The sequence below is a fragment of the Escherichia albertii genome (genome assembly GCF_028622335.1).
GTDB lineage: Bacteria > Pseudomonadota > Gammaproteobacteria > Enterobacterales > Enterobacteriaceae > Escherichia > Escherichia albertii.
Genome location: NZ_CP117568.1, coordinates 1,903,160 through 1,960,830 on the forward strand (window position 1 = coordinate 1,903,160; position 57,671 = coordinate 1,960,830).

55 protein-coding genes and 2 tRNA genes (2 of these 57 running past the window's edge) are annotated in these 57,671 nt (G+C 45.4%); 21 read left to right on the forward strand and 36 right to left on the reverse strand.

The window, feature by feature from the left end:
- Nucleotides 1–29, forward strand: a tRNA-Met gene (locus PS053_RS09295) (it extends 48 nt beyond the left edge of the window).
- A 34-nt stretch (nt 30–63) separates the two neighbouring features.
- Nucleotides 64–140, forward strand: a tRNA-Met gene (locus PS053_RS09300).
- Between the two features lie 75 nt (nt 141–215).
- On the opposite strand, the gene amiC is transcribed toward PS053_RS09300, so the two are convergent.
- Nucleotides 216–1,469, reverse strand: coding sequence for an N-acetylmuramoyl-L-alanine amidase AmiC (gene amiC / locus PS053_RS09305; RefSeq protein WP_002461400.1), 1,254 nt, complete (start codon nt 1,467–1,469; stop codon nt 216–218).
- A 231-nt stretch (nt 1,470–1,700) separates the two neighbouring features.
- Between amiC and argA the strand changes: the two genes are divergently transcribed.
- Nucleotides 1,701–3,032, forward strand: coding sequence for an amino-acid N-acetyltransferase (argA, locus tag PS053_RS09310; RefSeq protein WP_059216791.1), 1,332 nt, complete (start codon nt 1,701–1,703; stop codon nt 3,030–3,032).
- Between the two features lie 80 nt (nt 3,033–3,112).
- Here the strand turns inward: argA and recD are convergent, their stop codons facing one another.
- The 13 genes from recD to ygdT all read right to left on the reverse strand — a co-directional run bounded on the left by recD (nt 3,113) and on the right by ygdT (nt 21,958).
- Nucleotides 3,113–4,939, reverse strand: coding sequence for an exodeoxyribonuclease V subunit alpha (recD, locus tag PS053_RS09315; protein ID WP_256878871.1), 1,827 nt, complete (start codon nt 4,937–4,939; stop codon nt 3,113–3,115).
- Nucleotides 4,939–8,481: an exodeoxyribonuclease V subunit beta gene (gene recB / locus PS053_RS09320; protein ID WP_256878870.1), complete on the reverse strand. Its 3,543-nt coding sequence runs from the start codon at nt 8,479–8,481 to the stop codon at nt 4,939–4,941. Before recB ends, recD begins: the two co-directional genes overlap by 1 nt.
- A complete protein-coding gene (gene ptrA / locus PS053_RS09325; RefSeq protein WP_059228162.1) occupies nt 8,474–11,362 on the reverse strand; it encodes a pitrilysin in 2,889 nt (962 codons plus the stop codon). The genes recB and ptrA overlap by 8 nt, the downstream gene beginning before the upstream one ends.
- 174 nt (nt 11,363–11,536) lie before the next feature.
- Nucleotides 11,537–14,905, reverse strand: coding sequence for an exodeoxyribonuclease V subunit gamma (recC, locus tag PS053_RS09330; protein WP_059228161.1), 3,369 nt, complete (start codon nt 14,903–14,905; stop codon nt 11,537–11,539).
- Nucleotides 14,906–14,920: 15 nt separating this feature from the next.
- Nucleotides 14,921–15,241: a prepilin-type N-terminal cleavage/methylation domain-containing protein gene (locus PS053_RS09335; protein ID WP_059253556.1), complete on the reverse strand. Its 321-nt coding sequence runs from the start codon at nt 15,239–15,241 to the stop codon at nt 14,921–14,923.
- Nucleotides 15,226–15,636, reverse strand: coding sequence for a DUF2509 family protein (locus PS053_RS09340; protein WP_256878869.1), 411 nt, complete (start codon nt 15,634–15,636; stop codon nt 15,226–15,228). Before PS053_RS09340 ends, PS053_RS09335 begins: the two co-directional genes overlap by 16 nt.
- On the reverse strand, nt 15,633–16,196 hold the full coding sequence (locus PS053_RS09345; RefSeq protein WP_001144292.1) for a prepilin peptidase-dependent protein: 564 nt from the start codon (nt 16,194–16,196) through the stop codon (nt 15,633–15,635). The genes PS053_RS09340 and PS053_RS09345 overlap by 4 nt, the downstream gene beginning before the upstream one ends.
- On the reverse strand, nt 16,187–16,657 hold the full coding sequence (locus tag PS053_RS09350) for a prepilin peptidase-dependent protein (protein WP_000744693.1): 471 nt from the start codon (nt 16,655–16,657) through the stop codon (nt 16,187–16,189). Before PS053_RS09350 ends, PS053_RS09345 begins: the two co-directional genes overlap by 10 nt.
- Before the next feature lie 185 nt (nt 16,658–16,842).
- Nucleotides 16,843–17,637, reverse strand: coding sequence for a thymidylate synthase (gene thyA, locus PS053_RS09355; protein ID WP_000816232.1), 795 nt, complete (start codon nt 17,635–17,637; stop codon nt 16,843–16,845).
- A 6-nt stretch (nt 17,638–17,643) separates the two neighbouring features.
- Nucleotides 17,644–18,519 (reverse strand): prolipoprotein diacylglyceryl transferase, encoded by an 876-nt coding sequence (gene lgt, locus PS053_RS09360; protein WP_000204664.1) that lies wholly within the window; start codon nt 18,517–18,519, stop codon nt 17,644–17,646.
- Between the two features lie 150 nt (nt 18,520–18,669).
- Nucleotides 18,670–20,916: a phosphoenolpyruvate--protein phosphotransferase gene (gene ptsP / locus PS053_RS09365; RefSeq protein WP_000957896.1), complete on the reverse strand. Its 2,247-nt coding sequence runs from the start codon at nt 20,914–20,916 to the stop codon at nt 18,670–18,672.
- Nucleotides 20,917–20,928: 12 nt separating this feature from the next.
- Nucleotides 20,929–21,459, reverse strand: coding sequence for an RNA pyrophosphohydrolase (gene rppH, locus PS053_RS09370; RefSeq protein ID WP_000564487.1), 531 nt, complete (start codon nt 21,457–21,459; stop codon nt 20,929–20,931).
- A 352-nt stretch (nt 21,460–21,811) separates the two neighbouring features.
- Nucleotides 21,812–21,958: a protein YgdT gene (gene ygdT, locus PS053_RS09375; RefSeq protein ID WP_000953278.1), complete on the reverse strand. Its 147-nt coding sequence runs from the start codon at nt 21,956–21,958 to the stop codon at nt 21,812–21,814.
- Between the two features lie 185 nt (nt 21,959–22,143).
- Here ygdT and mutH point away from each other — a divergent pair, with 185 nt between their 5' ends.
- The 5 genes from mutH to PS053_RS09400 all read left to right on the forward strand — a co-directional run bounded on the left by mutH (nt 22,144) and on the right by PS053_RS09400 (nt 26,932).
- Nucleotides 22,144–22,845, forward strand: coding sequence for a DNA mismatch repair endonuclease MutH (gene mutH / locus PS053_RS09380; protein WP_000082179.1), 702 nt, complete (start codon nt 22,144–22,146; stop codon nt 22,843–22,845).
- Nucleotides 22,846–22,901: 56 nt separating this feature from the next.
- The gene (locus tag PS053_RS09385; RefSeq protein WP_000895639.1) at nt 22,902–23,615 is read left to right on the forward strand and encodes a TerC family protein; all 714 of its coding nucleotides are present in this window, start codon (nt 22,902–22,904) and stop codon (nt 23,613–23,615) included.
- Nucleotides 23,616–23,752: 137 nt separating this feature from the next.
- Nucleotides 23,753–23,971, forward strand: coding sequence for a lipoprotein YgdR (gene ygdR, locus PS053_RS09390; RefSeq protein ID WP_000758661.1), 219 nt, complete (start codon nt 23,753–23,755; stop codon nt 23,969–23,971).
- A gap of 107 nt (nt 23,972–24,078) precedes the next feature.
- Nucleotides 24,079–25,119 carry an NADP(H)-dependent aldo-keto reductase gene (locus PS053_RS09395; RefSeq protein WP_059253552.1) on the forward strand — a complete coding sequence of 347 codons (1,041 nt, stop codon included), beginning with the start codon at nt 24,079–24,081 and terminating at the stop codon, nt 25,117–25,119.
- A gap of 157 nt (nt 25,120–25,276) precedes the next feature.
- Nucleotides 25,277–26,932 carry a DUF4139 domain-containing protein gene (locus tag PS053_RS09400; RefSeq protein WP_256878868.1) on the forward strand — a complete coding sequence of 552 codons (1,656 nt, stop codon included), beginning with the start codon at nt 25,277–25,279 and terminating at the stop codon, nt 26,930–26,932.
- Between the two features lie 38 nt (nt 26,933–26,970).
- Here PS053_RS09400 and lplT read toward each other — a convergent pair whose 3' ends face one another.
- Both lplT and aas read right to left on the reverse strand, forming a co-directional pair.
- Nucleotides 26,971–28,164 carry a lysophospholipid transporter LplT gene (lplT, locus tag PS053_RS09405; protein WP_204619954.1) on the reverse strand — a complete coding sequence of 398 codons (1,194 nt, stop codon included), beginning with the start codon at nt 28,162–28,164 and terminating at the stop codon, nt 26,971–26,973.
- Entirely contained in the window at nt 28,157–30,316 is a 2,160-nt protein-coding gene (aas, locus tag PS053_RS09410; RefSeq protein ID WP_054412472.1) for a bifunctional acyl-ACP--phospholipid O-acyltransferase/long-chain-fatty-acid--ACP ligase, read from the reverse strand. Before aas ends, lplT begins: the two co-directional genes overlap by 8 nt.
- Nucleotides 30,317–30,395: 79 nt before the next feature.
- On the opposite strand from aas, the gene PS053_RS09415 reads away from it, so the two are divergent.
- Nucleotides 30,396–30,773 carry a hypothetical protein gene (locus PS053_RS09415; protein ID WP_137649972.1) on the forward strand — a complete coding sequence of 126 codons (378 nt, stop codon included), beginning with the start codon at nt 30,396–30,398 and terminating at the stop codon, nt 30,771–30,773.
- A gap of 130 nt (nt 30,774–30,903) precedes the next feature.
- Entirely contained in the window at nt 30,904–31,935 is a 1,032-nt protein-coding gene (galR, locus tag PS053_RS09420; RefSeq protein ID WP_059218058.1) for an HTH-type transcriptional regulator GalR, read from the forward strand.
- A gap of 6 nt (nt 31,936–31,941) precedes the next feature.
- Here the strand turns inward: galR and lysA are convergent, their stop codons facing one another.
- Nucleotides 31,942–33,204 carry a diaminopimelate decarboxylase gene (lysA, locus tag PS053_RS09425; protein ID WP_256878867.1) on the reverse strand — a complete coding sequence of 421 codons (1,263 nt, stop codon included), beginning with the start codon at nt 33,202–33,204 and terminating at the stop codon, nt 31,942–31,944.
- A 121-nt stretch (nt 33,205–33,325) separates the two neighbouring features.
- Here lysA and PS053_RS09430 point away from each other — a divergent pair, with 121 nt between their 5' ends.
- Nucleotides 33,326–34,243: a LysR family transcriptional regulator gene (locus PS053_RS09430; protein ID WP_273774865.1), complete on the forward strand. Its 918-nt coding sequence runs from the start codon at nt 33,326–33,328 to the stop codon at nt 34,241–34,243.
- A gap of 4 nt (nt 34,244–34,247) precedes the next feature.
- On the opposite strand, the gene PS053_RS09435 is transcribed toward PS053_RS09430, so the two are convergent.
- Entirely contained in the window at nt 34,248–34,940 is a 693-nt protein-coding gene (locus tag PS053_RS09435; RefSeq protein ID WP_000848682.1) for an aspartate/glutamate racemase, read from the reverse strand.
- Between the two features lie 493 nt (nt 34,941–35,433).
- Entirely contained in the window at nt 35,434–36,615 is a 1,182-nt protein-coding gene (locus tag PS053_RS09440; RefSeq protein WP_025238459.1) for an acetyl-CoA C-acetyltransferase, read from the reverse strand.
- Nucleotides 36,616–36,870: 255 nt separating this feature from the next.
- Here PS053_RS09440 and PS053_RS09445 point away from each other — a divergent pair, with 255 nt between their 5' ends.
- The 4 genes from PS053_RS09445 (at nt 36,871) to PS053_RS09460 (ending at nt 40,797) form a co-directional block, all read left to right on the forward strand.
- On the forward strand, nt 36,871–38,100 hold the full coding sequence (locus PS053_RS09445; protein WP_105198718.1) for an amino acid permease: 1,230 nt from the start codon (nt 36,871–36,873) through the stop codon (nt 38,098–38,100).
- A gap of 464 nt (nt 38,101–38,564) precedes the next feature.
- Nucleotides 38,565–39,197, forward strand: a complete 633-nt coding sequence (locus PS053_RS09450) for a helix-turn-helix transcriptional regulator (RefSeq protein WP_024165043.1) — start codon at nt 38,565–38,567, stop codon at nt 39,195–39,197.
- A gap of 315 nt (nt 39,198–39,512) precedes the next feature.
- Nucleotides 39,513–40,322, forward strand: a complete 810-nt coding sequence (locus PS053_RS09455; protein WP_059216780.1) for a winged helix-turn-helix domain-containing protein — start codon at nt 39,513–39,515, stop codon at nt 40,320–40,322.
- Complete coding sequence (locus tag PS053_RS09460) at nt 40,315–40,797, forward strand: hypothetical protein (RefSeq protein ID WP_059224478.1); 483 nt, start codon at nt 40,315–40,317, stop codon at nt 40,795–40,797. Before PS053_RS09455 ends, PS053_RS09460 begins: the two co-directional genes overlap by 8 nt.
- A 141-nt stretch (nt 40,798–40,938) precedes the next feature.
- Here the strand turns inward: PS053_RS09460 and PS053_RS09465 are convergent, their stop codons facing one another.
- Nucleotides 40,939–41,364: a hypothetical protein gene (locus tag PS053_RS09465; RefSeq protein WP_059224480.1), complete on the reverse strand. Its 426-nt coding sequence runs from the start codon at nt 41,362–41,364 to the stop codon at nt 40,939–40,941.
- A gap of 587 nt (nt 41,365–41,951) precedes the next feature.
- Between PS053_RS09465 and PS053_RS09470 the strand changes: the two genes are divergently transcribed.
- The 4 genes from PS053_RS09470 to PS053_RS09485 all read left to right on the forward strand — a co-directional run bounded on the left by PS053_RS09470 (nt 41,952) and on the right by PS053_RS09485 (nt 45,172).
- The gene (locus tag PS053_RS09470) at nt 41,952–42,446 is read left to right on the forward strand and encodes a tetratricopeptide repeat protein (protein WP_059236730.1); all 495 of its coding nucleotides are present in this window, start codon (nt 41,952–41,954) and stop codon (nt 42,444–42,446) included.
- Nucleotides 42,447–42,787: 341 nt separating this feature from the next.
- Entirely contained in the window at nt 42,788–44,185 is a 1,398-nt protein-coding gene (locus PS053_RS09475) for a winged helix-turn-helix domain-containing protein (RefSeq protein ID WP_059218063.1), read from the forward strand.
- Between the two features lie 171 nt (nt 44,186–44,356).
- The gene (locus PS053_RS09480) at nt 44,357–44,575 is read left to right on the forward strand and encodes a hypothetical protein (protein ID WP_000356466.1); all 219 of its coding nucleotides are present in this window, start codon (nt 44,357–44,359) and stop codon (nt 44,573–44,575) included.
- A 93-nt stretch (nt 44,576–44,668) separates the two neighbouring features.
- Complete coding sequence (locus tag PS053_RS09485) at nt 44,669–45,172, forward strand: lytic transglycosylase domain-containing protein (RefSeq protein ID WP_059218064.1); 504 nt, start codon at nt 44,669–44,671, stop codon at nt 45,170–45,172.
- Nucleotides 45,173–45,190: 18 nt separating this feature from the next.
- Here the strand turns inward: PS053_RS09485 and PS053_RS09490 are convergent, their stop codons facing one another.
- From PS053_RS09490 to PS053_RS09520, 7 genes are all read right to left on the reverse strand, one after another.
- Nucleotides 45,191–45,823 carry a LuxR C-terminal-related transcriptional regulator gene (locus PS053_RS09490; protein WP_000161412.1) on the reverse strand — a complete coding sequence of 211 codons (633 nt, stop codon included), beginning with the start codon at nt 45,821–45,823 and terminating at the stop codon, nt 45,191–45,193.
- A 180-nt stretch (nt 45,824–46,003) separates the two neighbouring features.
- Nucleotides 46,004–46,756 (reverse strand): hypothetical protein, encoded by a 753-nt coding sequence (locus tag PS053_RS09495; RefSeq protein ID WP_125282436.1) that lies wholly within the window; start codon nt 46,754–46,756, stop codon nt 46,004–46,006.
- Entirely contained in the window at nt 46,698–47,279 is a 582-nt protein-coding gene (locus PS053_RS09500; protein WP_044711068.1) for a type III secretion apparatus protein OrgA/MxiK, read from the reverse strand. The genes PS053_RS09495 and PS053_RS09500 overlap by 59 nt, the downstream gene beginning before the upstream one ends.
- A 20-nt stretch (nt 47,280–47,299) precedes the next feature.
- Nucleotides 47,300–48,031, reverse strand: coding sequence for an EscJ/YscJ/HrcJ family type III secretion inner membrane ring protein (locus PS053_RS09505; RefSeq protein WP_059218065.1), 732 nt, complete (start codon nt 48,029–48,031; stop codon nt 47,300–47,302).
- The gene (sctI, locus tag PS053_RS09510) at nt 48,028–48,360 is read right to left on the reverse strand and encodes a type III secretion system inner rod subunit SctI (RefSeq protein WP_001110551.1); all 333 of its coding nucleotides are present in this window, start codon (nt 48,358–48,360) and stop codon (nt 48,028–48,030) included. The genes PS053_RS09505 and sctI overlap by 4 nt, the downstream gene beginning before the upstream one ends.
- A 20-nt stretch (nt 48,361–48,380) precedes the next feature.
- Complete coding sequence (locus PS053_RS09515; RefSeq protein WP_000796268.1) at nt 48,381–48,620, reverse strand: type III secretion system needle complex protein; 240 nt, start codon at nt 48,618–48,620, stop codon at nt 48,381–48,383.
- Nucleotides 48,621–48,640: 20 nt separating this feature from the next.
- The gene (locus tag PS053_RS09520; RefSeq protein WP_000429639.1) at nt 48,641–49,825 is read right to left on the reverse strand and encodes a PrgH/EprH family type III secretion apparatus protein; all 1,185 of its coding nucleotides are present in this window, start codon (nt 49,823–49,825) and stop codon (nt 48,641–48,643) included.
- Nucleotides 49,826–50,075: 250 nt separating this feature from the next.
- On the opposite strand from PS053_RS09520, the gene PS053_RS09525 reads away from it, so the two are divergent.
- On the forward strand, nt 50,076–50,600 hold the full coding sequence (locus tag PS053_RS09525; protein WP_001195876.1) for a helix-turn-helix domain-containing protein: 525 nt from the start codon (nt 50,076–50,078) through the stop codon (nt 50,598–50,600).
- Nucleotides 50,578–50,874, forward strand: a complete 297-nt coding sequence (locus PS053_RS09530) for a hypothetical protein (RefSeq protein WP_001139239.1) — start codon at nt 50,578–50,580, stop codon at nt 50,872–50,874. Before PS053_RS09525 ends, PS053_RS09530 begins: the two co-directional genes overlap by 23 nt.
- Before the next feature lie 149 nt (nt 50,875–51,023).
- Here the strand turns inward: PS053_RS09530 and PS053_RS09535 are convergent, their stop codons facing one another.
- The 9 genes in view from PS053_RS09535 to PS053_RS09575 are tightly spaced (at most 26 nt apart) and all read right to left on the reverse strand, a layout consistent with a single transcriptional unit that may run on beyond the window.
- Nucleotides 51,024–52,097, reverse strand: coding sequence for an EscU/YscU/HrcU family type III secretion system export apparatus switch protein (locus tag PS053_RS09535; protein ID WP_085456574.1), 1,074 nt, complete (start codon nt 52,095–52,097; stop codon nt 51,024–51,026).
- A gap of 8 nt (nt 52,098–52,105) precedes the next feature.
- Nucleotides 52,106–52,873 (reverse strand): type III secretion system export apparatus subunit SctT, encoded by a 768-nt coding sequence (gene sctT, locus PS053_RS09540; protein ID WP_256878866.1) that lies wholly within the window; start codon nt 52,871–52,873, stop codon nt 52,106–52,108.
- 1 nt (nt 52,874) lies between these two features.
- Nucleotides 52,875–53,135 carry an EscS/YscS/HrcS family type III secretion system export apparatus protein gene (locus PS053_RS09545; protein WP_000341007.1) on the reverse strand — a complete coding sequence of 87 codons (261 nt, stop codon included), beginning with the start codon at nt 53,133–53,135 and terminating at the stop codon, nt 52,875–52,877.
- A gap of 9 nt (nt 53,136–53,144) precedes the next feature.
- Nucleotides 53,145–53,807 carry an EscR/YscR/HrcR family type III secretion system export apparatus protein gene (locus tag PS053_RS09550; RefSeq protein WP_000071525.1) on the reverse strand — a complete coding sequence of 221 codons (663 nt, stop codon included), beginning with the start codon at nt 53,805–53,807 and terminating at the stop codon, nt 53,145–53,147.
- The gene (locus tag PS053_RS09555; protein ID WP_256878865.1) at nt 53,797–54,708 is read right to left on the reverse strand and encodes a YscQ/HrcQ family type III secretion apparatus protein; all 912 of its coding nucleotides are present in this window, start codon (nt 54,706–54,708) and stop codon (nt 53,797–53,799) included. Before PS053_RS09555 ends, PS053_RS09550 begins: the two co-directional genes overlap by 11 nt.
- Entirely contained in the window at nt 54,708–55,583 is an 876-nt protein-coding gene (locus tag PS053_RS09560) for a SpaN/EivJ family type III secretion system needle length determinant (protein WP_059277531.1), read from the reverse strand. The genes PS053_RS09555 and PS053_RS09560 overlap by 1 nt, the downstream gene beginning before the upstream one ends.
- Nucleotides 55,570–56,019 carry a hypothetical protein gene (locus tag PS053_RS09565; protein WP_054412927.1) on the reverse strand — a complete coding sequence of 150 codons (450 nt, stop codon included), beginning with the start codon at nt 56,017–56,019 and terminating at the stop codon, nt 55,570–55,572. Before PS053_RS09565 ends, PS053_RS09560 begins: the two co-directional genes overlap by 14 nt.
- Nucleotides 56,009–57,301: a type III secretion system ATPase SctN gene (gene sctN / locus PS053_RS09570; RefSeq protein ID WP_256878864.1), complete on the reverse strand. Its 1,293-nt coding sequence runs from the start codon at nt 57,299–57,301 to the stop codon at nt 56,009–56,011. Before sctN ends, PS053_RS09565 begins: the two co-directional genes overlap by 11 nt.
- 26 nt (nt 57,302–57,327) lie before the next feature.
- Nucleotides 57,328–57,671: the 3' portion of an EscV/YscV/HrcV family type III secretion system export apparatus protein gene (locus tag PS053_RS09575; RefSeq protein WP_059236715.1), read on the reverse strand. 1,717 nt of this gene lie beyond the right edge of the window; 344 of the gene's 2,061 nt are visible here — the last part of the coding sequence; the start codon falls outside the window, past its right edge — the gene reads right to left on this strand; the stop codon is at nt 57,328–57,330.

Consider the following 57,671-nt stretch of genomic DNA (forward strand, 5'->3'; position numbering starts at 1 on the left):
CGTCGGTTCAAATCCGGCCCCCGCAACCAATCAAAATTTAATGAAGTAAAAGCAGTACGGTGACGCGGGGTGGAGCAGCCTGGTAGCTCGTCGGGCTCATAACCCGAAGGTCGTCGGTTCAAATCCGGTCCCCGCAACCAATTATCAAACACCCTGAAGGGTGTTTTTTTGTTTCCTGCCTATCATAAAAAAAGCGCCATTCAGCGCCTTTTTATTTACCCCCTTCTCGCCAGCGTTGCCCCATCGGCAAAATAGGCTTTAATCCCCGCAAGGATAGATTCCGCAACCTGCTGCTGGAAGGTCGCCGTTTTCAGTTTGCGCTCTTCCTCAACGTTACTGATAAACGCCGTTTCGACCAGAATAGAAGGAATATCAGGCGCCTTCAAAACGGCAAACCCCGCCTGCTCAACCTGGTTCTTATGCAGCTTGTTGATTTTACCCAGCTTATTCAATACAGCCTTACCAAACTTCAGGCTGTCGGCAATGGTCAGCGACTGCACCATATCGAACATGGTGTGGTCAACATAGCGGTCGCCGCTCTTGCTCACACCACCAATCAAGTCCGAGGCGTTCTGAGTTTGCGCCAGATATTTTGCCGCGGTACTGGTTGCACCTTTGGTCGAAAGCGCAAATACCGAGGAGCCGCTCGGCTGGCGGCTGGTAAAGGCATCTGCGTGAATAGAGACGAACAGATCTGCACGTTGTTTCTGTGCTTTTGCTACGCGTACTTGCAACGGAATGAAGATGTCTTCATTACGCGTCATGTACACCTTCATGTTGCCCTCTTTTTCGATCAAAGCGCGCAGGCGGCGAGCAATCTGCAACACCACATCTTTTTCACGCGTTTTGTATTTTCCCACTGCACCGGAGTCTTCGCCACCGTGACCGGGATCAAGCATGATGACAATCGGGCGATCGCGCCCTGCCTTGCCAGGCTGTGGGCCGCTCTGCGCTGGCGGTACCTGTTTTTCGAGATCGCCTTTGTTGTAATCCTCCAGCAACGCCAGCAGCGGATCCTGCATATCCTGAGCATTGACCGGATAGAGATCCATCACCAGACGCTCTTTAAATCCTGCAACCGGCGCGAGGGCAAACATCTGCGGTTTTACATTTTGCTTTAGTTCAAAAACCATCCGCACCGTTTGCGGATCAAATTGCCCGACGCGCGCTGACTTGATGAACGGGTCATCCGCGCGTATTTGCGCAGCCATCCCCTTAAGCACCGAGTTCAGGTTTACATCTTCAATATCTACCACCACGCGCTCAGGATTGCTCAACGCGAACTGCTTATATTTCAATTGACGGTTTGATTCTACTGTCACGCGGGTATAGCTGGATGCAGGCCAGACGCGCACAGCCACGACCTGGCTAACCGCAGCCAGACTGACCTGACTGACGCTCAATAGCCACATGGCACCCGCGCCTTGCAGTAAACGACGACGGCTGATTGCAGTGTTGGATCCTGACATGCTTCTCCCGAGCAAAAGAAATCTAAGCTGTGTAACAAGTAAACGACTAATTTGACCGGAAACTTTAGCGAAAGACGCATAATCTGTCATCTACTAAACGGTAAACATTCTTTTTATATTCACGGTATTACTGATAAAAAAGTTGCTCGCGCATAAAATTTGCACTTGCACACAGTAAAAAATCAGAATAAAAATACATTAATTTCGAATAATAATGCAAAGAGGTGTGCCGTGGTGAAGGAACGTAAAACCGAGCTGGTCGAGGGATTCCGTCATTCGGTTCCCTATATCAATACTCACCGGGGAAAAACGTTTGTCATCATGCTTGGCGGAGAGGCCATCGAGCATGAGAATTTTTCCAGTATTGTCAATGATATTGGGCTGCTGCACAGTCTCGGCATCCGTCTGGTGGTGGTCTATGGCGCGCGTCCGCAAATCGATGCAAATCTGGCAGCACATCACCACGAGCCGCTATATCACAAAAACATACGCGTGACCGACGCCAAAACACTGGAGCTGGTGAAGCAAGCCGCAGGCACGTTGCAACTGGACATTACCGCTCGCCTGTCGATGAGTCTCAACAATACACCGTTGCAGGGAGCGCACATCAACGTCGTTAGTGGTAACTTTATTATTGCCCAGCCGCTGGGCGTAGATGACGGCGTAGACTACTGCCATAGCGGACGAATTCGGCGGATTGATGAAGAAGCTATCCATCGCCAACTGGACAACGGCGCGATTGTACTACTGGGTCCGGTGGCAGTTTCGGTCACTGGTGAGAGCTTTAATCTGACCTCAGAAGAGATTGCCACTCAACTTGCCATCAAACTGAAAGCCGAGAAGATGATTGGTTTTTGCTCTTCGCAGGGCGTCACCAATGACGACGGCGATATTGTCTCCGAGCTTTTCCCCAACGAGGCTCAGGCACGGGTAGAGGCCCTGGAAGAGCAAGGCGATTACAACTCCGGTACGGTGCGTTTTTTGCGTGGCGCGGTGAAAGCCTGTCGCAGCGGCGTGCGTCGCTGTCATTTAATCAGTTATCAGGAAGATGGTGCGCTGTTGCAGGAACTGTTCTCTCGTGACGGCATTGGTACGCAGATTGTGATGGAAAGCGCGGAGCAAATCCGTCGCGCCACCATTAATGATATCGGCGGTATTCTGGAGTTAATTCGCCCGCTGGAGCAACAAGGTATTCTGGTACGCCGCTCCCGTGAGCAACTGGAGATGGAGATCGATAAATTCACCATTATTCAGCGTGATAACATGACCATTGCCTGTGCCGCTCTCTACCCATTCCCGGAAGAGAAGATTGGTGAAATGGCTTGTGTAGCAGTCCACCCGGATTACCGCAGTTCATCAAGGGGCGAGGTTTTGCTGGAACGCATTGCAGCCCAGGCGAAGCAGAGCGGCTTAAGCAAATTGTTTGTGCTGACAACGCGCAGTATCCACTGGTTCCAGGAGCGCGGATTTACCCCGGTAGATATTGATTTACTGCCGGAGAGTAAAAAGCAGATGTACAACTACCAGCGCAAATCCAAAGTGTTGATGGCGGATTTGGGATAGGCTATGAAAATCGCCGGATGCGATATGCGCAATACTCCAGGCATGATAAAACGCACATGCGTCGCATCAGGCATTCACATTTATCCCTGCGAACTAAACAACGCTGCCAGCCCACTACGCCGCTCGGTGCGTGTGGCAATCGCCGCACTTAATATGCGCTCATCGGCATACAGCGACAAACGTTGGCGCGCACGGGTCACGGCAGTGTAAACCAGCTCTCGTGTCACCACAGGGGTACGCTGGCTCGGTAAAACCAACGCTGCATGGTCGAACTCCGACCCTTGCGATTTATGTACAGTCATCGCCCACGTGGTTTCGTGCTCTGGCAGGCGACTCGGTTGCACTGACTTAATGTTACCGTCCGGCATCGCAAACCAGACACGCGTCCCCTGCCCGCGATCCAGCGCAATACCGATATCACCGTTAAACAACCCAAGTGCGCTGTCATTACGGGCAATCATCACCGGCCTGCCTTCGTACCAGCGTGAGTGAGGATGCCTGTGAATTTTGCGCTTCTGTTGCATAAACTGTTCAATTCGCTCATTCAGCCCGGCAACACCAAATGGCCCTTCCCGCAGGGCGCACAAAAGCTGGTACTCATTGAACGCCTGAATGATTAAATCCGGCTCGGCACGCGCTTGCAGTAGCTCCAGGTAGTGACCATAACCCGCAAGGGCTTCCTCAAGCATCGCAATATAATCTTCGCCGCTCTGTAAAAGGCGTTTTTCGATATCAGTAAAATCCTGCTGAAAAACCGTTTTCACTGCAGCTTTATCGCCACGGTTAATCGCCGCCGCTAACTGGCCAATGCCAGAATCACTGCCAAAACGGTAGCTTTTTTGCAGCAAGCAGAGGCTGTCGCGCAAGGACGCCGCTTCTGTACCTGTTCCCGCAGGAACGTGACTTCCCGTCAGGCGGCTTAACTGAGCCGCGCGCGCTGTGGTAAACCCAGCGTTGGCATAAGCGCAGATATCACCCAGCACCGCCCCAGCCTCAACCGAGGCGAGTTGATCACGATCGCCAAGAAAGATCACCCGCGCATGATCGGGCAAGGCATCGATCAGTCGCGACATCATCGGGAGATCGATCATTGACGCTTCATCCACCACCAGCACATCAAGATGCAGTGGATTACCGGCATGGTGGCGTAAACGCTGGCTGCCCGGCTGCGCGCCCAGGAGGCGATGCAAGGTGCTGGCGTCTTCCGGTATGCGTTTCTTTTGTTCATCGGTCAACGGTAACTGGCGCAAAGCCTTACCAAGCGATTCAGTCAGGCGTGCGGCGGCTTTTCCCGTCGGCGCAGCCAGGCGGATACGACAACGTTCGCCACCTGCCATCTGAATTAACGCCGCCAGCAACCTCGCTACTGTGGTGGTTTTACCAGTACCTGGACCACCGGAGATCACCGAGATCCGCCGCGTCAGCGCTACTGCTGCCGCCACTTTTTGCCAGTTAATTTCATCGCTTGCAGGAAAAAGCTTATCAAGCGTTTTCGCCAGCAACGATTCATCCACCTCAATGGCATGATTTACTTCGTTGAAAAAGCGCGCCACCGTGCGCTCATTACACCACATGCGGTTCAGATAAAGACGATCGCCACAAAGCACCATAGGCGTCGGTTCATCTCCCCGGCTAACCGCTTGCGAAGCAAGCAAACACTCTTTCCAGTTTTGTAGCTCACCGATTTCGCTGACGCAGGTTGCCAGTAGCGGATTTGACGCCTCGTTATTCTCCAGTCGTGAAAGCGGTAGGCAGACGTGCCCTTCCCCAGCCTCATGACTTAACAACGCTGCCGCAAGAGTGACGGCAGGATGTTCATCACCCGCTACGGTCAAAGCAAACTGCACATCCAACGGGCGTAGCTGTTTGTGCTCCACAGCTTCAAGTAATTGCTTTTGCAATTTCATCACGCCTCCTCCAGGGTCATACCGGCAAACATCTCATCCATCAGGGCAATCAACCCGGCATCGGGTCGGGTCGTGTAAATTCCTTGTTGCGGATGTTCTTTATCAACACCGCGCAGGAACAGATAGATAACGCCGCCAAAATGGCGCTCATAGTCGTAATCAGCAATGCGATGGCGTAGATAACGGTGCAGCGCCAGGGTATAAAGCTGATATTGCAAATCATAGCGGTGTGCCTGCATCGCCGCTGCCATAGCCTGTCGGGTATATGCGGAACTGTCTTCACCCAACCAGTTGGATTTATAGTCGAGCAGGTAATAACGCCCTTCATGACGGAACACCAGGTCGATAAAACCTTTCAACATGCCGCACACCTGCATGAACTCCAGCGGCGGGCAGCCTGCAGAAAGCGGGTCAAACTGGCGAATTAACGCATCAAGCCGGCTGGCGATAAGCGGTTCACTAATCGGCAGATAAAACTCCATCTCCACCTGTTTATCACGGGCGGAAAGCTGACTTAAGCTAACACCGCTTTCATTGAGCGGTGCCTGAAGAATAGCGGTAATCCACTCGGTCAACACCGGTTCCCACTGCGGTTCAAAGCCGCCGAGTTCCAGTTTTTCCCACACCCAATTCGGCTCAACTGGCTGGGTAAAATCCAAATCCTCAAACAAGCTGTGCAAAAATGTTCCCGGTGACGCACCACGCGGGAACTGATGCGGTGTTAACGTCGGTTCTTCAACGACGCTGGCAATGCCTGCAGCATCGACATCCAGCCGCGGCATCAGTTCCTGAGCAATACCGTGACCGCGCTGCTGTAAACCGGAATAGCTGGTAACGCGCCAGTTATCGCCGGGGAGTCGTTGCAGCGTCTTCACATTCAACTCTGCGGTAGAAACAGTATTAACTCGCCAGGGTTGGTTATCACCGATTTGTGCCGTCTGCCAGGCAATATCCTCATCGCATAACGCTTCAATACAGGCGCGAAGGCCTGCCGCATCTAATGGTTCCCCTTTTTGCAGCAAGCGCCCGAGCGCGCTTTGGTGAACATCAGTTGGCCCTTTTCTATCGCCACGACGACGCACCAGCGGCGCAACGCCGAGGCTGCAATGCCAAACCGAACGCGTCAGCGCCACGTAAAGCAAACGCAAATCTTCCGCCAGACGCTCGGCTTCAGCCAGATCGACGCTTTCTGGCGCTTCGTTAAGATCCAGAACAGCCTCAAATGAGTGGCGATCGTGATAGAACGCCTGATCCTGAACGCGGAAATTGGTGATAAATGGCAGCCAGACCAGAGGATATTCCAGTCCTTTTGATTTATGAATCGTGACAATCTGCACCAGATGTTTGTCACTTTCGAGGCGCATTTGCTGGCTGGAGGCGTTACTGTCGGGCTCGAGGATATGCTGCGATAACCAGCGTACCAGCGCATGTTCACTTTCAAGCTGTGTTCCCGCTTCCTGGAGCAGCTCGCTAATATGCAAGATATCAGTAAGACGCCGCTCGCCGCCTGCCGTTGCCAACAGATTTTCTGCAATGTTGCGGGCCGACATCAGCGTCCGCAGCATGGGCATAACGCCGCGTTTTCGCCAGATTTGCCGATAACCATCGAACTCTTCGACGACCGCATCCCACGCATGTTCGTCATTATTTAGCGTTTCGATATCCAGCGCGTTTAGCCCCATCATTGACGTTGCCAGCGCACTGCGCAGAGTGTTCTCTCGTTCAGGCGTCATCACCGCCTGCAACAGCCAAAGCATCTCCTGCGCTTCCAGAGTTTCAAACACACTATCGCGGTTAGAAAGGTAAACGGAAGGGATGTCCAGCAGCGTTAAGGCATCGCGCACCAGGGCGGCCTCCTGACGGCTGCGCACCAACACACTGATGTCCGAAGCACGTACCGAACGCGCGGCGTCACCGTTCATCAGCAACGCTTCTCCGCGCTGCCCGGCCTGTAACCAGTCGCGGATTTGCGCGGCACATACCTGCGCCATGGTGCTTTGATAATCGCCAACACCGCAGTTTTCACCTTCCATCAACCACATTTTCATTGCTGGTTGCGTTTTGCCTTTAAAAACAAAATGTAGCGCCTGATTTTTCCCGGCAGATTTCACGGGAATAAACGGTATTTCGCGAAACATAAAAGCGTCATCAGTCTGGCTGAAAAGCTTGTTAACGCTATTCACCATCCCCGGAGCGGAACGCCAGTTAGTATCTAAGGTATAGTGCGCGTGAACTTCACTACGCGCCTTCATGTAGGTGAAAATATCCGCACCACGGAACGCGTAAATAGCCTGTTTCGGATCACCAATCAACAACAACGCAGTTTCCGGCTGATGGTGCCAGATATGGCGAAAAATCCGGTACTGTTGAGGGTCGGTGTCCTGAAATTCGTCGATCATCGCCACCGGGAAACGAGCACGGATCGCGCTGGCCAGCGCCTCACCGCTTTCGCTACGCAACGCGGAATCCAGCCGACTTAACATGTCGTCAAAACCCAGTTCACCACGCCGACGCTTTTCACGCGCTACCGTTTCGCGGATCTCCGCCAGCGCACGAGTGATCACCAAATCACGGATCGATAGCGGCTCGGCAAGTAATTGATCGATCGCCTCAAACAACGGATGACGCGGCGTCTCGCCCCCCGCTTTCGTGCGATCTTCTAAGAAACGCTGGGAGAATTTTTCCAGTGGCTCTGGCAACTGATAGCTGTTTGTCTCTTCTTCTGCCCAGGCACTGATCTTGTCTATCCATTTAGCCTGATTGCTACGGTTAAACTTGCGGCGATCAATACCGGAAGATTCAATCAGCGCATCCAGTTCACCTACTGCATCACGCCACTGCTGTTTTACAGCATCGATACGCGCCACAATTTGCGCGTGACGAGAAGCCAGCGTTTCATCGTCCGGCGGCGGCGCTTTGATAACCGGCGCTTCCCCTTGCAGATAACGGTTAATGTCTCGCAGCAAGGCCTGTGGCCCTTTCCAGGTTTCAAAGACCACCTGGGCAATTTCACGCGGCAACGGATAGCAGTGACGACGCCAGAAATCCGCGCAGGCCTGGTAACGTAACAGCGATTCATCTTCTATCAGTTGCTGCTCAAACAACATGCCGGACTCAAAGGCATTCAGATTGAGCATACGCTGGCAAAAACCGTGAATGGTAAAGACCGCCGCTTCATCCATCTGCCGTTCGGCTAACAGCAGCCATTGTGCGGCCTGCGCTTTGTCGTCAATCTCTTCCAGAAGGCGCGCATACAGCGGGTTGTCGGTCGTTTCTCGCAGACAGGCGATGCGCAACTCGTGGATATTGCTACGGATACGGCCGCGCAATTCTGCGGTGGCAGCCTCGGTAAAGGTCACCACCAGCAGTTCTTCAACGGTCAGCGGGCGGGGAAAGGCGGCAGAACCGCCTAGTCCAAGTAACAGGCGCAAATAGAGCGCCGCAATCGTAAAGGTTTTGCCTGTGCCGGCAGAGGCTTCAATCAGGCGCTCGCCCTGTAAGGGCAAGCGCAAAGGATCTAGTGTCTCGGCGACATCACTCATTCTTTTCACTCATCAGGGGCATTGTTTGCTGCAACGCGCTGACGTTCTCCCACACTTTCCAGCCTTCAGGATGCACATATTCGGCTTTCCCGTTCTGGCTGCCGGAAATCTGCGACAGAATAGCCATGCCTTGCGGCTCGACCACCGCCTGATGGAAGAAATCAGCAAGCTTTTGCGGCGTCAGCAGTTTTATCTGGGCCACGATTTTATCACGCGAATCGAAGTGCATATTGCCGCGATCGAAATCTTTACTTAATTTCGAGGCTTCTTCGCCTAACGTTTGGGGCGCCTGCAACATCTGAGTGATAACCGCCTGCTGAATTTGCGCAAATTCTTCTGGCTTCATCGCCCGCAGTTTTGCCTCTGCTGTCGGGAAAAAGGCCTTGTAACGCTCCCACAGGTATGAAGGTTGTTTATTGTTGCTTTGCAGCAGGAAGCCCATCCCCCATTGACGCCCCACGCTCATCGGGAAAGCGAATACGGCATAACCTAATTGCTCTTCGGTACGCAACTGGTTGTAAAACCACGGTTGTATTATCTGCCCCAACAGAGAACTGTAGGCTGAGCTGGTGTATTCATCATAACCCGTTGGCACGAAAACCGCCGCCAGCGCGGAGTCGGTGCTGTTACCGGCTTTCTCAAAGATGACCGATTGCTTTTTATCGACCAGCACATCTTTGTTACGACACCACTCAGTACCATCAGCGTCCAACTGTTTTTGTACATCACGCGCCAGGGTCATTGCCTGAGTTTCGGTCATATTGCCAATAACCATAAACTCGGGCTTTGCCCCCGTTTTTAAGGCGTCGCGATAGGCCAGCACCTCTTTCAGGGTAATGGAAGGCAAAATTTTACGCCGTTCATCGCGCGAGAAGTACGGTACCTGCGAGAGCATTTGCGCAGGCATAATGGCCTGCTCGAACGCTTTACCCTTTTCTGCAGAATCCATCATCTGGTTATACCAGGATTTCGCCTGCTCAAGCTGCTCTTGTGTAGCGGTATAGCTAAAGTAGCCCTCCAGCAACGCCTGGAAAAGCTGCGGCAGGCGCTGGGTGTAACCATTAGCATTGACCATTAAGCCATTGTTAGCATTGGTGGAAAAACTTATGCCTCCCACCGACGCCTGATTGCTTAACTGGTCGAGCGCCAGCCCGGCGAGATAATCATTAAGTGCAAACATCACCTGATTACGGGCGCTGTCCATCGCTTTCGGATTACGTAAAATCAGACTGACATCCGCTTTTGGCTCGCTGGAAAAATAGCGACTTGGCGCATATACCACGCGCAAATTCGACTCATCGATAATCAGCTCTGGATGGTCATATTTCTTTTCTGGCTTAATCAGCGAGAAATCGTCCGGTATATAGGGGTTAAGTTCCGGTAAAGAGAGTGCAATGCTGGCGGTTTTTTTCTGCCAGTCAGCAAAAGTTTGCTCGCTGATTTTATCGACCTGATACGGCGCATCGACAAAATAAGCCGTTTTATTGTGTGGCTCTTTCGGGCTGATATACCAGATACGTGCGTTCTGCGGCGTCATCATCGCCAGACGTTCTTTCACTGCTTTAGCATCGTACCGATCGGCAATATTAACCGCATCCAGCGTATGCTCAACCGGCACGCGAATCATGGTGTCTGCCAGCCATTCGACATAATCCATATCGCGGGTAATCGACGGATAGCGGAAATCAATGTCCAGTACATTCGCCAGTTCATCGAAATACTGTTTATCAATGCCTTTTTCACGTAACAAATTGAGATAACTAAAAATAGCCGCTACAACCTGATCGCGATTCGCCAGGCCTTTGTCAGTCAAAGAGGCGGAAATCGCTAACACGCCGCTGTTACCATTAACGATAGGATCGGAGCTGGCGCTAATTCCCTCAACTAATCCCTGCTTTTGCAGCCAGTCAGACAGCGTTCCGGGACTGCGGTTACCAATCAGATAGGTAATCAACTCATCGGTTTTGCTGCGAAACTTCGCTGAATTGTTATCGATGCGAAACTCAACGCGCAGCACTTTACGCGGCAGCGCAGGAACATAATGGATGATGATTCCCTTTTGCGCATCAGTCACTACTGGTACGGTAATTTCTGGTTTTTTGCTGTCTTTATTAGGGACGCGACCAAAAGTTTCCGCCGCCATTTTCGCCAGTTCCGGCAACGGTTTGTTGCTGTAAATAACAGCCTTCATCAGATTGGCGGAGTAGTATTTCTCATGAAAATTTTTCAGCGCCTGCTGCACCGGATTACCCGGTTTATCGCTTAAAGTTTCCAGGTTACCACCAGAAAATTTTGCCCCCGGGTGCGCCGGGTTAATGGTTTCTGCGCTGACCTGCGCCATACGCATCCCGTCACGCGTGCGCGCCATCGTTAATTCAGCGTTTACCGCATTACGCTCGCGTTCAGCATATTTCTTGTCGAGCAAGGGTTCTGCAATGGCATCTGCCAGACGATCTACTGCGCCAGGCAGTGCATCATTTTCGACTTCCAGATAGAAAGCGGTGCGATACGGCGCCGTGCTGGCATTGTGGCTGCCGCCGTGCATTTTGAGGTATTCGGCCAGGCTGTCAGCTTGCGGGTACTTTTTCGATCCCATCAAACTCATATGCTCAAGATAATGCGCCAGCCCCTGATAAGCCTCTGGATCCTCCAGCGACCCAACAGGCACGACCAATGCCGAAAGAGATTTTACTGCCTGCGGATCGGAAACCAGCAATACCACCATACCATTATCCAGACGCACGGCCTGATACTGACGGTTGTCTTTATCACTTTTACGGATGGTTTCCTGAATCGGCTGCCATCCCGTTTCCGCCTGACTTAAGGGTGCCCAAAGGGCAACAAATAACAGTAATGCTTTGAACCAGATGCTGCTGGGCATTCACGGACCTCATTATCAACTTTATTTTTCAACCAGATACAATTCGTTAATGTAAATTTCCGATTGAATATAATCTTGTGCTGAACGAATCAGCCTATATCTATTTAACCATCAGTCCGTGACTGGTGCGCATCATAAAGTAAGCGAGTAATCTGCGCAATTTTTATACAGCACTTATGACAGATTAAAACGAAACAGCGGTAGCAGGTAACGCTGCGATTGTTCTACTATGGCGTCCATTGTCTCCGGCGTTAATTGCCGCCAGAGCCTCTGATACCAGATGTCATCGCCTTCGCCACGCACCATCATGTTGCCTTCATAAACCTGAAGGAATTTTGAACGGGCTTTTTGTAACGTGGAGTCGTCATCCAACACCACATCACTTTCGGCGTCATAACAGGTTTTTAGCCATGCGCCGCCGCTTTCGGGTAATACCAACAACGGCGCAGACATTCCTTCACGATATCCCTCAACCAGTTGCGAGAGGTAATGTAAGGCCTGTTCTGCTTCCAGCGGCGGAAAGCGCCACTCCCCGTCTTTGCGCAGGAAAAGGCGACTCTCACCTTTGCCACCGCTGGCACAATAGACAAGGTGTTCCAGCCAAAGTTGCATTCCCTGCGCCACACTTAATAAAGAGGGACGCCAGCGCAACAGACCATCCGATTGAACCTGCGGCAACCAACCTGTTATCTGCACGCCGTAGCAGTCGAGATCAATTTCCATACTTTGTCCCGGCTGTCGACAGGCAATGACTCTGTCAGCAAGCTGCTGCATCTCCTGGCATTGCGTTTCCCAGAAAATTTCCCCAAATGCGCCATATGGCAAATCTCCTGCTGCCCGGAAGCGGCGGAACAAGCGCTCTGCATCGTCCTGCTCGACCAGCGCATTTAATAGCTGCTGGTTAATTTGATAACGGCTAAGCCCTTCCAGAATAAATGGCTCGGTGTCAGGGATTTCGCTCTCTTCAGTGCGGAAGTTCACCTGCAAACGCATCTGGAAAAATGCCCGCACTGGATGCGCCCAGAACCGTTGTAACGTCTCCAGCGGTACGGTTTCTGGCAAAGTAAACGGCAGCGGCTGGACAAATTCAGAATGCGCCTTGCCTGCCTGACTGGCTGCCGGTAGCCATTCACGTGCATAGCTTTGTCGTTCGCCAGGCTGGTAGTTTTGCGGATCAAACGGCATCCGGGTATGGAGGCAAGTAAGATGCTCTTTTACCCGAGCCTCGCTTTCATCACAGTTAAGCTCTTCATCGCCCGGTAGATAGTGACTTTGCCCAATATAATCAATTAGTTCCTGCACCAGCACCGACGGGAAACGTTCACTGTTATCCTGAATGGAACGCCCGATATAGCTGATATAAAGTTTTTGCTGCGCAGAAATTAACGCTTCCAGAAACAGATAGCGGTCGTCATCGCGACGACTACGATCGCCACGCCTCGGCTTCTGACTCATGAGATCAAAGCCCAGCGGCGCCAGTTGACGAGGGTAAACGCCGTCGTTCATTCCCAGCAGACAGACCACTTTGAACGGAATTGAGCGCATTGGCATTAGCGTACAAATGTTGACCGGACCAGCAAGGAAACGCTGACTGATACGTTCCTGATCCAGGCGTTGCGCCAGCTCATCGCGAAGCAGAGATAACGGCACCGCGTCACCATACTGCGCTCCCAGACCTTCAGCGATGATCGCTTGCCATTGTTGCTCTATAAGCGTCATCGCCGCTTCAGTTTCCGCATCCGGCAGGAAGAAGGCATTGAGCATGTCGCGACAAACCGGCAACCACTCTTCCAGCGGACGCTCCTGTGCCAGACCGCGACGCCAGATGCTGAGCTGCATCAGCAGTGAAGCCAGATGCCCCACCAGCTCCGCAATCAAGCCGCTCGATTCATCATAAGGGAGAACTGATTGCCACTCGCCCTGGGCGCTCTCCATCGCGTAGCCCAACAACATGCGCGTCAGGCCAAATCGCCAGGTGTGTTGCCCGGTAGCAGGCAACTCCAGCTCCCGAACGTTGTCATCGTCAATACCCCAGCGAATACCGGATTCATTAACCCACTGGCGCAAATAACGCAGTCCTTCTTCGTTAATATCAAATCGTGCGGCCAGTACCGGAACGTCCAGCAGCGCCAGCACATCCTCTGAGACAAAGCGACTATCGGGTAACGATAATAAACTGATAAACGCTTCCAGTACCGGATGCGACTGCCGCGCCCGACGGTCAGAAATAGCATAAGGTAAATAACGATCTGCCGGTGCACTGCCGAACACCGCCTGAATAAACGGGCTGTAGCTGTCGATATCAGCCACCATCACAATGATGTCACGCGGAGTGAGTGTCGGATCTTCTTCCAGCATCGCCAGCAGACGATCATGCAACACTTCAACTTCGCGCTGCGGACTGTGGCAGACATGGAAGGTAATGCTGTTATCTTGTGGATCCAGTAAACGTTTGTTATCGCTGCGGGAAAACTCTTCCAGATTCACGCCAGCAACGGCACGGTTTTCCAGTTCCAGAATGTCGGACTGGATGTTATGCAGTAGATTGTCTGGCGTCACATCGACAAAGGCGTCCAGTTCCTGGCTGCTTTCCAGATCGGAAAGTAGATAGATATAGTCGCGTCCCAGCTTACCCCATGAGGCCAGCAGCGGGTTGCCAATATCCTGTTCACCATCACTGTTAAATAACTGCCCGGCATTTTCGCTATCGCGGAATAACGGCAATTCGCGATCTTCAAAACTGTGTCGGCGCTGGCGGGTCAGTAGTTTCGCCAGATAAGCAGGATCTTTAATATCACCCCAGTAATAACGACAAGGGTTGGTAAACAGAAGGTAGATTTCAATATGTTTACCCAGCGCCTGTAGCGCCTGGAGATAAACCGGCGGTAGTGCAGAAATGCCGCATATAAAGACGCGTGAAGGTAGCCCTGACGGACAAGTGGTTGCAGACTCCAGCGTTTCGATAAAGCGCTGGTAGAGATTGGCGCGGTGCCAGTGCGGTTGCCCCAGTTCATTAGTATATTCCACCAGCGCCTTCCACAACGGCGCTTGCCAGGCCTGCGCTTCCCCAAGCCCTTCGACCAAACGCCCAGCTTCCCATTGAGTTAGCCAGTCCGGGCGATAAACCAGATACTGGTCAAACAGGTCTGCAGCTTTGGAAGAAAGCTGAAATAATTTCCGCTTGTCATTATCGTCAGTCAGGTAATGACGCAACAGTGTAAAATCTTCATGCTCCAGCAGTTGCGGTAGCAGAGACATCAATTTCCAGCTCATGCTCTGCTTATTAAAGGCGCTCTCTTTCGGGATATCCGGTAAAACACGAACGAACATATCCCAGATAAAGCTTGCAGGCAGCGGAAAATCAATGTTCGCCGCAATACCGAACTTTTGCGCCAGAGTCATCTGTAGCCACTGTGCCATACCGGTACTTTGCACCAGAATCATTTCAGGTTCGAAGGGATCGCCCAGCCGTTCACGTTCGACGATAAACTCCATCAACGCTTCCAGCACATCCAGACGATTGGAATGGTAGACCCTTAACATAGCGGCTCCTGACTACTAACGATTTGGGCAATGCAGACGGGTCATTTCGCCTTCTCTGCCCCCTGGTGAAAACAGCGTAACGCTGATGCTGACACATCCCGCCTGCGATGTCTGCATTCGGTTGACTTGCCAGTTTGCAGGTGGCGAAATCGCACGCAGTTGAGTCTGCTGCCAGGCATATCGCCAGAGTTGTTGGTACTGATTTCTGCTGGCAATGCTGGTGCTTAATGTGCGCTGGTAGCCAGATAACGCCGTGACAATCCCCACCATGAGTACCATCGCCAAAATGACTTCTGGCAAACTAAAACCGTGCTGATGCTTCAGGGAAGCTGACATAACGCCCCCTCTTTCAGCGGACAAAAATCACTCCAGCCATATGGCGAAAAAACAGTTTGTCCATTAATGACATTCCCCGTTCGCCACAATGAAACACCGTCATAACTGGCCATCAGCAAAATTTCATTATCCACCAGTAAACGCAAGCAAACCTGAGCATTGATTGCGGCATACTGCAAACACTGAACCGTTGGTTGTGCTGCTTGCCAGACGTGTATTTTCCCCCACTCCAACGCCGACTGCACAATGGCCTGACGACGCAATGACTGGCTTTCCATCGTCACACGAGAGGCAAAACTGCGATCTTGCTGGCTCATTCCTTGTAGCAGCAAACTACCTAATATCAGCAACATCAGAACCAGTGCCAATGATGAAACACCGCGTTCGCGGTTCACAGGTTGAACCCCGTTATGCTGTAGCTGGCATCCACCACGATTTGCGGATTGGTCTTGCTGGCGCCGCGCATATTGACGGTCAGCACAGGTGGGAAACCACTGTTCTCCTGACGCACGACCTGAAAAGCGTTGATGATGACAGCATCCGGGTTAGTAACTTTATCCCATCCCTTACCTTCACAAGATGTCGTGCCGCGCAAGGTTTCCAGCACGTTGTCTTTCAGACGAAATGCGGTCTGGTCGGACTCTTTTACCGGCTCACGCTCCCAAATACCGTTACTGTTTGCATCCCACTGCACAATGATACAATCTCCTTGCCCGGCAATAACCAGCCCTTCTCCCAAACAGGTTCCCCGGCAATACCCTGCTCGTTGCAGATGCTTCGCGACGGTGTATACCCGTTGCCAGATTTCATCTTCCAGCGCCAATTTTCGGGTGTTCGTCAAACTTTCACGCTGTAATGCAGGCAAAAAGCGCGCTGCTCCCAGCAGTAATATGCTGCTAATCACCATCGCAATCAGAACTTCCAACAGTGAAAATCCGTTCTCTTTTACAGGCATCCTTCTGTTTCTCCGCGTTGGCATAGTCGAATCCTTCCCCATGCGGACACCACCAGCCACCATTCGCCTGATGAATTTTTGAGACGAATATGCCCGGCCCAGGCCGTATTGCGCAGGCCAAAGAAGGTTAGTGAAGGCGTTATATTGCTCATTTCGACTTCGGGCCAGCGCGGCGAAAAGACCAATGGAGAACGGGTATAGCAGGTATTCGCCCCTGCAGCGGCACTGACAAGACACCATGACGTTCCCTCCCTGATAACGCTGATAGTGTGGTCGCGATTACGCCAGTTGGCATCCTCACGCAAATAGAGCAAATAATCCCGCGCCTGGCTGGCGGTTTGCCATAACCGTTGCGACTGCTGCCAGTATTGCCAGCCATAAAGCCCACTTGCGCTTAGCATGACCAGAATCAGCATCGCAACCAGCGTTTCAATCAGCGTATAACCACGTTGTTTTTTCATGTCGGCAGTATGCGGCGAACCGAAAAAAAGGCGAGGCCCGGTTTCTGTTTCTTCGGCGCATCTTCAGGACTATTTACGCTGTTGCAGGGCGTTGCAAAATTTTGGGAAGGCGTCTCGAAGAATTTGACGGAGGACAAAAAAAACCGACACACACTGGCGTCGGTTCTGGCAGGATGTTTCGTAAATCAGATAGCAACCGGAGCTTTAATGCCCGGGTGCGGATCGTAACCTTCAATCTCGAAGTCTTCGAAACGGTAATCGAAGATGGATTCAGGTTTACGTTTGATAATCAACTTCGGCAACGGACGCGGTTCGCGGCTTAATTGCAGATGGGTTTGATCCATATGATTGCTGTACAGGTGCGTGTCGCCACCGGTCCAGACAAAATCGCCCACTTCCAGATCGCACTGCTGCGCCATCATATGTACCAGTAACGCGTAGCTGGCGATGTTAAATGGCAGACCAAGGAAGACATCGCAGGAACGCTGATAAAGCTGACAAGAGAGTTTGCCATCTGCCACATAAAACTGGAAGAAGGCATGGCACGGGGCCAGCGCCATTTTATCCAGTTCGCCCACGTTCCATGCCGAAACAATAATACGACGGGAATCTGGATCGTTTTTTAACTGGTTCAGCACCGTAGTGATCTGGTCAATATGACGACCATCCGGCGTAGGCCAGGCACGCCACTGTTTGCCATACACCGGGCCAAGATCGCCATTTTCATCGGCCCATTCGTCCCAGATAGTGACATTGTTTTCATGCAGATAAGCAATATTGGTGTCGCCCTGCAAGAACCACAGCAATTCGTGGATGATGGAACGCAGATGGCAACGTTTGGTTGTCACCAGCGGAAATCCATCCTGCAGGTTAAAACGCATCTGATGGCCAAAGATGGAAAGCGTTCCGGTTCCGGTACGGTCGTTTTTCTGTGTGCCTTCGTCGAGCACTTTTTGCATCAGTTCTAAATACTGTTTCATGGTTCCTCAGGAAACGTGTTGCTGTGGACTGCGACGATACGCCCAGACCATCATGATCACACCCGCGACAATCATCGGGATAGAAAGAATTTGTCCCATGCTGATGTACTGTACCCAGGCGCCGGTAAACTGCGCGTCAGGCTGGCGGAAGAACTCAACGATGATACGAAACGCGCCATAGCCAATCAGGAACAAGCCAGAAACCGCTCCCATTGGACGCGGTTTGCGAATGTACAGGTTAAGGATGATAAACAGCACCACACCTTCAAGCAGCAGTTCATACAGTTGCGAGGGATGGCGCGGAAGCACGCCGTAAGTATCGAAAATAGATTGCCATTGCGGATGAGTTTGCAGCAAAAGAATATCTTCGGTACGGGAACCAGGAAACAACATCGCGAACGGGAAGTTAGGATCGACGCGGCCCCACAACTCACCGTTAATAAAGTTACCCAGACGCCCGGCGCCAAGGCCAAATGGAATAAGCGGCGCGATAAAATCAGACACCTGGAAGAAAGAACGTTTGGTGCGGCGAGCAAAGATAATCATCACCACAATTACGCCAATCAGGCCGCCATGGAAAGACATTCCGCCGTCCCAGACACGGAACAGATACAACGGATCGTCCATAAACTGTGGGAAGTTGTAGAACAGAACATAACCAATACGTCCACCAAGGAAAACGCCGAGGAAGCCCGCATAAAGTAAGTTTTCAACTTCATTTTTGGTCCAGCCGCTGCCTGGGCGATTCGCCCGACGCGTTGCCAGCCACATCGCAAAAATGAAACCCACCAGATACATCAGGCCGTACCAGTGAAGCGCTACGGGGCCTATTGAGAAAATGACCGGATCGAATTCCGGAAAATGCAGATAGCTACTGGTCATCTGTCACCACAAGTTCTTGTTATTTCGCTGAAAGAGAACAGCGATTGAAATGCGCGCCGCAGGTTTCTGGCGCTCCAAAGGTGCGAATAATAGCACAAGGGGACCAGGCTGGTTGCCGGATACCGTTAAAAGATATGTATACGAGCCGCGCTAAAGCCCTCCACGAATTAACCCGCCCATACCACGACGCTCCATAAATGCCGCAACCTGGTGGCGAACTTCGGCTGCCAATTGCGCTTCCAGACTACGCTGGGCAAGATTTTCCGCCTCAGTAAAATCAATACGTCGCAACAAGTATTTCACGCGTGCGACAGATCGCCCGTTCATGGACAAATGGCGGTAACCCAGTCCGATGAGGATTGCCACACACATTGGATCACCCGCCATCTCACCACACAAACGAAGATCAACGCCCTGCGTTTCAGCCTCTCTGGCGATCATCGCCAGTGCCCGCAACATCGCAGGATGCAGGCTGTCATAAATGTTCGCTACACGTGTGTTATTGCGATCGACGGCCAGAATATACTGCGTCAGATCGTTGGTGCCAACTGAGATAAAATCTACCCGTTTCGCCAGTTGCGGCAACATAAATACCATTGACGGGACTTCCAGCATGATCCCAATGCGTGGTTTAGGAATGGCATAACCGATCATCTCTTCGACTTCACGCCCGGCACGTTCAATCAGGCGTCGCGCTTCGTCAACCTCGTCCAGACTGGTCACCATCGGCAATAAAATACTCAGATTGCCCGTGGCAGCATTAGCACGCAGCATCGCTCGCACCTGGATTAAGAAGATCTCCGGCTGATCGAGTGTAATGCGAATTCCACGCCAGCCAAGACAAGGGTTTTCCTCGCTGATCGGCATATAAGGCAGTTGCTTATCAGCACCGACATCCAGCGTACGCAGGGTTACGGGCTTATCATTGAACATTTGCAACATTCCCTGATACTGCGCCACTTGCTCTTCTTCCGACGGGAAGCCGCTTTGCAGCATAAAGGGGATTTCGGTGCGATAAAGACCGATACCATCAATACGACTGCCCAGTTTTTCTTCATGTTCCGGGCTTAACCCCGCATTGAGCATAATTTTGATGCGCTCGCCGCTTTTTAACTGCGCGGGTAAATTGACGTCATCTTCCGCCAGACGGCTAAGCTCAACCTCCTCGCTAATCAGCCTCTGATACTCTTGCAGCAGCACCGGCTCCGGGTCGACCAACAACTCCCCACGATAGCCGTCAACGATCAACGTCCGGCAGTGCAACACCGAAGGCTGAATGTCCGCTCCCATCACAGTGGGGATCCCCAGTGCGCGTACCATAATTGCAGCATGAGAGTTAGCAGCACCATCGCGAACGACAACGCCAACTAAGCGATCCTGCGGCAGCTCCGCAAGAGTTGTCGCTGATAGTTCTTCGGCGACCAGGATGAAACGTTCCGGCCAGGCGTTTGCTCCCTGGTTGGTATCATCAAGGTGAAACAGTAAACGCTGGCCCAGCGCACGTAAATCGCCGGCCCGCTCTTTGAGGTAGTTATCGCTTAATGCAGCGAATTGTTCGGCAAATTTTTCAATTACTGTTTTCACCGCCCATTCGGCGATCGAGCCTTTATCAACTTCGGCAAACAGTTCACGACGCAGACGCGTATCGGAAAGCAAGTGCGAGTAGAGATCGAAAATCGCCGCAGTCTCTTTCTGCGCTCCGGCAGCAAAGCGTTTGCTATAGCGACGAAATTCGTTAGCCGCCTCTTCCAGAGCACCGGTCAACCGTTCGCGTTCCAGCGCGGGGTCCAGCGTAGACGCCTGATATACCTGTTCCATGAGCGGCAGCGTCGCGTCCTGCCACCCCTCAGCAATAGCAATGCCGGGAGATGCGGGTAATGCACGAATTCTCGTCTGGCGATATTGTCCGAATAACGCAGCTAGCTGCGACTGGGAAAGAATAGCGGCCATTTGGGTGGCGAGCGTAACCAGGAAGGATTCTTCGCTTTCGTCGTACTGGCGCAGCTCACGTTGCTGCACCACCAGCACGCCAAGCAACTGGCGGCGCTGAATAATCGGGACACCTAAAAACGCGCGAAAACGTTCTTCTTTTACGGAGGGAATATATTTGAAGCTGGGGTGCTTTTGCGCATCCGCAAGGTTTATTGGTTCCGCCAGCCTGCCAACCAGGCCGACGATCCCTTCATCAAACGCAAGCGTTACAGTGCGACCACGTGGTTTTTTTAATCCCCGGGTCGCCATCAGGTAGTAACAACGTCGGTCGTGATCGGCCAGGTAGACCGAACAGACCTCAGTATCCATCGCAAGACAGATGTCGGTAACCAGAATATTTAACGCCTCATTCAGGCGTGGTGCGCTGGCTACCTTTTCGACTATTTCGCGCAGGCGAGTGAGCATAATTGGCGTGACTTAACCTCTTTTACGTCGATAAGCAGATGCGTTTTGCGGTTTAGGCGTATTTTCCTGCAGCGCCATCACAACACTCGCGAACTCTTTCATTACCCTACGGTAAACATCACGTTTAAATGACACCACCTGTCTGACCGGATACCAGTAACTTACCCACCGCCAGCCGTCAAACTCAGGTGTACTGCTGGTTTGCATATTGATTTCCGCATCGCCGCTCACTAGCTGCAAGAGAAACCATTTTTGTTTTTGGCCGATACAAACCGGCTTCGTGTCCCAACGCACCAAACGTTTCGGTAATTTGTAGCGCAACCAGTTACGCGTTGAAGCAAGGATTCGAACGTCTTTACGGCTTAATCCTACTTCTTCAAACAATTCACGGTACATCGCCTGTTCTGCGGATTCTCCTGGGTTAATCCCGCCTTGTGGAAATTGCCAGGAGTGCTGACCAAATCGCCGGGCCCACATGACCTGCCCCTGACGATTACAAATCACAATACCTACGTTTGGGCGGTAGCCATCGTCATCAATCACCGGACTACCTCAAAATAAAGCTTTATATACGAATGATTGTTTCATACTCCTGGAAGGCGGTAAACCACTCTCTGCAGGGCATTACACACTAATAACAATTGAATAACTCACAGCTAAGCGCTGAGTTATAAACAGAGGTAGGGGGGGATAGCCGTTTTTATTCACCTTTTCTGTGGATAGAGTTGTGAAGAACTACGGAATTACCGCGGGAAAACCCAGAGCATTCTGAATAACCTCGATAAAGACACTTCAAAATATTCATTATATATCAATTCATTATGCGCAATTTTAGTAATAAAACAGACGAATATGTGACCCAAGTCACACCGCTCTTTTACGGGTTGGCGAAAGATCAACCAATGCCGTATTTATCCACAGAATGTGCCACTAAGTTAAGCACCGAACCACTAAAAACTGGAGTTTCGTCGCACGTCAAGGCTGTAAATGGAAACAGTAGTGGAGGTTTTTCACAGTTATCCCAGCTTTCTGTGGATAACATGGTGTAAGATCCTGTTTATTTTCAGTGACCAGATTTGGAAAACCTATTGATGTGTTGCGCAACTGGATTCTCTACTCCCTAAAAAGCAATATAAATCATAGAATTGAACAACACATGTGGAAAAAGTTACACTGCGAATATCCGGTATAGAATGGCTGTTTGTTTTTCAACCAAGGTATCACATCATGTCCCAACCACGCCCGTTGCTCTCTCCCCCCGAAACTGAAGCGCAGTTATTAGCGCAAGCACAGCAACTTTCTGGTTATACATTGGGGGAACTGGCGGCGCTTGCAGGGCTGGTTACGCCGGAGAATTTAAAGCGTGATAAGGGCTGGATCGGCGTACTGCTGGAAATCTGGCTCGGGGCCAGCGCAGGGAGTAAACCTGAACAAGATTTTGCAGCTCTGGGCGTAGAACTTAAAACTATTCCTGTGGATAGCCTTGGCCGCCCACTGGAAACCACCTTCGTATGCGTTGCACCGTTAACCGGCAATAGCGGCGTCACCTGGGAAACCAGCCACGTGCGCCACAAACTAAAACGGGTACTGTGGATACCGGTCGAAGGCGAACGCAGTATCCCGCTGGCACAACGTCGCGTGGGAGCGCCATTGCTGTGGAGCCCAAATGAAGAAGAAGACCGACAGCTACGTGAAGACTGGGAAGAATTGATGGATATGATTGTCCTCGGTCAGGTTGAACGGATTACCGCTCGCCACGGGGAATATTTACAGATACGACCAAAAGCAGCGAATGCGAAAGCCCTGACCGAAGCCATTGGTTCCCGAGGCGAACCTATTCTGACACTGCCGCGCGGCTTTTATCTGAAGAAGAATTTCACCGGCGCGCTGCTGGCGCGTCATTTTCTGATCCAACAGCCATCGCTTTGACCTACTGCATTCCGGGCATATAATTACCGCTTCATTTTTTTGGCAGGGCTTTTTAGATGTTATTTGCATGGATAACCGATCCTAACGCCTGGCTTGCGCTCGGTACGCTGACGCTGCTGGAGATCGTACTTGGGATCGACAATATTATTTTCCTTTCTCTGGTGGTTTCAAAGTTACCCACCGCGCAACGCGGTCACGCACGACGTCTTGGGCTGGCGGGAGCCATGGTCATGCGTCTGGCGCTGCTGGCGTCGATCGCCTGGGTAACGCGATTGACCAATCCGCTTTTTACTATATTCAGTCAGGAAATTTCCGCCCGTGATTTAATTCTGCTGATGGGCGGCCTGTTCCTTATCTGGAAAGCCAGTAAAGAGATCCACGAGTCCATCGAAGGCGAAGAAGAAGGGATGAAAACACGCGTCACCTCGTTCCTCGGCGCTATCGTGCAGATTATGCTGCTGGATATTATTTTCAGCCTCGACTCAGTGATTACTGCCGTAGGTCTGTCAGATCATCTGTTCATTATGATGGCGGCGGTAGTGATTGCTGTGGGTGTAATGATGTTCGCCGCACGTTCGATTGGTGATTTTGTCGAGCGCCACCCTTCGGTAAAAATGCTGGCGCTTTCTTTCCTGATTCTGGTGGGCTTCACCTTGATTCTGGAAAGTTTCGATATCCACGTTCCAAAAGGTTACATCTATTTCGCCATGTTCTTCTCGATTGCGGTGGAAAGTCTCAACCTGATTCGCAATAAAAAGAATCCGCTCTGATATTCCGTTCGCTCTCCTGCAGGAGAGCGAACGCCTGCCCCTCATCCCCACAGTTTAAGATTTTCCTGCTTTCAAGATATATAGCGTCGGATTATAAACAGACTATTATCATTGATGGGATTAATGAGGATAACCGGATGAAAAAATGGGCAGTTGTGATTTCCGCAGTCGGACTGGCATTTGCCGTTTCCGGGTGTTCCAGTGATTATGTTATGGCAACCAAAGATGGCCGAATGATCCTGACCGATGGAAAGCCTGAAATTGATGATGACACCGGACTGGTGAGCTATCACGATCAGCAAGGTAACGCTATGCAAATTAATCGTGATGATATTTCGCAAATTATTGAACGTTAACAAATAAGGTCAGCATCTGGCTGGCCTTAAGATTTTTCGCTTTCCCTTTTCCCTTCCCTCTGCCATTTTTATATTCCTTATGTCGTGATTATAAAAAGGAAACGGCTATGCAATATCACCGTATACCCCACAGTTCGCTGGAAGTCAGCACGCTGGGGCTTGGCACGATGACGTTTGGTGAACAGAACAGCGAAGCCGACGCCCACGCACAACTCAACTATGCCGTTGCTCAGGGCATTAACCTTATTGACGTCGCCGAGATGTACCCTGTCCCGCCACGCCCCGAAACTCAGGGGTTAACCGAAACCTATGTTGGTAACTGGTTAGCAAAACATGGCAGTCGCGAAAAGTTAATTATCGCCTCCAAAGTGAGCGGACCGTCGCGCAATAATGACAAGGGTATTCGCCCGGATCAGGCTCTGAACCGGAAGAATATCCGCGAAGCTCTGCATGACAGCCTCAAGCGCCTACAGACTGATTACCTCGATCTTTATCAGGTGCACTGGCCGCAGCGCTCAACCAACTGCTTTGGCAAACTTGGCTATAGCTGGACAGATTCTGCCCCTGCGGTTTCTCTGCTCGACACGCTGGATGCATTAGCAGAGTACCAACGGGCGGGGAAAATTCGCTATATCGGCGTATCGAATGAAACCGCATTTGGCGTCATGCGTTACCTGCATCTGGCGGATAAACATGATCTACCGCGCATCGTCACGATTCAAAATCCCTATAGCCTGTTAAACCGCAGCTTCGAAGTCGGTCTGGCGGAAGTCAGCCAGTATGAAGGGGTCGAGCTGCTGGCCTATTCATGCCTTGGTTTTGGTACGCTGACCGGAAAATATCTCAACGGTGCAAAACCCGCTGGCGCACGTAATACGCTCTTTAGCCGCTTCACCCGCTACAGCGGTGAACAAACGCAAAAAGCCGTTGCGGCGTATGTTGATATCGCCAGACGTCATGGCCTGGATCCGGCTCAGATGGCGCTCGCTTTTGTACGCCGTCAACCATTTGTTGCCAGTACCCTGCTGGGTGCGACGACGATGGAACAGTTGAAAACTAACATCGAAAGTTTGCACCTGGAATTAAGCGAGGAAGTATTGGCAGAAATTGAAGCTGTACACCAGGTTTATACTTATCCGGCACCTTAACATCCTTGCCTGGCGTTTTTCGCCAGGCGTCTCTTTTCTCAATTTTTCAGAATACAATCCCTGCATTTCGCCGCACTTTTCCTGCTGAAGAGGAATAGACTCTTTCCGTTAACTCCAGCGCGAGTTCCATTGTCTGTACCCATTGTTAAGGATAACCATGTTGATTTTCAAACCCTTTCCCCTCGCCATGTTGCTTACCGGGTGTCTGTCCTCCGCCTGGGGGGCACAGTTAACTCAACCGCTAACACTTAAAGACGTCACTGTTTATCTGCATGGTGCCAGCCTGCAAGGTGAAGAGACACTCAACTTACAGGCAGGTGAAAGCGAAATTATTTTCACTAATATTGCCAATTCGGTAACCGACGACAGCATCGCCATTTCTATCGATAACGGAGTGGCGGTGCTTTCCTCACGTATCGCGCTAATGGAAACACAGCCAAATGCGCTGCCGTCAGATATTCAGCAACAGTTAAAAGCAGCAAAGATGGAACAGGCAAAACTGACCGCCGAGAAAAACAATATCGCGGCTCAAATTAAGGTATTAGAGGCAAATAGCACATTAACCAATAAAAGTGCCGCCGAAGTTGGCAAGTATCTGCAAATGGTGAAAGAGAAAAATGGTGAATTATTACGAGCCGACAATGAGTTGACGCAGAAACTTGCTGATAATCAGCTTGAAATTGAAAAGCTGGAGCAGCGCGAGAGTATGAGTAACGGCGATTCAGAAGCTGCTGATGATCCGCAGGTTATTATCGCTAAGGTCTATACCCCCCAAGCCGTCACGGCGAAAGCGGTGGTGCGCTATATGACGCCAAATGCCGCATGGACTCCGCTCTATGATGTTCACGCGAGTGCCATCAACCAACCGCTTCGTCTGGTTTATAAGGCCAGCATTCGCCAGTACACCGGGCTTGCATGGAAAAACGTCAGGATGGTGCTCTCGACAAATGAACCTGATACTCATCTCACCCTGCCACACCTGGAACCTCTGTATGTGGATGTTCCAGAGTATGGTGGTGTAAGCGGCTCGCTTTCAGCAACACCCGTAATGGAACAGCATTCACCAGAGTCGTCTGACCAGGATGCATCAGAATTGCAGAAAGCCCTGGGGACAGAGATGCAAAAATCAAGGGAGCGACAAGCCGGGCGCAAGTATGCCGCACAGGCAGCGCCAGCTTCGGCGCGACCAGAAAGTTTCACCGCGCAAAATGTTCGCTATGCCCTTTCGCTGCCGTGGCAAATCGACAGCGATAACACCGCGCGCACGGTGGTCATTAAAGAGGAATCGGTCAGCGGTGAATATCGCTTCTTTGCTATTCCGAAGATCAGTAATGACGCTTATCTCCAGGTGCAAATTAAAGAGTGGGAACAGTTAAATTTAATCCCCGGCGAAAGTCAGATCTTCTTTGGTAACAATCGTACCGGCGTGGGCTATTTACAGCCGCCGGAAGATGGCAAGTCGCTGGATATTCAGCTTAACCGCGATCCCAAGCTGATTATTCAGCGTAAAGCCGTACTCAAAAAAGAGAATGCGTTATCTATCTTTAATGACAGCGCGGTGCGCAATTTCAGTTACACCCTCAATGTAAAGAACAGCTACGGCGAAGCGGTGGATATCACTCTGCTCGACCAGATCCCAGTCAGTGCTAATAGTGATATTACGGTGGAAAAAATGCAGTATGGTCAGGCGCAGTTTGATGCGAAAACGGGTGAACTGTCCTGGACGCTGAAACTGTCAGGCAAAGAGAACGTGAGTCTGCCATTCTCATACAGCGTGAAGTATCCGAAAGGTATGCACCCTTCGGGAATGTGACATTCACCAGATGGCGGAATGTACCATCTGGTGAAAGCTTAATGACGGCGTTGCCAGATCCACAGCGCCGATATCGCCAGTGCAAACAGCGCACCGAAACCAATACCGATTGGTACAACCGGAATACCCGCCAATACCGCCAGCGAATAAATCCCCAGCATCAGCAGCATGGCGCTGTTTTCGCCAAGATTTTGTACTGCAATCGCATTCCCCGCCCCGACGCTTTTTTTGCCCCGCTCTTGTAATAATGCATTGAGCGGAACAACAAAAAAGCCGCCCAGCACACCAATCAGCATCAGCAAGGCATAGGCTGGCAGCAGTTCATGTTGCAGAGAGAAAAACAGTACCACCACGCCAATTAAAATCCCGGCAGGCATACAGCGCGAAACGGTTTCCAGCGTAACCAGTTTTGCCGCCGCGCCTGCACCGACCACAATACCTATCGCGACCATCGCATTGAGATAAGTCGGCGTGGCGTTATCGGTTATGCCCAGCGCCACCGGCACCCACAGCACCAGCAGGAAACGCAACGTAACGCCCGCCCCCCAGAACAAACTGGTGCCTACCAGCGAAAAACGCGTTTCACCGTTGCGCCACAGCGAGGCGCTGGCATACAGAAAGCTACGAGTCATGTTAATGAGATTCCACGACTGACCCGGACGCGCCGCCGCCAGTTTTGGAATATAGATATTGGCAACGACCGCTCCACCATAAGCCAGCGCACATGCCGCCAGAGCGACCAGAACATGCCAGTCAGCCAGCACACCACCGGCGACAGAACCGAGCAAAATCGCCGCAATAGTAGACGCCTCCATTAAACCGTTAGCTTTCACTAACTTACTGCCGGTGGTTAATTCGCCGAGAATACCGTATTTCGCCGGTGAATAAGCCGCCGCACCAACGCCCACCAGCGTATAACCGAGAAAGGGATTGATGCCAAAACAGATACTGGCGGCGCCAAGCAATTTAAGGCCGTTGGCAAACATCATTACCCGGCCTTTAGCAAAGCTATCGGCAATCTGGCCAACAAACGGCGCAAAAAGAATGTAAGCACCCACAAACACCATTTGCAGAATGGGCTGACTCCATTCCGGGTAGAACTGCGCTTTCAGTAATGCCAGCGTGGCAAACAACAACGCGTTATCGCCAAACGCAGAGAGAAACTGCGCCGCAATAACCGCTTTCATCCCTTTCGACCATAGCGAAGTGTTAGTGTGTACTGACTCACTCATCGTGTTGTTCCGCTTCGTCTACCCAACTTTTCAACGTGACAAAGTCAGGTTTGCCGCTGCCCAATAATGGCATCTGTTTCAGATAGCGAATGTCACGCGGTACGGCAAGCTCCGGCACGCCATGCTTACGGGCATACTGTTGCAGCTTATCGCGCGTTAGTTCGCTATCAGTGGTGAACAGTACCAACGCCTCGCCCTTGCTAATATCGCTCTTAATCGCCGTAGCATGCACTTTATCCGGCGAAACACTAAGCGCCAGTTGTTCCACCATTTCCAGCGATACCATTTCGCCTGCAATTTTGGCAAAGCGTTTCGCGCGGCCCTGAATCTGCACAAAGCCCTGCTCATCAAAGCGCACGATATCACCGGTGTCATACCAGCCGCGCTCCATTTCGCCGCGAACATTCTCGGCAGTAGGCACTTCCAGTACACCAGGCTTCTCTACCCGCAGGTAGCCGTTCATAATGTTCGGCCCTTTCAGTTGCAGGCGACCGCCCTCTTCAATGCCAGGAACCGCCAGCAGACGCGCATCCATCCCCGGCAAAATACGTCCAACAGTGCCCGGCCTCGCCGCCATTGGCACATTAATGGACACCACTGGCGCACATTCAGTCACGCCGTAGCCTTCAAGGATGCGCAGGCCAAATTTATCCTGCCAAAGCTGTTTAGTGCTTTCTTGCAGTTTTTCAGCACCCGCCACTACATAGCGTAGGCGATAGAAGTCATAAGGATTGGCAAAGCGCGCGTAGTGACCGAGGAATGTCGAGGTGCCAAAAAGCACGGTGCAACTGCGGTCATATACCAGTTCCGGTACAATGCGGTAATGCAGCGGACTGGGGTAAAGAAACACTTCTGCGCCAGTCAACAGCGGCGTAAACAGTCCCACCGTCAGCCCAAAAGAGTGGAACAGCGGTAACGCCGACATAAAGCGGTCATGAGTGGTGAAATCGGCGATGGTTTTAATCTGCTCAACGTTCGCCAGAATACTTTTATGGCTATGGACGACGCCTTTCGGATGGCCTTCTGAACCTGAAGTAAAGAGGATCAATGCCTCTTCTTCCGGCTGCTGTTTTACCTGTGCCAGACGCGGCATCAACAGATGTGCGAAGATCCACACTTTGTCAGCCGTAGTGACATCCGCTTTTAAATCTTCCAGATAGACCCAACGCACCTGAGTGAGTTGTTCCGGCAGATGCCAGAGTTTGCCTTTGTCGAGGAACTGGCGGGAAGTGAAGATAGTTTTGATTTCAGCGGCAGTAATTGCGCTGCTCAGCCCTTTTACCCCGGCAGTGTAGTTCATCATTGCCGGAATACGGCGACGGGCGATGGCCCCAAAAATCACTGCCGCACTAATGCCCGCATTGGGCAGCATTAAACCGATTCTTTCCCCTTCAACGCTATATTTTTCGAGGATGCGACCAACAAACAATGTTTTAGTGAGCAATTTGCGATAGGTATCTGGGGTAAAGTTGACATCTTCAACACACTTTTTCCCGGCGCCGAAACGATACATCGCCCCCAACAAGGATTCATACAGTGTTTCACGTGGACGCACCGCCATGCGTGCTTCCATCATGATTTGGTGCAGCATTTCTCCCGCGATTTTACGGCGGTCACGGGCACGTGGCGCATCCGGCATCGGCACCCGGGTTGGCGGCAAAATATGCAGATGAATCCGTGGAAATAAGCGTCGTTTAACCAGACCTTTCAGGCGACTGAAGTGAGTAAGCTCCGCCCCTTCAATACGCACAGGAATGACCGTCGCGCCTGACTTCGCCGCGATAAAACCCGCGCCATCATAGATTTTCATCAGCGAGCCGGTGGTGGTGATTCGCCCTTCCGGGAATATCACCACTGGACGCCCCTGCTCAACCAGGCGCACCAGATGCTTAATCGCCATGGGTTGCGTCGGGTCGAGAGGAACAAAGTCGATAAATGACTTCAGCCAACGCATATACCACTGCTGACTAATAGAAGTGTAAACGGCAAATACCGGGCGTACGGGTAAAAACAGCGCCAGTAAAACGCCGTCAATAAAAGAGACGTGATTAGGCGTGATGAGAACTCGCTCGTCTTTCAATGCCTCAGTGTCTCCGGTAACGCGAACACGGTACAAAACACGACACAAATTACGGAAAAAGCTAAAAAGCATTCCAACTCCCTTTGCTCATTATTCAGTAAAAGCGAATGGGGGGAGATTACACGAGAAGGGGAACGGGAGCGACAGTAAATTGGGTGCGAAAAAAAACCTGCGCATCCGCGCAGGTTGGTGCAAGAGACAGGGTACGAAGAGCGTACCGAATAATCTCACCAATCAATACCTCTGGGATCTTGATTGTGGTCTGCGCGAAGACTCTTCGCCAGCAAGAAAACGCAAAGGAATTAAGGGAAATGCAACCAGGTGTGTAAATTATCGGTTACTGTTACAGATTGATGACAAGCAAAAAAAAACCTGCGCATCTGCGCAGGTTGGTGTAATTCATGTGCTCAACCCGAAGTTGACTTCACCTATCAATACCTCTGGGACCACCACTTTAACAATCCATAGCCAAACGCCACTAGCGGTCAATCGCAACAGCGTTTCGCAAAGTGTAACCAAAGGTTTGTAATCTCTTTTTTTGTCTTATTTATTCTCGTTTCACGCACACTTCCCATTCAGAAAGTACCACGCCCCTTGAACCGACAAGCGTTTTCCGTAACACTGGCAGAATGTAAGCGTTTACCCACAAAGGTATTTTCATGGCGACCATAAAGGATGTAGCCCGACTGGCAGGCGTTTCAGTCGCCACCGTTTCCCGTGTCATTAATAACTCTCCAAAAGCCAGCGAAGCTTCTCGTCTGGCTGTGCATAGTGCGATGGAATCTCTAAGCTATCACCCGAACGCTAACGCGCGTGCGCTGGCGCAACAGACCACCGAAACAGTTGGCCTGGTCGTTGGTGATGTTTCCGATCCGTTTTTTGGTGCGATGGTGAAAGCGGTCGAACAGGTGGCTTACCATACTGGTAATTTCTTATTAATTGGCAACGGTTATCACAATGAACAAAAAGAGCGTCAGGCCATTGAACAATTGATCCGCCACCGCTGTGCCGCGCTGGTCGTCCATGCCAAAATGATCCCGGATGCCGATTTAGCCTCATTGATGAAACAAATGCCTGGCATGGTATTGATCAACCGCATCCTCCCCGGCTTTGAAAATCGCTGTATTGCGCTGGACGATCGTTACGGCGCCTGGCTGGCAACTCGCCACTTAATTCAACAAGGCCATACACGCATTGGTTATATCTGCTCTAACCACTCTATTTCTGACGCCGAAGATCGCCTGCAGGGGTATTACGATGCTCTTGCCGAAAGCGGTATTCAGGCCAATGACCGGCTGGTGACTTTTGGCGAACCAGACGAAAGCGGTGGCGAACAGGCAATGACCGAGCTTTTGGGACGAGGCAGAAATTTCACTGCAGTAGCCTGTTATAACGATTCAATGGCGGCGGGGGCGATGGGCGTGCTCAATGACAATGGGATTGACGTACCGGGTGAGATTTCGTTGATTGGTTTTGACGATGTGCTGGTGTCACGTTATGTACGCCCACGTTTGACCACCGTACGCTACCCAATAGTGACGATGGCGACTCAGGCTGCCGAACTGGCATTGGCGCTGGCGGATAATCGCCCTCTCCCGGAAATCACCAACGTTTTTAGTCCGACGCTGGTGCGTCGTCATTCAGTTTCAACGCCGCCGCTGGATACAATCCATCATGCATCCAGCGACTAACTACGATTAAAGCAGCTCAAGCGCCAGTAATTCACCAATGGTCTGGCGGCGGCGAATCAACCTCGCCTGACCGTTATCAAACAGAACTTCCGGTAGCAGCGGGCGGCTATTGTAGTTCGATGACATTGACGCGCCGTACGCGCCAGTATCATGCAAAATCAAATAATCGCCAGCTTTTACCTCCGGCAAGGCGCGAGTTTCGACTTTGCCCCCTTCCTGCTGGGTAAAGACATCACCCGATTCACATAATGGCCCGGCAACCACAGTTTCCACCGTTGGCGCATGTTCAAGAGAACGACCATCTGCCGCCAGCGCACTAATGTGATGATAGCTGCCGTACATTGCCGGGCGCATCAGATCGTTAAATCCCGCATCAACCAGAACAAAGCGGCGACTGCCCATTTGTTTGACGCTCCGTACCTGGGTTATCAGTACGCCAGACTGCGCCACCAGAAACCGACCGGGTTCAATTTCCAGTTTCACATGGTGTCCCAAATGGCGGGCGATCTGCTCACGCGCCGCGTTCCACAGGCCATAATAATGTTCGATATCGACCGCCTCTTCTCCCTGTTGATAAGGAATGGATAGCCCACCGCCAGCAGAAATAGCCTGTAAATCCTGACCAAATTCGATGACCTGCCGCACCATCGCGCCACACACCTGTTCCAGATGCGCATAATCGACGCCGGAACCGATGTGCATATGAATGCCGACCAGTTGCAGACGATGGCGTTGTATCACTTCCAGAGCAGCCGGAAGATCGGTATACCAGATACCGTGCTTACTGTTTTCGCCACCGGTATTGGTTTTTTGGCTATGGCCGTGACCAAACCCCGGATTAACGCGCAGCCACACGCGATGCCCTGGCGACACTTGTCCAAGTTGGTCAAGCATATCAATAGAGCCAGCATTCACCGGAATTTGCAGTTCGCTAACGCGCTCGAGCGTCGCCTGATCAATAACATCGGCGGTAAACACAATGTCGTCAGGATGCGTTTGTGGGTTATATCCTGCCGCCAGGGCGCGCTCGATTTCCCCCAACGAAACAGAATCCACCTTCACGCCCTGTTCACGCATTAAGCGCAAAATATGAATATTGGAACAGGCTTTCTGAGCGAAGCGCACCACATCAAACTGTTTCAGAACGGCAATCTGTCGACGAATAATTTGTGCATCATAGACCCACACCGGGCAACCGAATTCTGCGGGTAAGCGCAACAGATTTTCAGCGGTGAGATCGGTATCAGTACTGAACAGTGAATGTGGCATAGCAAACTCCAAATAAATGCTTTTTTATGATTACGCCACATCATAAAAAGAATAAAAAATATCGTTTTATGTTGAGTCTATGCAAAAATGATATGGAATATCGGATAGCAGGAGAATGCAGATGGCCGCCGTTAACTTACGTCATATTGAAATTTTTCATGCAGTTATGACAGCAGGAAGCCTGACTGAAGCGGCACAGCTACTGCACACCTCACAGCCAACCGTCAGCCGTGAGCTGGCGCGTTTTGAAAAAGTCATCGGGCTGAAATTGTTTGAGCGCGTACGTGGAAGATTGCATCCCACGGTACAAGGATTACGCCTGTTTGAAGAGGTACAGCGCTCATGGTACGGACTGGATCGCATTGTCAGTGCTGCGGAAAGCCTGCGCGAGTTTCGGCAGGGCGAGCTTTCTATTGCCTGCCTGCCAGTATTTTCACAGTCTTTTTTACCTCCGCTGCTGCAACCGTTTCTGGCTCGCTATCCTGAAGTCAGCTTAAATATCGTGCCGCAAGAATCACCATTACTTGAAGAGTGGCTTTCAGCCCAACGCCATGATTTAGGACTCACTGAGACGCTACACACGCCTGCGGGAACAGAACGTACCGAATTACTGTCATTAGATGAAGTTTGTGTTTTACCGGCGTGTCATCCGCTGGCGGCAAAAGAAGTATTAACACCGGAAGATTTCCACGGTGAGAACTACATCAGCCTTTCCCGTAGCGACAGCTATCGCCAGTTGCTGGATCAGCTCTTTAATGAACATCAGGTTAAACGGCGAATGATAGTGGAAACCCACAGCGCCGCGTCAATCTGCGCAATGGTTCGCGCAGGTGCTGGCGTTTCCGTGGTTAATCCACTCACTGCTCTGGATTATGCGGCAAGTGGGTTAGTCGTGCGGCGATTCAGTATTGCAGTTCCCTTCACCGTAAGTCTGATTCGCCCCCTGCATCGTCCGTCATCAGCACTGGTTCAGACATTTAGTGAGCACTTACAAATAGGCTTACCAAAACTGGTTGCCTCGCTTGAGGCTATTTTATAGAGCATTACGACAGCATAAAGGACACAGCATCTTCGGCATGGATTGCCGTCGTATCGAACACAGGCAGAACACTGCGCTCTTCCGGCAGCAGTAAACCTATTTCAGTACAGCCAAAAATAACGCCCTGCGCTCCCTGTTCTGCGAGGCGAGCAATCACTTGCGCATAATAAGCGCGTGATGCTTCGGTGAATTGCCCGAGGCACAGTTCTTCAAAAATGATCTGATTAATTTTCTCCCGTTCATCCGCAGCCGGCACCAGGCAGTTAATAGAAAATTGCTCCGCCAGCCGTCCGCGATAAAAATCCTGTTCCATGGTGTAGCGCGTTCCCAACAGCGCCACGCGTGTCATTCCGGCCCGACGAATCGCTCGCCCGGTGGCATCCGCTATATGTAAGAAAGGCAGCGAGCAACGAGATTCAATCGTCTTAGCCACTTTATGCATCGTATTAGTACATAACACGATACCTTCTGCCCCCGCACGCTGTAGGCCAAGCGCCGCCCCGGCCAGAATATCGCCTGTTTTATCCCATTCCCCGCGCCGTTGACACTCTTCTATTTCATAAAAATCAACGCTATGCAGTAACACTTGCGCAGAATGAAGCCCACCAAGCCGCTGCTTAATTCCCTCGTTTATCAAACGATAGTAAGGGATTGTGGATTCCCAGCTCATGCCGCCCAGTAAACCAATTGTTTTCATTCCTTTCTCCTGACATATGAGTTAATGCAGCAAGGCAAAATAAGGAACGTAACAACCACCTTAACGGCCTCGAATCCGATCTCTATTAACGGAAAAAAGGTCGGATGTACAGCATATCCGGCCTGTAAAATCAGACGCCGATATTTCTCAACTTCTCTCCCGCCATTTTGAAAATACGCGGCGCATATCACGTCGAGGTCGCGGCGTTAAAGCTGATTTCCGTATTGATAGTAACCATTTTTTCCTGCCAGCACAGAGTAATAACACAGGTAAAAAAATACGTGATTAATACAGGTGTCAGGCCGGAAATAGCATAGATATGGATTATTTTATAGCTACAGTATGGACTATGCTGATTCGAAAAAATCAAAAACCCCGCCAGTTTTTGAGTGGCAGGGCTGTAATAATAAATCGAGGAGATTAACGAGCCAGCCATTATCATAAAATGAATTAATGACAGCAGACGTTTAACAGACGGGAAAGAAATACAGAGCTATTCATCGCGTTCTATCGTTAATGCCACCCCCTGACCACCGCCAATGCAGAGTGTAGCCAACCCTTTGCGTGCATTGCGTTTCACCATTTCATGAACCAGAGAAACCAGAATACGGCAGCCAGAAGCGCCAATTGGATGACCGAGAGCAATGGCGCCACCATTGACATTAACCCGGCGCTCATCCCACTCGAGCATTTTACCGACGGAAAGCGCCTGCGCGGCAAAAGCTTCGTTAGCTTCAATAAGATCGACATCGGCCAGTTGCCAACCCGCACGTTCCAGACAACGACGAGTCGCATATACGGGGGCAATGCCCATCAGTGCGGGGTCCACGCCGACACTGGCAAATGCGCGAATACGAGCCAGCACAGGTAAATTCAACGTTCGCGCTTTGACTTCGCTCATCATCATAACGGCTGCTGCGCCATCGTTGATGGATGATGCATTTCCTGCAGTAACAGAGCCGTGACTATCAAATGACGGATCTAAGCAGGCTAATCCTTCTACACTGGCGTCAGCACGAGGCTGTTCATCGGTATCAACAACCCGTATCTGCCCATTGTTTTGCGTTCTGACCGGGACTATCTCATCCTTAAATCGTCCGGCATCAATAGCCGCCCGCGCTTTTTGTTGTGAACTAAGGGCATAAGCGTCTTGCAACTGACGACTGATACCATACTCGCGGGCCAGATTCTCAGCGGTAACGCCAATATGATAATCATTGAATGCGTCCCACAGACCATCATGAACAAGACTATCAACCAGTTGGCTATCACCAAGGTGTGCGCCGGTTCGACTATCAGTCAGGACATGTGGCGCGCGGCTCATATTTTCCTGGCCACCGGCAATAACAATATCAGCCTCGCCACACTGAATCGCCTGAGTGGCGAGATGCAGTGCTTTTAGCCCGGAACCACAAACATCATTAATAGTAATTGCCGAGACACTGTTAGGAAGGCCACCTTTAATAGCCGACTGTCGTGCCGGATTTTGCCCTGCCCCAGCGGTCAGGACCTGCCCGAGAATCACTTCATCCACCGCATGTGCAGCAACACCGGTGCGTTCTAATAACGCTTTCACAACCAGGCTGCCAAGCTCCACAGCGGAATGCCCCGCCAACGCTCCGCGAAAGCAACCAATAGGTGTTCGTAACGCCCCGACAATCACAACATCTTTCATCACAACCTCGCACGAATTAACCGTGCAATAGTAAATGATTGTTAAAAATAGTTATGATAATTGTTTGGTAAAAGTGATTTTTATCACAAAGGAGATACGCTGAAATGAGGGGGGAGATAGCCAACTGGCACGCAAGGTTTGCATCTACTAACATACGAATGCATGGGTTGATATGGCGTTAATCTCCCATGTTTCACCTGGTTTATGGTAAATTGCCCTCCATTTTATTTAATTTGTAGATGATACGTTCAAATAATGTCTAAGATTTGGTCAAAAGAAGAAACTCTCTGGAGCTTCGCGCTCTACGGCACTGCCGTTGGCGCAGGAACGCTCTTTCTCCCTATTCAGTTAGGTTCAGCAGGAGCCGTAGTCCTGTTTATTACTGCACTGGTCGCCTGGCCCTTAACATATTGGCCACATAAGGCCTTGTGTCAATTCATCCTTTCCTCGAAAACTTCGGCAGGAGAAGGGATCACTGGCGCGGTAACGCACTACTATGGGAAGAAGATCGGTAATTTGATTACCACTCTCTATTTCATTGCATTCTTTGTCGTTGTTCTAATTTATGCCGTGGCAATCACAAACTCATTAACGGAACAACTGGCAAAACATCTGACTATTGACCTGCGTATCCGTATGCTGGTTAGTTTCGGCGTGGTGTTGATCCTGAATCTCATCTTTCTGATGGGGCGCCACGCAACAATCCGGGTAATGGGGTTTTTAGTATTCCCATTAATTGCTTATTTCTTATTTCTTTCTATCTACCTTATCGGTAGTTGGCAACCATCTTTACTAACTGCCCAGGTTGAATTCAATCAGAATACCCTTCACCAGATATGGATATCGATTCCCGTGATGGTTTTCGCCTTTAGCCATACGCCAATTATTTCTACGTTTGCTATCGACAGACGTGAAAAATATGGCGAACTCGCTATGGATAAATGCAAAAAAATTATGAAGGTCGCTTATCTCATCATCTGCGTAAGCGTGTTGTTCTTCGTCTTTAGCTGCCTGTTATCAATACCGTCTTCTTATATCGAAACGGCAAAAAAGGAAGGCGTTACCATTCTTTCGGCGCTCTCTATGCTGCCAAATGCCCCAGCCTGGCTATCAATTTCCGGGATTATTGTTGCGGTAGTGGCGATGTCTAAATCATTTTTAGGAACCTACTTTGGTGTTATTGAAGGTGCAACTGAAGTTGTCAAAACAACATTACAACAGGTAGGGATTAAAAAAAGCCGGTCATTTAACCGCGCACTATCCATTATGTTGGTATCGCTGATTACCTTTATCATCTGCTGTATCAACCCGAATGCTATTTCAATGATTTACGCGATAAGTGGTCCGCTCATTGCCATGATTCTGTTTATCATGCCAACACTTTCAACGTATCTCATCCCTGCGCTGAAACCCTGTCGGTCAATTGGGAATCTGATTACGCTGATCGTAGGCATTCTGTGCGTATCAGTAATGTTCTTTAGCTAACTTTCAGAAGTGGATGGTTCAACACGCAAGCACAGTGAACCATCCACTCTCTTTAAATCCCCGCAAATCCCGAATCTCCTGAATTGATTTCCTCCTTAGATTTCAGACCATTAGTATAATCAGATCAGTAAATATCTTAAATAAGAACATTTAAGATGCACCTTTAGGTTTTAACGGTTATTGTCTAATCATCCGAAAGCAATTTGCAATATAGATATTCTTAATAGATAAAGTGGTTTTCCGACTCCTTGCGCATACGTAATCAAGATAAAAGCCAAGCCTGTGAAAAAAAACAAAATATAAATACGGATAATTCCAGCTTCCGATAAAAAATGAGAATTATATGAAATACAGAATAATCATGATATTTCTCTAAAAGGTTAATAATTTTGCACGTATTGACATCAGCAATAACGAATGAAACTATGAAATTATCTATGAATATGAATAGGGAGGTTCTGAACATGGGACTGTGTAGCCGATTTAAAAGTCTTACGTGCAATAGCTGTTCAATGCATTGCCAAATAATGCCCGAAGAGTCACCACGCTTGCAGTATTGCGCAAATGCATGTTTTTGTATGTGGCCGGAAGAGAGCTCATATTTCAATCGTGGTATGATTGAAGGCATATTAAGCAAAAATCACAACGCCAGATTAAGTGGATACATATTCGTTGATTTTTCAGTAAGTTTCCTACGCTTGTTTTTAGAAAAAGACTGGATTGATTATCTCTCCAGTACAAATATGGGGATCGTCCTGGTAAGTGACAGAAATATGCAATCTTTAGCTAATTACTGGCGCAAACATACTCCCGCTATATCAGCTATCATATATAATGATGATGGACTTGATGTAGCTAATGAAAAGATAAGACAGTTGTTTATTGGTCGGTACTTATCATTTACTAAAGGCAATACATTGACCCAGATGGAATTTACTATCATGGGATATATGGTCTCTGGCTACAATCCATATCAAATCGCAGAAGCGCTCGATATGGACATCCGTAGCATCTATGCTTATAAGCAACGTATTGAAAAGAGAATGGGAGGTAAAATCAACGAATTATTCATCCGTTCTCATTCTATTCACCATTAATATGATATTACTATAGTCGTTATACGGACATTAATGGTGTGTCCGTATTTTCGCCTATACATAAAGTTACTTTTATTAGGTTGCGCTAACTCGTATTCATCTTTTTATCTTGTTCAGCTAATGGCAAAAAACATAAACACTTATTGCAACACATGTAAATTATGTTAATCACATCAGCATTTAATGTTGCAAATAAACAACATAATTTAAATTCATCATATGAATAAAAAATTGTTCTATATTTATAGAACGAATAACAATATACTGATAAAACTCTATATTTTCTATTGATTTATTCTATTTATAAATTTGCGTATGTATTGGATTATAAACGATAATATCGAATTCTGGCCCGAAAAAAAAAGATTGATCTCGGTCCATAACACCGATCTTACGATCGTTCTGACAACGCCAGCCAGTCGCTGTTTGACACTTCTTCTTGAAGCTTTTCCCGATGTAGTCACCCAGCAAGATTTTTTCAAAAAGGTATGGGAAGAAGCAGGCATGCACGTGCCAACCAATACCTTATATCAAAACATATCCATCATAAGACGCGGCTTACGAGCAGTCGGAGAAACAAGTGATTCGCTGGTTGCAACGGTACCAAGAAAAGGATTCAAAATAGAAAATACGGTTAACGTTGAGCGTCAATCGATCATCACAACATCTGACTCTCCTGAGAACAATACGCCAGCCCTTCAGCCGACTATCTCTTATAAAGAGGAGACAATTGTCAGGAAGAAATTCTTCACCAAAGAAATACGCAAATGCCACAGGACTTTTTTATCCATGTTAAGTGCATTCATCACAGGGCTTTTATTCGCATTTTTAGTATGGCAACACAATCAACCTAAACCATTTTTTGCCGATTACAAATCAATCGCAGAAATAAAAGGTTGCAACTTTAATGTTACAGAAGATAGCTTACATGGCATGAAAGATTACGATAAATATACGTCTCTAATATTAACATCAGGAATTGACTGTAAAAAATATCCATGGCTCTATTTTTCCCTATCCAGAGCCGCTCCAGGGTTAATCGTTATGGCATGTAAAAAAAATTATAATACTCATGAAGTTGCTGGCTGTGTAACCCTCTCTTTTCGTGAGGTTAACCATGCTTAAGTTAAAAAAAACATTATTTTTTATTTTATCTTTTATCAGTGGATTTATACTCCTCACCATTTATTATTATGCAGAGAGCATATTCAGGCATACCGAAGAGTGTACAGCAGACTGGATTATATTCAATGGCCAGGAGCAAGCTAATCTTACGTTGGATTTTATGTATTCAGAAGATAACAAAACGGGAACAGTCGCACTGAGTGGGACATTGCTGCAAAAAAATAAGCAAACAACAACTATCAGACGAGATATTAACTATATCTGGAGTGAAAATTACGACACCACTCACTTTCATTCAAAAAATATAGACAAACTTGCAATTATTGATAATACCGAAGATCAACAGCTTTCTGAAATTTTACCAGACTTCTATGTTTATCCAGATAAAAATTTAAGCTATAATATTTTGACGCAAGGTAAGCATGGCTTCATATTCACCGTAGGAAATAGGGCAATATTATACTGTAGTAAATAAATATATAACACTATAAAATAACAATAATTTATAATCACTACTTTTGTGGTATAAACTTTACCGCACATATGATTATGTTATCCTTCTCATGAAAATATTAATAATAGTCGTGCAGCAGAAAAACACAAAGCGCATAAACCATTAACAACATTTATTAAGCATGAAAAAGTCAAACTCTTCATGTACACTACGCGCATTTTTATTTTTTAAAAAGACTGCCGTATGGAAGATCATAATATTAATATTAACACTTAAATTCTGTAATACCTCAATAAAAGAAAGTATGAGCAGCGTATTAAGATAAGCAATTTCACTTTCTGTAAACAAAAAATTATTCTTTTTTATATCTGCGATATGCTGATGCTTAATCCATTTTGGTTCGCCTTGTTTATTATCTGTATTGACAGATACAAAACCAGATATAGCGCCCCATGATCTTGTTTGAGTCGAAGCCGTCTCAGCGCTCAGGAATTTTTGCAACGGTATTTTGGGCTTTTTTTTAGCACCAGTATTAGCTATGTCATGAATATAGACTATTTCATGAACCTGCAAGAACTCAATGCACATAATATAAACCTCGCTAATTAACTTTAAATATTTTTCAACTCGCTTTATTCACCACCTTAACTCAATACCAAAGTAAATAATCCAAATGTGCCGATAACAAATATAGTCAATCTGTGCAACGTCTCCATAAGGTGATGACCTTGATTAAAAGATTTTTGATTGCCATAACCAAATATTATTAAAAACTCTACAACATAGAGGCCTATTGCATGTTACAAACATCATCAGCATAAAAATATAATCAATTGATTTATAAGAAAGTTTTTGGCTAAGTGACATTTAATACTCACAAAGTAGAAATATAGTAAAAAAGAAAAAATGAGCGATTTTTGATAGATTCAGAAGAATATAAAGAGGATATTTGGCATCATCGTCAGACTGTCCGACTAAAAACAACCATCAACAAATAAAATAAACGCAAAAATGTCATGGTTGCAATAAATAATAGTTTACAGATGTAGAAATTGTAAAAATGAATGTTGCTGTGATACTTCAAATATATATAACACACCAGACAAACATTATTTAGATGATAAGACACAGATAATAATCTCATACAATAACACATCATATAATAGAGGGTAATTATGAATCTAAACTTACCAGTCACATTCAAAAGTAATGATGAATGGGCTGAGCAACTCAAAGAGGCATTGAGCCAGGGAAAAGACCTTGCGCCTCTTCATGGGCTAACTCCCGAGTTATTAGACAGAATATATGCATACGCTTACGATTTCTATGAAAAAGGGAGGATGTCTGATGCAGAAAATTTTTACCGACTCCTTTGCATCTACGATTTCAAAAATTATGAATATCTAAAGGGCTATGCAGCTGTATGTCAGTCAAAGAAAAAATACCAGCAAGCTTATGAACTATTTCAATTGAGCTATAACCTTTCTCCCTTCAATGATTTTTTGATTATTTACCGTATGGGACAATGCCAGATCGGGGCAAAAAATATAGAAAATGCAATAAACTGCTTTAATTTCATTATAAATAATTGTGATGATGAACGTATAAAAAATAAAGCACAAGCATATATAGAACTCCTGGTCGATGATGGTGAAGATATTAACTACTAATCCCCCATCTTTTTAGATTAAAAATCTGTGTTAATAGTCGTAATGTATCTTATAAGTCGTAATCAACCGATAATATTTATTCTTAAATCCTTATAACTAATACAAACTTAATTCTTAAATACCAAATATATACTGAAATATCAATAAGTTAAGAAGGTATCAGTCATGTATAACATTTAAGATTTTTTCACATTACACGCTCCGCAACACGAGTTAAATTATCTAAAAAAGTAATAGTAAATTCCTATGTGTACTAATTTAATGAACATGAGAATGACCCGCATCACTATGTTTTACTCATGCAGGATGCACTTAATCATATATTTTACAGAGGCTATCTAATGGATGTAGAAGACTACTTTTCATATCATTTTTTGGAAGGAATAACACTTACGAAAGACGGTATTCTGACCAAAGGAAAACAGCAACTCTACATTCCCCCGAAAGAACTGGGGGTATTACTCGTGCTTCTCGAAGCTGCAGGTACTGTAGTTCTAAAAGATAATATCATTGAAAAAGTATGGCGAACGGTTGTCGTAAGTGATGAGTCCTTAACCAGATGCATATATTCTTTACGCTGTATCTTCTCAAAATTTGGATATGAACGTTGTATAGAAACCGTATATCGAAAAGGATATCGATTCAGCGCACAAGTCTATAAAACAAAAATAAATAGCAGTGAGTCATATAATAATTCAATTGCCGTCTTTCCATTTCACTCCCCTGACAGTTCTGTTGATGTATTAGCAATTAATCAAGAGCTGGTTCAATCAATTGCGGAAAAGGAGGCTGATGGTTTATATACCTACCCTCTGGCTGCGACTGATTATTGCATTGATGAAGAATCCATAAATTCATTTTTGGCAAGGTTTAATCCTGACTATTATGTAACTGGCAGAGTTGAAAAAAAAGAGGGATTAAATACCTTATATATTGAAATAATTGACACCAAGAATAATCATCTGGTTGCTTGCTTACACCTTAAACCAGATGAGTTCACAACAATATCGCCATTCATTATAAATGTTATCGCCTCAAGAAAAATAATAGTGAGTTCCAAAAAGGAATCGTCACGCAAGAAATTGAACGAAAAAGATAAAATACTTCTGACTGCTCTTAGTGCAGGTAAAAATTCACTATATAGATTTACGACTGAGAGTATAGAGAAAGCAATACATATTTTTAACGAAATAAAAGGCAACAGCGATATACAATCTTTAAATATAGAGTGTTGCTGCCTACTCGCCGAATGTTATGTATCACTAGCATTTCATGGGAAGTATGAATTTGAAGACGCAATTCACAAAGCATCAGAGTGTATAGATAATGTATCTAAAAGTCATATTTTTGACGGACAAATGCTAGGAATTATGGGCCTTATAACTGGACTTTCAGGAAACAGCATAGTCTCCCAACTTTTTTTCCACCAGGCCCAGATTAATACTTTAGATCTGGCGACACTATATTATTACATGGCATTAGTTCAATTTTATAATGGAAACATTGGAGATGCACAATTTTTCATTGAAAATTCATTAAAACTAGAACCATGCAGGAACAAAATAGTAATAATAAAAAAATGCCTCGAAATGCATCAATATCAAAATGAAAACATACGCTATATACAATCTCATACAGCATCAGAGACTAGTCATCGCTCAGAACTTATAAAAAGTATGAGGAAGTTAATAGCCCGCCAAAAACTTATCAATCACAATGATCAATATCTGGTATCTTAATTGGTATTTGAACAATATTATGTATAAATAAAAACGATTCACTTTTACTGGAATCAGTAGTGAACAACTAAGATGGACACCTTATGTGCAGACTAAAAAAAATGCTCTAAATTTAATCATGTAAATTATTAGATCACAGGCCGCATCCACTAATAATACAGGGAGTATTCTATGGACAAAGCACCTTATGCAAATCTGGTTGTAGAAACCCAAGGTATCGTTACCGCAAAACATGAGGACGTTGTATCGTTAGATGATCGAATTAATACAAAATTAGCGCCCCCTGACTCAATAGAGGCATGGATGGTAAGAATATGTATGATGTCATTTGAACATGATATGTACGATAAGGATAATCCAATATCTCCCTATCACAAATTAGAATGGTAGAAGCAATCATCTGATAATACATATTTGAGATACTATAGAAATTGTAATTATGGTATCTCAATTTTCGTTTCTAAAAGAAGAGAAAAGCTAAGTATGCAGTTTATTAAGTCTCTGCCGGTGACAATTTTTTTCTTTTCATTCTTTTTAGCTAAAAATTCACTGGCTGATTATAAATGTTTTAATGAAGCAGGCATATATTATCATATAGAACCAAATTTGCTTAAAGCCATTGCCATGGTAGAAAGCAATATGGATAAAAACAGTGTAGGAAAAAATATTGATGCACATAAAAAAGTCATCAGTCGCGATTATGGTCTGATGCAAATTAATCAGATACATATTCCATCTTTAAAAAAAAGAGGATTAATAAAAGATGAAAATGAATTATTAAGCAACCCATGCCTAAATATTAAAATAGGAACGGAAATTTTATATAACCATTTTTCACATTGCGGAGTTAATTGGCAATGCCTTGGCAGTTATAATGCCGGATTTACGACCGGAAATAAAACAAAAAGGCTTCAATATGCAAAAAAAATCTATAAGATCTATACAGATTTAAATATGAAAGAACGTCCTAAGGCTTTAACAAAATAGACTAAAGCCTTAACACGATTAGATGGTGCATACCCCCATACGTAATGCAGTTTTTATCAGCTCAATTCCACTGTGCACATCAAGTTTTTTCATAATATTTAACCTGTGTGTTTCAACAGTTTTTCTGCTCAATTGTAAGAAGTTAGCAATCTCTTTGTTCGTTTTGCCATCTGCTATGAGTTGTAATATTTCTGACTCACGATTTGTGAGCTGGTTATCAGAGGAAAATCGTGAGGATATTTTTTCACAATCCATATGGACGCTATCAAAATAAGTATACCCGTTACTTATAGAATCAATTGCTCTGTTAAGTTTAGCGGGATGGCTTGTCTTCCAGACACAGCCTTTAGCACCTGCTTCAAGCAATTTCATGGAGTCAATGTAGGGCATTTTTGCTACAAAAGTAATAATGCTGGCATCAATCTTGTGCGACTTAACCCACTTTACAAGCTCAGAACCCATCATGCCGCCAACGAATTCACCTAATATAAAAATCTGAGCGGCCGATTTATTACATTCAGCGATAGCTTTCTTCAGATCCTTATAGCCACCAACAACCTCATACAGCTCTGGATAATGCTCCAGGAAACGAATAATCCCATCAATCATAAACGGTTGTTGATCAGAAACTACAATTTTTATTTTTGTCATATTACCACCATGAGAGTAAATATTGTATCGCACTAATTTATTATCATTTCATACGTTATTATAAATAAAGACCACAAAATACATTGATGAAACCATAATGAATTATCATCAAAGAATACTTATAAATCCCCGTAATCATAATAATAAAAATGAACAGCAACATAGCTGGAGGAACTCTAATTAATAACCAGAGCCACCTTCATTATCCCCCATAATAGTTTCCTCAGAACATTCAACTTTATTGAATATTTCAACATCACTATTATCTGTCATCCTTTTGGAATTTAAATCTTTCATTATAATATCTAATGCGAAATCAGAAATTTCACGAATTTTCTCAGGAGAAAAATAATTATTCTTGGACAAGAATAACTCACACTTATCGACATAGTTGTGTGGGCAAAATTCTGCTATAAATTGTTCAGTAAAAAAAACAAATTTATTATCTTCATGATAGTCAATTCTTATCTCTTTCTGCAACCTGGTAAAACAAGAAGATTCTGTATAAAGAAACTTTTCTTTATACCTGGATGGTACATAAAGATATACCAGACTATCTGTAGTGGGCAGTTTTTCTAGCCATTGCTCAAATACACTTTTAAAAACTTCAACATTTTCCAGGGATTTTAATAAAATTCTTTTAAGTTCATCGATTATTCTTAATCTATTTATTTCCAATGCATTACTAAAAACATCGATTATGGAAACAACACTTCCCCGTGCATCTATAATTCCTTTTACATAACCATCATAATAGCCCTGAACAAACTTTTTTTCCGCACATTCATCGATCTCTTGCATTCGCTGCCTAGCTTCAATAATGGAATTTTCTTTAATTGATGCTATTTCGGTTAGTTCATCAGCAAGTTCACCTTTAATCAAGACCCCATTTAATGGATATTTCGATAAGTTCATTTCTATTTTTTTTCGCATAATCTGTAATCCTCTTCAAGAGTAAAGGTGTCACAGGAACTATTGTACTTATGCTATCAACAAAATCTGGAAATAATAAATTAAACCGTTGCTGAATAGCCAAAGGCTGTTGTCGCATAAATGATAGCAAGACCGAAAAACCAAAACTTATTATATCTATATAGTTAACAGATTTTGGTTTATGTAAAAGTTTATCAGTCAATAACACTGGTGAATTTTCATAATATTGTCTGATAACGTGAGGGATCTTGTAAAATAATCCACGCTCAGCAAATTTATCTCTATAAAAATGACAACCGGCGAGTAAACAAATCAATGGGAGCAAATCCCAATTATTTATATAAAATAACAATGAGCTATTCAAATCAAATTGTTCTGTAGACAGATTAAACTGCCTAATAATTAAATCATTAGCCAGCGATTTAACCGACACGCTGCTACATAGAGCCATCTTATTGCTTAATCTATCAGGATGTATGTAACTGATTGGATCATACATAATTTTGCTAAGTGTCAGGTTCATTGTAATCTCTTCTGGTTATTTTATTTTTTTAATCGCAAAAAACCCGTTATAGTTGATTTATATTTCCAAATTGCACAACAAATTATGATAAATGCCAACAAAACTAACAAAGCTTTTGTAATGTTTGTATCTGGAGATATTATTGGTTTTTTTATTTCAATTGTTGGAGCTTGAGCGATAATATCTCTGCGTTTTGAAAGTACTACTGAAATATTATCGTATTTGACACTTGCAAAACTATTAACAATGAAACGTTTAATATCGTTAATTTTTATTTCAGGATTAATATCTTGTTCGTACACTGCAAGCACTGATATATGAACAGGAAGAGTTGTTTTGCCGCTATCGCCACTATCAACATCGTAACTTACATGCACTCGTGATGAGATGATACCATCCATTATCTTTAGTGATTGTTCGAGTCGCTGCTCAATGGCTGAATATAACCTTGCTTTTTCTGCGCGTGGCGAAGAAACCAGTGCATCAGCAGGAAACATTTGCGATATTTGAATATCGGGTTTACCTGGAAGGTTATAAATTTTTAACCAATCTACAGCTGATGCAAAATCCGCTTCTTCTACATATATAGAGAATCCTACTTTTCCCTGATCTTTCTTTTCTGCACTAATATTATGCCTTTGCAGAACAGCGAGAACATCATTAGCTTGCTGCTGATCAAGATGGTTCAAAAGCTCCTGCTGCTTACAACTGCACAGCAGCAGGATTAACAACGATAACAGTATATATTTCATGAGCGAGTCAGAGTCTCAACGGCTGCTACAATTTTTCTTGCTAAAGTCCCGACAAGTGAAACCTCAACATTATAATTGAGTACGTGATCCTGTAAGGTCAAAAGTTTTTCTGGTGTCAGCCCTTTTTGATCAGATCTTAATGCCTGTAATGCACTTTTTTGCCAATTTTCAGTTTGTACAGCATAACTGGCAAAGACATTAATCATTTTAGTATCAGGATCAGACATCTCCTGAATCCGGCTATTAAGATCTATGACTTGAGACTCCTCAGTTTCCAAAACAGGTGCTTTCGTAACTGCATATACATAAGGCCCGTTGTCTGCTGGCATATCTGGCTCCTTATCGCGTTTTAACGGAAGTTTTGTATAATCGCGGAATCAAGATCTTTATAAGCTTTGACTACGTTTGATTGCGCGTTTCGGTACAATGTATATTCAGCCAGAGCACTTTGATATTTAGCAAGAAATTGAGGATCTGACGGGTTAGTTGCTAAATCTTCAAGGGCTTTTTCAACTTGCTCATTCAGATCATCGACGCCTTTATCAAATTGCTCACTGATATCCATAATATAACCATTCCAGTCTGCCATATATCCCCCTTAATTAATTATCACTGAAATATCCATTTACTACCCTGCGATTTTTCAAATCTATTATCGCCATAGCCGAAGGAACTGTTGTTAACATCCTGATTTTGTAGATTTATATTAAATCTTATATATTGTTTACCCCACTGCTTATAATATTCATCAACGTAATCATTAATTTTATTTAACTCACTATCACTTAATGAACCAATGATATTAAAATATACATTATTAGCTGTTTTATATTTTTCATAAGTAACCCCAATAGACGAAAGCGTGTCAATAGCTTGAGCTTCAAGAATATTATCATCCAATATAGCAATACTTATTTTAGTAGCATAAGGCATTTCATTTAATAAACCGGTAATGATATTATCAATGAGTTGTTTAGTGATCGTATTTCTTTGTTTACTTACTGTTAATCTTGGATTGTTTGCTGGCGAAAGTTGAATTTTGAAATATTGGAGATCAGGATAATTATCGGCAAGCCATGCATAAATACGTGCAGTCTCATCATTATGATCAATCACCCGCACAGGTTTGGCTGGCTGACTTTTTTCCAATGCTTGCTTTACCCAAACAGCTTCATCCTGGCTGCTGGTATTTATATATATAATATCATCTCGACCATACAGAATGGCATAATTCTTATTTTTGTTTGAGAGTATTTTATCAATGTGGCTCACCTGATAATCATTCGCAGAATGATAAGTAAAACTAAGGTATGTAATGAAAATAATAAAAATAACTAAGCTTACTATTACTAGTTTTGGAGAGATTATGTTGGCTAATAAACGACTGGAAAAACGATGACGCCTATCCTCAGCACTTGGTATAGTGTACTGCCAGATTACATCTTTTTGCTTTATAACAAATTTCAGTCCCAATACCTCGATTTGTTGGTTCAATGCCAAATAAATATTATCTGGCTGCTGTTCAGATAATACCCTTACTGCTATGATGAGTTCGGGAGCTGTCGTTATTATTATCTCAAAACTGCCTGTACTGTCTCCATATGGGATAGTAATGATATTTTCCGGCAGCTCTGGGAACGAATCACTTTGACCTAATGACGCATTATCACCAACAAGAACGAGCAATCTCCCATTCGTAATTTCAAACTCACATCCATTCAGAGGCCCGCTCAACAAACGAATGGCATAAGATTCCATAAACTCTTGTGATAATGCATTATCATTATTTTCCATGATCGCCGCCCGCTAGTTCCATAAGCTCCAGTCTATAATAGAGCATAACAACGGCGCATTCCTGACCAAATTATGATGATGACAAACAATAATGTCATATTTTACAGACGAATGTTATAAAGAGCACTTTGTAGATATTTACTCACCATATCAGGTGATCACCCCATTTACACATACAGTTAACCATAAATACAATAATAAAATTACCTTGTTATTTTTATCCCAAAGATTTTATACGACAGGTTCGCACATGCAGGTTTTCTCCAGTAATGTTTACTTTAAAATTGGCATCGAAGAAATAAATTCCTCTCAGAAAGAATTTTTCAAGGATTTCATAGCATTGGTTGACTTGGGACATTGTTTTATAATAATTAATGAGAATCAATCAAAAATACTATATTCATATACTGACCCTGTAAATATTTTCTTGTGCAATAGTTTTATTAGAATTCCAAAAAATATAACAACCAAGGATTTAATTAGTTGCTTTAAAACAACTAATTATAGAGAAAAACAGTGCTATAAGCCAGAATCATTAACCAGGGATGAAATAGATGTTTTACGATTGTCTGTCTCATATTCTCTAAAACAAATATCGATAATCAAAGGAATTGAATATAAAACTGTCTCATATCATAAAATACGAGCGTTGCATAAACTTAACATCAAAAGTATCGTTGAGTTATTTATCTCATTATCTGAATGGGGAAAACATTATGAAAACATTAAATCCTGTATGCTGGAGAATAGGAATGCCATCAATAAAATTCATTAAAAAATCATATGCTACACTAATATTGGTCTCTTTTCTCTCCGCATGCACTTCGGGACAATCGTTGATAAAGAACGATGGAAATCAGGCATATAATGAGTCAAATGCTATAATTGACGCACGAAAATTTTTTACTGAACACCCTGAGTACCTCACATCTCCCGTGCTCGAGAAAGAGCTATTTAATGAGTTTGCGAAAGTGACTACAGTTCCAGCTTATAAGGAAATGAGTATGTATCAACTACTTTTAATTTCTCAAGATCATATTTCTCGTTAACCAGAAGATAATACTTATCAATTGAATTGATATTTATAAGATTATCATCCATAAGAATGGGGAACGCGATAATAAGGTAGAAAAATTTTATTTAAATTTCTGCAATACCTATTGGCTATTCTTCCCCTTCTCTGCAAAATCTCTATTTTTTATTTCACCTCATCCTCTAATACCGGTTCCTCTGTCGCATCTGGTTGCCCCGCATTCTCGACATCTTCCAGCCATAACAATAACCGCAGTATTTCATCTAAGTTCTCGAAACTAACATAATCATAGCGACGATGTGTCGCGTAAATTTTACGAGCCAATTTTTTATCCGTAATAACAGGGACACCAATTTCCTGCGCATAACGCCTTATTGCCAGTGCAACTTGATTGGTTGCCCTTACTGAAATCAACGGTATTGGTGATAAATTTGGTTTAAAATATATTCCAATCGCTATATGTGTTGGATTAGCAATCATAAGCCGACTATTACTCACATCTGATTTTAATTGTTCTGACAGTATTTCTTGATGGCGTTCTCGGCGCTTAGATTTCACTTCTGGGTTCCCTTCTTGCTCCTTATACTCTCGTTTTACCTCCTGTTTATCCATCTTCATATCCTTCATAAACAAAAAGTATTCTGCAATATAATCAAAAATCAAGATAATAATCATACTAACAAGACAATATAGAACAAGAAGAAATAACATCTCTCCCCAATCAGATAGTAAAGATATAATATCTCCATCAAGCGTTTTAAAAAGAAGAGATTTATTGTTTCCCCAAAAAACTCTTATCGCCAGACAGAAAAATACTATATAGAGAATAGCTTTAACAAACTCCTTTAGTGTTTTCAAACTAAATATTTTCTTTAATCCATTGATGGGGTTAAGAGAATCAAATTTTAATTTGATAGCTTCTGTTGCAAGTTTCATTTTACTTTGAAACCATGAAACCAATATAGTGGTGAACATACAAACAAGTAAGAAAGGAACTATTGTTTTTAACCACCCAATGCCAATAGCTTTAAAGTAATCCCATATATCAGGTTTGGCATTATGATCCAGTATATACTCAAGTATCGACATAATATGATGCACATCGAACACATATCCAAGATATAAGGTCCCGACAAGCATTATTAAAGAGACAGTCAAGTCTCTACTTTTTAATATTTGTCCCTTTTTAGACGCATCTTTTAATTTTTTGTCTGTTGGCTTTTCTGTTTTATTAGCCATGATTCACTCTATTTAACAAAATACCGTTGTAATTGCTCTGGATAGAACGATATTGGCATCACTCTTTCAGCTAAAATCGGCCCAAAGTAAACTATCAATATAAAGAATGCCAGTGCACTTTTAATGGTCAATGAAATTGCAAACGCATTTAACTGAGATGCATAGCGAGAAAGTAGCCCAAGAACGGCCTCTCCCCCTAACATGACTGCAATCACAGGACTTGCATACACTATGGTGTGAGTCATTATATTATTAATCAATGATAAAACAGGCACCAGATTAGGAATGCCATTATCGCCAGGCGACCATAGCGTATAACTCTGCCATAAAGTTTCGAGAATAAAGTTCATTCCTCCATTGGTCAGATATACCGACGCTGAAAAAAGATTAAATAATCTTGCCAGTTCTGAGGTATCCACACCTGTAGCAGGATCTAATGTGCTACTTAGCGTTGCTCCTCGCTGGTTATCAATAAAACTACCAATTGCGAGAAAAATCCAAAACGGAGATGCCAACAAACATCCAATCAATAACCCGATAAGAATTTCTCTGCTTGCAATCAAGGCTATATTTATTTTATTTAAAGTAAGTAATTCATAATGAAAATGTTGAACTAATGCAAATGATAATAATATTATTACAGGATGACGAACAACTGCCGGTATATTACCGCTAGCAAAGAATGGCAATAAATAAAAAGTTGGTGCTATGCGACAAAATCCGATCGCAGTTGCAGCCATAATACTATGGATTTCATATAATAACTCTTGCTCCACGTTAGCCTCTCGACAATGCCAGGTTTAGCATTTCGATACCAAATGCATATAATTTTTCGCCATACCATCCACTCATCAGAAAAAAACAAATACTAACGCACAATAATTTAACACCAAACGGTAAAGTTTGTTCTTGTAGCTGTGTTACTGTCTGGAAAAGACCTACCAGCAAACCGATTATTGTTGCAACAGCAATTGGCCCGGCAGACATTACCAGAATTAAATAAAGTGCTCTATTGCCAGCAAAAACGATATCATCCATATCCATTCCTCAAGGATTTATGGATAGATCAAAATATTGCAAAATCAATCCTTTTGACAACATTGTCCAACCATCCATCGCAACAAAAAGAATTAATTTTATAGGTGTAGATATTGTTACGGGACTCATCATCATCATTCCTAAAGTTAATAAAACACTTGATATAACAAGATCAACAACAACAAAAGGCAAATAAATATAAAATCCTATGATGAATGCACTTTTTATTTCACTTAATGCATACGCAGGCAACAATGACAGGATAGAAATGTTTTCCTTACTGAATTCATCATTTTCCTCGTTATCATCTGCCTTTCGAATTTTTTCAAAAAAGTTTACAAGTTCAGGTTCAGAATATTTTATTAAGTATGATTTATAACCACTCATTCCAGTTTCAACAAAATTCACGACAGATTCAACATTATCAAACGTTAAATTTTCATTTTGGCTGTTATAATAAATTTCTTTCCCGACAGGCAACATTACAAACATTGACAACAAAAGTGCAACGCCATTTAATGTCATATTAGAGGGTACTTGCTGCAATCCTAAAGCGTTACGTACTATCACAAATACGATAGAGAATTTAATAAAGCAAGTACCTGATGCAATGAAAAATGGCAATAATGTAAATAGCGATAATATCGCTATGAGTGAAATACTATTCGACATTTTTACTTCCTGATAACCAAGAGTTTATTATTACGCCTAGCTTATTATCAATTTCCACAAGCTCACCATGACCTGCAGTAACACCATTTATTCGTATTTCAATATTTTTTTCGTTTTCTGGTGTTACTGATATTATCTTGCTCTCACAAAGAGCTTCTACTTCACGTAATGTGAATACTTTACTTTCTAGCACAAATTCAACTTTAACTGGTAAATTGTCGATGCTGTTAATCTCAACATCATCACCATAATCATTAGTTTCAATGTCTTTATCATTTTCATAACTATCGTACATCATTAATTCCTCTGAATATGTCAGCTCACATATATCTCTATTATATATAGAAACGTATGCTTTTCTTGACGTTATAAGCAAAATATCTTTCAATCTAATTTGATTGATTAGTCCAACCGTTGTTTTGCTAACACCAATTATAAAATTAACGGGCCAACTTAATTGACTTCTATTGATTATGGCGAAACTATCATATCTGCATGTTGCAACTCTCTCCACCCATAAATTTAATTCACCGGTCCAGAGTTTTATCATAGAATGTGAATGAGTGAGTACTCCATCAAAAACCTGACCAGCACATAAATGTTGATATTCAAGTTCAGGTAAATTTAGTTTTAACGGTTTTTCAGTTAATTGAACCCATTCACTAATTAACCTTTCAGCATCAGGCATTATAGCCATTCCGGCTAATTTATGATCAATCAACTGGAATATTTCACGAAGTGATACCCAACCTGACCACTTTCCGTGTTCATCTGCAACCGGCAACCATTTGGTATTAATCTCTGGAATTAACATTTCCGCATCTTCACCACTGGCTTTCCAGTTTTTACAGGTGATTTCAAGAGCATGTTTATCCCGATCAATGTGTCGCAAACCAAACATTAGCTTTCATCCTTTTGCTCGTACCCAAATTCCTCTTCATTTTGCAGTTCTTCACGTTGACTATGCTGTTGGCGTTCTCTTTCATCGTGCTCAGTCATTACCCATCGTTGAGACATTTCATCCCTGTTCTGTGCATCATAAAGCCTGTCTGTGACAAGTGAATCAGAGGGTTTTAATCTCAAACCTTCACTACTTTCCAAAATTTGAACCGAATGATTTTTCCCCCAACGCTGAAACTGATATATTAAATCACTACCTGAACTATTCTCAGCATTGGTATTATTTATAAAATTAGCATTATGCAATAATGAATTAATATTCTTCGATAATAAATCCTTCGACTTTTCAATATGTTGTTCGGAATTAAATATATTCGCTATATCTACTTTATCATAATGATTTATAGCGCTATGCTGAGGCACATTGATGGTTTCTCTATGTTGCATTTTTTTATTACGTGTTTCATTTACTTCTGATTTATCAGCTTTTACTACAGATTTATTTGCATTTTTTTTAATCAAATAATTTACGGTATTATTAACCTTTTCAGTATGGTTGCTAATGTCTTCTATTTTTAGACTTACCACTTTATCTTTCGTTGCGTTTTTTATCCCCCTTTCTTGCGCAGGGAAGACATGTTCTTTTCCTGACAGTGCAATCTTTGTCGCTTCTCCGGGCAACTGATTCTTTCCTTGTTTTTCTGAGACTGAAGATTTGATATCATGAGTCTGTTTTAGTAGCTGTAGCAGAGTACCTGCAACGCTCTCACTCTGTTCTTTATTTTTATTCTTTTTCTTTAAATAATCTTCTAAATCCGTTCCAGAATGCTCAGGGGATTTAATATCTGATACAGCAATTTGCTTAATTCCGTCCATTATATTTCTCCTCCTGTTCAAGTTCATCCTGATAAAGCATTTGTATGAGCAACTGATTTTTGATTCTTTTTTTCAGCCGTGCGTACTTTTCACTTTTTAACCACCAATATTTTCTTTGCTTCTGATGTTGAACTATTTCCTTATCAAGTACTTTTTGTCTCTCATGATTTTTTTCTTTTTCAAGATTGATTTCAGCTATTTGCTGTTGGATAACCGCAATCTTGCGTAACGCGTAAAATATGTCTGCACGCAAGACAACCTCTCCGACAAGCTCCTTCATCTCTAATAATGCCTGAAGGTTTTTCAGCTGCATGTCGTACATGCGTTCTCTTTCAAGCAATTCATTTTTTTCAGTTCGTAACTTTAATAATAAAGCCTCACACGTCGCTAAGCTTTGTGCTGTTCTCCTTAGCAATCGCTCAATCTTACCTAACAATGCGTTCAAGCTCTTTCAAAGTTTCGTGCATTGGCATTTTTTCATCCAGAGACTGTTTTAGCCATTTAGTAAGTTCTGGACGCACATTCATCGCAAAATCATTATCAGCACTTTGGCCAGCACGATATTCCCCAAGATCAATAAATACCTGTAAATCCTCTAAAGTTGTGAGTAGTTTTCTCACCCGTGCTGCAAATTTTCTGTGTTTTTCATCTGTAACTTGCCCAAATACGCGGCTCACACTTTTCAATATATCAATAGCAGGATAATGTCCTTGTCCTGCAAGTTTACGGCTAAGATAGATATGACCATCAAGTATAGATTTTATTTCATCTCCCAATGGATCAGATTCATCTTCACCTTCCAGCAGCACGGTATAGAAGGCGGTAATACTTCCTTTTTTGGTTGATCCAGGACGTTCCAGTAAACGTGGCAAACTATCGAAAACTGAAGCGGGATAACCGCGTCTTGCCGGCGGCTCACCCGCAGCAAGCTTCATATCCCGAAGAGCGCGAGCATACCTTGTCATGGAATCTATAAACAGAACAACACGTTTCCCTCGATCCCGGAAATATTCGGCTATCGTTGTTGCCATTAACGCAGCATTACATCGGTCAACTGATGAAAAATCAGAGGTCGCATAAACCAAAACGCATCGCTCCGCATTCACTGATTTTTTTAGAGATTCAGCGCATTCCGTTACTTCTCTTCCTCGTTCACCAATTAAGCCAATAACAAATACATCCGCCTCTGTATTATTGACCAGCATATGCATTAGCACTGTTTTGCCACACCCGGCAGATGCAAAAATACCAACACGCTGTCCGATACCACAAGTTAATACACCATCAATGACACGGATCCTCGTCTCAAGCGGTGTATCTATAACTCTGCGCTCCAGATATGACGGGGGAAGAGCATCAATCAGCCGTCGTTGCCCTTTTTCTTCAGGGACATCAGGAACAAATCGTTCCATAATTTCCCCCGAAGCATTCAAAACTGAACCAAGAAGAGCATCATTAATTTGGATTGTTAGCTGTTCTCCTGTTGGTTTCAGTACCGCTGTACGGGTCAGACCAACAGAGTTTCCGATGAGATTCAGCAATGTTTTACCATTACGAAATCCAACCACCTGCGCTCTGGCTATACGTTTTGAAGCTTGCCAGTTTTCATAGATCTCGCAAATTTCCCCCACAGACACATCATCCAGTGCAGCCTCAATCAGCGAACCATTAATGCTATGCAAATAACTGTATTTGTTTAATAATTTTATGTTCTCCACATATACTCCATTTGCATATCAGGTTGCTAGATAGTTTTTAGAATATTTATAGAAACATTTTCTGTCAGTTCTCCATAAGATAGAACTTCAAGATCACGATAATTAGATTCAATTAACTTTTTGATAAAACGTCTAATATCTACAGAACCAAGTAAAACAATATCTTTAATAGGTATGTTAATACCTGAAAGCGCCAATTTAAAATTATCAAGAATCATCTCAGCCTCGGATGCATCAAGATTTAAGAAAGTTCCACCTGCCGTTGGTCTAACTCCGTCTCTTATTCGATCTTCTATCTCTGGTGAAATAACGACTGCTTTTATCTCTCCAGAATATGAAAATTTATGGCATATATAGCGCCCAAGTGCCC

Excerpts from the sequence above, each read along its gene's own strand:
- amiC (WP_002461400.1), bottom strand. The coding sequence starts at position 1,469 with ATGTCAGGATCCAACACTGCAATCAGCCGTCGTCGTTTACTGCAAGGC.
- recD (WP_256878871.1), bottom strand. The coding sequence starts at position 4,939 with ATGAAATTGCAAAAGCAATTACTTGAAGCTGTGGAGCACAAACAGCTA.
- recB (WP_256878870.1), bottom strand. The coding sequence starts at position 8,481 with ATGAGTGATGTCGCCGAGACACTAGATCCTTTGCGCTTGCCCTTACAG.
- ptrA (WP_059228162.1), bottom strand. The coding sequence starts at position 11,362 with ATGCCCAGCAGCATCTGGTTCAAAGCATTACTGTTATTTGTTGCCCTT.
- recC (WP_059228161.1), bottom strand. The coding sequence starts at position 14,905 with ATGTTAAGGGTCTACCATTCCAATCGTCTGGATGTGCTGGAAGCGTTG.
- PS053_RS09335 (WP_059253556.1), bottom strand. The coding sequence starts at position 15,241 with ATGTCAGCTTCCCTGAAGCATCAGCACGGTTTTAGTTTGCCAGAAGTC.
- PS053_RS09345 (WP_001144292.1), bottom strand. The coding sequence starts at position 16,196 with ATGCCTGTAAAAGAGAACGGATTTTCACTGTTGGAAGTTCTGATTGCG.
- PS053_RS09350 (WP_000744693.1), bottom strand. The coding sequence starts at position 16,657 with ATGAAAAAACAACGTGGTTATACGCTGATTGAAACGCTGGTTGCGATG.
- thyA (WP_000816232.1), bottom strand. The coding sequence starts at position 17,637 with ATGAAACAGTATTTAGAACTGATGCAAAAAGTGCTCGACGAAGGCACA.
- lgt (WP_000204664.1), bottom strand. The coding sequence starts at position 18,519 with ATGACCAGTAGCTATCTGCATTTTCCGGAATTCGATCCGGTCATTTTC.
- ptsP (WP_000957896.1), bottom strand. The coding sequence starts at position 20,916 with ATGCTCACTCGCCTGCGCGAAATAGTCGAAAAGGTAGCCAGCGCACCA.
- ygdT (WP_000953278.1), bottom strand. The coding sequence starts at position 21,958 with ATGTTATCCACAGAAAGCTGGGATAACTGTGAAAAACCTCCACTACTG.
- mutH (WP_000082179.1), top strand. The coding sequence starts at position 22,144 with ATGTCCCAACCACGCCCGTTGCTCTCTCCCCCCGAAACTGAAGCGCAG.
- PS053_RS09385 (WP_000895639.1), top strand. The coding sequence starts at position 22,902 with ATGTTATTTGCATGGATAACCGATCCTAACGCCTGGCTTGCGCTCGGT.
- ygdR (WP_000758661.1), top strand. The coding sequence starts at position 23,753 with ATGAAAAAATGGGCAGTTGTGATTTCCGCAGTCGGACTGGCATTTGCC.
- PS053_RS09395 (WP_059253552.1), top strand. The coding sequence starts at position 24,079 with ATGCAATATCACCGTATACCCCACAGTTCGCTGGAAGTCAGCACGCTG.
- PS053_RS09400 (WP_256878868.1), top strand. The coding sequence starts at position 25,277 with ATGTTGATTTTCAAACCCTTTCCCCTCGCCATGTTGCTTACCGGGTGT.
- lplT (WP_204619954.1), bottom strand. The coding sequence starts at position 28,164 with ATGAGTGAGTCAGTACACACTAACACTTCGCTATGGTCGAAAGGGATG.
- aas (WP_054412472.1), bottom strand. The coding sequence starts at position 30,316 with ATGCTTTTTAGCTTTTTCCGTAATTTGTGTCGTGTTTTGTACCGTGTT.
- galR (WP_059218058.1), top strand. The coding sequence starts at position 30,904 with ATGGCGACCATAAAGGATGTAGCCCGACTGGCAGGCGTTTCAGTCGCC.
- lysA (WP_256878867.1), bottom strand. The coding sequence starts at position 33,204 with ATGCCACATTCACTGTTCAGTACTGATACCGATCTCACCGCTGAAAAT.
- PS053_RS09430 (WP_273774865.1), top strand. The coding sequence starts at position 33,326 with ATGGCCGCCGTTAACTTACGTCATATTGAAATTTTTCATGCAGTTATG.
- PS053_RS09435 (WP_000848682.1), bottom strand. The coding sequence starts at position 34,940 with ATGAAAACAATTGGTTTACTGGGCGGCATGAGCTGGGAATCCACAATC.
- PS053_RS09440 (WP_025238459.1), bottom strand. The coding sequence starts at position 36,615 with ATGAAAGATGTTGTGATTGTCGGGGCGTTACGAACACCTATTGGTTGC.
- PS053_RS09445 (WP_105198718.1), top strand. The coding sequence starts at position 36,871 with ATGTCTAAGATTTGGTCAAAAGAAGAAACTCTCTGGAGCTTCGCGCTC.
- PS053_RS09450 (WP_024165043.1), top strand. The coding sequence starts at position 38,565 with ATGGGACTGTGTAGCCGATTTAAAAGTCTTACGTGCAATAGCTGTTCA.
- PS053_RS09455 (WP_059216780.1), top strand. The coding sequence starts at position 39,513 with ATGTATTGGATTATAAACGATAATATCGAATTCTGGCCCGAAAAAAAA.
- PS053_RS09460 (WP_059224478.1), top strand. The coding sequence starts at position 40,315 with ATGCTTAAGTTAAAAAAAACATTATTTTTTATTTTATCTTTTATCAGT.
- PS053_RS09465 (WP_059224480.1), bottom strand. The coding sequence starts at position 41,364 with ATGTGCATTGAGTTCTTGCAGGTTCATGAAATAGTCTATATTCATGAC.
- PS053_RS09470 (WP_059236730.1), top strand. The coding sequence starts at position 41,952 with ATGAATCTAAACTTACCAGTCACATTCAAAAGTAATGATGAATGGGCT.
- PS053_RS09475 (WP_059218063.1), top strand. The coding sequence starts at position 42,788 with ATGGATGTAGAAGACTACTTTTCATATCATTTTTTGGAAGGAATAACA.
- PS053_RS09480 (WP_000356466.1), top strand. The coding sequence starts at position 44,357 with ATGGACAAAGCACCTTATGCAAATCTGGTTGTAGAAACCCAAGGTATC.
- PS053_RS09485 (WP_059218064.1), top strand. The coding sequence starts at position 44,669 with ATGCAGTTTATTAAGTCTCTGCCGGTGACAATTTTTTTCTTTTCATTC.
- PS053_RS09490 (WP_000161412.1), bottom strand. The coding sequence starts at position 45,823 with ATGACAAAAATAAAAATTGTAGTTTCTGATCAACAACCGTTTATGATT.
- PS053_RS09495 (WP_125282436.1), bottom strand. The coding sequence starts at position 46,756 with ATGCGAAAAAAAATAGAAATGAACTTATCGAAATATCCATTAAATGGG.
- PS053_RS09500 (WP_044711068.1), bottom strand. The coding sequence starts at position 47,279 with ATGAACCTGACACTTAGCAAAATTATGTATGATCCAATCAGTTACATA.
- PS053_RS09505 (WP_059218065.1), bottom strand. The coding sequence starts at position 48,031 with ATGAAATATATACTGTTATCGTTGTTAATCCTGCTGCTGTGCAGTTGT.
- sctI (WP_001110551.1), bottom strand. The coding sequence starts at position 48,360 with ATGCCAGCAGACAACGGGCCTTATGTATATGCAGTTACGAAAGCACCT.
- PS053_RS09515 (WP_000796268.1), bottom strand. The coding sequence starts at position 48,620 with ATGGCAGACTGGAATGGTTATATTATGGATATCAGTGAGCAATTTGAT.
- PS053_RS09520 (WP_000429639.1), bottom strand. The coding sequence starts at position 49,825 with ATGGAAAATAATGATAATGCATTATCACAAGAGTTTATGGAATCTTAT.
- PS053_RS09525 (WP_001195876.1), top strand. The coding sequence starts at position 50,076 with ATGCAGGTTTTCTCCAGTAATGTTTACTTTAAAATTGGCATCGAAGAA.
- PS053_RS09530 (WP_001139239.1), top strand. The coding sequence starts at position 50,578 with ATGCCATCAATAAAATTCATTAAAAAATCATATGCTACACTAATATTG.
- PS053_RS09535 (WP_085456574.1), bottom strand. The coding sequence starts at position 52,097 with ATGGCTAATAAAACAGAAAAGCCAACAGACAAAAAATTAAAAGATGCG.
- PS053_RS09545 (WP_000341007.1), bottom strand. The coding sequence starts at position 53,135 with ATGGATGATATCGTTTTTGCTGGCAATAGAGCACTTTATTTAATTCTG.
- PS053_RS09550 (WP_000071525.1), bottom strand. The coding sequence starts at position 53,807 with ATGTCGAATAGTATTTCACTCATAGCGATATTATCGCTATTTACATTA.
- PS053_RS09555 (WP_256878865.1), bottom strand. The coding sequence starts at position 54,708 with ATGTTTGGTTTGCGACACATTGATCGGGATAAACATGCTCTTGAAATC.
- PS053_RS09560 (WP_059277531.1), bottom strand. The coding sequence starts at position 55,583 with ATGGACGGAATTAAGCAAATTGCTGTATCAGATATTAAATCCCCTGAG.